A 56,355-nucleotide genomic window follows, 5' to 3' on the forward strand; every position below is an offset into this window, starting at 1 on the left:
AGTCTCTTGATGTTAGTGTGGTCATAATTGCTTGGCATTACAAGGCGATATCCACCGCCGACGCGGTCGCCGGCGACCCTTGCACAGGTCCGCTTTGCCCGCAATCTGCGTTCCGACTGGCCGGCGGTCATGATCACCGGCTATGCCGACACGACTGCGATCGGTGATCTGCCGCCGGATGTTCCGCTGCTCGGCAAGCCATTTCGCGAGGGGGAGCTGATAGACAGCATCCTGGCTGCGAGGGAGCGTTCCGGAAGCCGGATGTCGCCGCCGAAAGCATAAACGTTCACGAAATATTACGTGAGGGAACGTCGGCACGGCAATCTCCTTAAACTGCTGAGGCGGTTGTCGCCTCGCTGAACTGTAAAGGAGAAGAAGAATGCCTAATCGGGGTGGTAGTCACGAACAGCATGTGAAGGCAGGCCAACAGAGCCACAAGAACATGGATGACAAGGGTCGCCAGCAACAGCATGCAGCCGGCGGCAATCAGCGGCAGCAGGGCGATGGCTCCGGCACACGTGGCGGTACTCACGAACAGCATGTCAAAGCTGGCGAACAGAGCCACAAGAACAGCTAACCGCAGGAACTTCAGCAAGCCCCATCCCGAGCCGTCGGGGTGGGCTTGATCATAATCACTGGCAAACCGTCGCAGCCGAATTCACAAGGCGCGGCGACTTTCCGGAGTTCTGTTCCGGTGAATCGGCGGCCAGCCACCACCCCGATTCCTGATGCCGTAAGCGGGCGAAATCCCAGCCCACTCCTCGCATGGCGGAACCGAGGCGCGGTTCACGTTGTTACCACAGCGGGCGACCGCCGGTTGCCGGACTGGGAGCCATTGTTTCATGACCAAGGATCCACTGCCTGAAAACGTTCTGGTCTCGCTTCCCATGATCGACGCAAAGGCGGCGCCGACACTCAAGAACGCGGAGGCGGAGGTGTTCTACACGGAAGCAATCCGCGAGCTTGCCGCTACGGACATTCCCTTCCTGGTTGCCGGAACTTACGCGGTAAGCGCCTATACGGGCGTCACCCGCCAGACCAAGGACCTCGATATCTTCTGCAAGGCCGGCGACTACGGGCGTATCCTCGCCCATTTCAAGCAGCTTGGATACGCGGTCGAAATCTTGGACGACCGGTGGCTTGGCAAGGTGTTCAAGGGCACCCATTTCTTCGACGTCATCTTCGGCTCCGCCAACGGCATGATGCCTGTCGGCGATCTGTGGCTTGAACATGCCCGCCAGACCGAGCTGCTGGGCAGCCGGGTGAGGATCATCGGACCGACCGAGCTCGTCTGGTCCAAATGCTTCATCCAGGACAGAGGACGTCACGACGGAGCCGACATAGCCCATACGATCCTCAAGGCGCATGACCAGATCGATTGGCACCGGCTGCTTTCCTATCTTGAGGTTCATTGGGAAGTCCTGCTCATGCAGCTTCTCAGCTTCAGGTGGATCTATCCGAGCGAGCGCGACCATATTCCGGCGTGGCTGCTCGACGAATTGCTCGACCGCCTCGCCAAGCAACGGCAGTTGCCGTCTCCAAGGACGAAGATCTGCCGCGGGCGGCTGCTTTCGCAAACCGATTACGAGATTGACGTCAAGGAATGGGGCTTCGCCGGCGTCGGCGGCGCGGGAGAATTTCGAGATGGCTGATCGCATCAAGGGCGCCGCGCCGAACGACGGCGCACGCACGCTCAAAATTGCCGCGCTGGGCGACCTGCATGTGAAGGAAGATGCCCAGGTTTCGTATCGCGATCTCTTCGGTGAGATATCGCGCGAGGCCGACATTCTCGTTCTCACGGGAGATCTCACCAATCTCGGCAAGCCTCGTGAAGCGGAGCTGCTGGCCGAGGATCTGCGCAACTGCTCGATCCCGGTTGTGGCGGTGCTCGGCAATCATGATTACGAGTCCGGCGCGGTGGAAGACGTCACGAACATCCTGCGCCAGGCGCATGTCCATCTCCTCGACGGGCAGGCAATCGAAATCGAGGAGGTCGGCTTCGTCGGCGTGAAGGGGTTCATAGGCGGCTTCGGGTCACGCATGCTTGGCTCCTTCGGTGAACCGGCGATCAAGACGATGGTCGCCGAAAGCGTGAACGAGGCAATGCGCCTTGAAAACGCCATGCGCCAGGTGCGGGCGAAGCGCACGCTGGTGGTCCTCCACTATGCGCCGGTTGCCGACACCGTTGCGGGAGAACCGCTGGAGATATTTCCATTTCTGGGCTCTTCACGTCTGGCGGAGACGATCGATCGGTTCAAGGTCAATGCCGTCGTGCACGGTCATGCGCATCGCGGTTGTTACGAAGGTCAAACACCTGGCGGCGCCAAGGTCTACAATGTGGCCATGCATGTGGCCAAGCCGAGCGGCCGCCCTTATGCCTTGCTCGAAATCTGATGCCGCGGCATGCACCGGGCACCATCCATTTGCTCAGTTCGCGGCGTTGATCGACCTCGCCAGTTCTTCCAGCTTTCTGGGATCATTGCCGTGGCGGCGCACCAGTTCCCGAGCCTGCCTGGACGGCAAGTCGGTTATGGCCGCCAACTGTCGCACCTGCTGATCGTCGATGGCGACCTGCGGCAATGTGTTGTCGAGATCTGCTGCCTTGTCCTTCATGACGGTTCTCCTCGTTCTGCTATCTCCCGGGTCTTTTTGCAGTCGTCTCCCGTGGATTGTCGTGAAAGCTCACCGGCGGTGTACCTTGGACTAACTTTCGATGCAGGCCGTTGTTCCCTGCGAGCGACGCGCAAGGGCAGCACGTCGAAACACCTTCCGATGTCGACAACCGATGCGATGATGGCGTCGATTTCTTCTGGCCTTCCGCCTTGTCGAAGCACCGCCGCGCGATAATTTCGCTCACAGGCGTGGGCCTTCTCCCTCTCTCGACAGGAGCTGACCATGAAATATCAGACACTCGACCAACTGCAGGCGGTCGCCAAGGTTGAATCCTCGGCCGCATATTCGGAGATGACACGGAACCAGCGCATCGAGCGCTGGGCTGAACTTCTCGAGCAGAATCCCGAGCGATGCCTTGGCGCGCTTACAGGCACCGAACACCTGCACCCGGAAGCACGTACCATGGCGCGCGGTGAAGGTTCGGCGCTCACTATTGCCTTCGCTGACCCGGTGCTGCGCGCGTCGGGTCTGAAAGACGACACCTATGGTGAGGCAAAGCGCTTCTTCGAATTGAGCGACTGGCAACTCCACAACATCGTCTGCGATTGCCACGTCGGCTCTACCATGAGAGCGCGTTGGGCTGCCGCTCGGGTCCGCGCAACGATCCGTGGCAACAGGTTCTTTGCGTGGTTGAGGCAAAGAATAATGCCCTGAACGTGGAAGGGGACCGTTGCATGGCTGCCACGTCCCCCCACACCGCTCCGTGGCTGAACGATCAATGTTTGTCCTGGTGACAGAGATGGTCGGTCGCCCGGTTGCTTTCCCTATGTCCAGCATCAAGTTCGCGCCTGACGATCTTGCCGACGGCGCCACGGCCGGTGGTCGTCGCCCCTGCCGGTTCGTCCGCGAAACAAGCATTTGGCGCCGGCATTAGATGCCAGACGATTCCGGACTCTTGAAAGGCCAAGCCTATCCGGGCGTCCGGGGCTGACCCTTTGCGCGACTGAGCACCGGGGGAGCCACATTGCTGGCCGCCTGTGTGGGTGCGGATGTTGAAAGTCTCCCCCTGTCCGCCCGGCTATCCTTCGGCTTTGAAGTTCTTGGCTTCCTTCTCCACCTTGGGACTGTCCTTCCCATGCTTTTTCATGAGCTCCTTCGCCTGCCTCGGCGACACGTCGGTGGTCTCGGCCAAACGCTGTGCCTTCTTGTCTTTGCTCTCGGTCTGGTTCTTCCTGGCCGTCATGGCTTTTCAGCTCCGTTGCAGCTTGTCCGTGATCGTTCTCGACGGGCATGCGTGATGCCTTGAGCCCTTGGCTCCGACAAGCATCAACGACCCTGCGCCCGGCAGGTTCCCCCTTGGGCAAACGGCAAACGGTGAAGCCTTGACCTTTGGTGCGTTCCCCTAACGCCCCGCCACTTTCCAGAGGTCATCGTGCCTGCCGCTAGGGCGTGGGCCGGCGCCGGCGTGGTTAGGCCCAGCCTAAGCAGAATTATCGAAAATCATTATTTGTGCATCGCACACAGCGTGCTTTGCTCCATCGGCCGGCTGAAAGAGAAACATAAGAACGTCAGGCGGCAGCCTTCGGTGATACGTCCGAAGCGGGTTTGTTATGGCGCGGATGACGCCTGACCTCAGAAAAAGACAGGGGAACGTGATGACGACAATAATCTCGAAGTTCCGCCGCGCCGCACTCGCGACCGGCATTGCGCTGAGCGCCCTAGCGGTGAGCCTCCACGCCGAAGCCGGCAGCTTGAAACTGGGCATGACGACCTGGGTCGGATACGGCCCGCTCTTCCTTGCGCGTGACATGGGCTACTTCAAGGAAGGGGGCCTCGATGTCTCGCTCGAAATCATCGAGGAAGCGTCGATGTACATGGCGGCTGTCGCCGCCGGCGAGCTTGACGGCAGCGCCTCGACCATAGACGAAATCATGAAGTACCGCTCGAAGGATGTCTGCTTCAAATCGGTCTATGCCCTGGACGACAGCCATGGCGGCGATGGCGTCCTGGCGCCCAGCGGGATCAAGAGCGTCGCGGATCTCAAGGGCATGGAAGTTGCGCTGAACGAAGGCTCGGTGTCCCAGTTCTGGTTCAACATCCTGCTCAAGCAGGCCGGTCTCAGCCAGTCCGACGTGAAGGTCACCAACATGACGGCGGATGATGCCGCCTCCGCCTTCATGGCCGATCGCATTCCTGTTGCCGTCACCTGGGAACCGCATCTGACGCTGGCCAAGAAGGAAAACAAGGGACAGGTCCTGATCGACTCCTCGAAGACGCCCGGCTTGATCGTCGATGTGGTGGCGCTGAATTGCGACTACATCACGAAGAACCCCGGGGATGTCGAGGCGCTGGTGAAGGGTCTCTACAAGGCCAACGAGTTCATCAAGGAAAATCCTGAGAAGGCTTACGAGGTCATGGCCAAGGGGGTCGGCGGCTGGCTGAAGGATCCGAAGGACTTCGCCTCCTCCGCCGCAGGCGTGAACTTCTATGGCAAGGCGCGCAATGCCCAATTTTTCGCCGGCGCCGAGAGCGGCGAAGCCGGCAAGCTGATCAAGCTGGGCGGTGATGTCTGGGGCGGCTTCGGCAAGCTCAAGATGGACATCAAATACGACGACCTCGTCGATCCGTCCTTCCTTGCGAAGTGATTGGCCTTGCGAAGTGACTGGCCTTGCAAAGTGATTGGCCTTGCAAAGTGAATTCGCTGGACCGCAGGCCGAGCCTCGCGCCTGCGGTCTATCCAGCCCAAAGGGTTTCGCTGTGACACTGGCACCGAATGCAACGTCTCCCATCAGCCGTATCGTGACCACGAGCGTGGAGAAAAATCAGCCCGGTCGATCCGCCTGGAAAGCTGTCGCTACGCCGTTCCGGGCTGTGTCGCGCCCTCTCTCCATCACGCTCAGCGTCTTGGTCTGGGTCGCGGTCATCGGCGGCTGGTTCGCTTTGACCTATTCCGGCGCGGTCAAGGAAATGTTCCTGCCCCGTCCCGAATCCGTATTGTCCACCACCATCAGGATGGCGCTTGACGGGTCCTTGTGGGAGCACGTCCTGGCCAGCGTTCAGGTGGTGCTGATCGGTTTCGTCATTTCGAGCATCGTGGCGGTGCCGCTTGGATTGACGATGGGCACCTACCGCGTCGTCCAGGCCGCGCTCGACCCGCTCGTCAATTTCATCCGCTACCTGCCGGTGACATCCTTCGTGCCGCTTTTCATCCTGTGGATCGGGATAGGCATCGAGCAGCGCGTGGCCGTCATCATCTTCGGCATCTTTTTCCAGCAGCTGGTGATGATCGCCGACAGTGCGCGCAGCGTTCAGCGCGATCTTGTCAACGCAGCCTATACGCTCGGCACGAAACGCGGCGACACGGTCTTCCACATCGTCTTTCCGGCCACGCTTCCGAACGTGCTCGACGTGCTGCGCGTCACCATGGGCTGGGCCTGGACCTATCTCGTCGTTGCCGAACTCGTCGCCGCGCGCAGCGGTCTTGGCTACATCTCGCTCAAGGCGATGCGCGGCTTCCAGGTCGACGTAATCTTCATGGCCATCGCCCTGATAGGCATCCTTGGTCTTTGTACCGACCAATTGTTCCGGGGCATCCGCCGCCTCGTCGCACCCTGGGCCAATTGAGGAATTCGCTGATATGGACACCCTTGCTCTCGCGACGAAACCGAAGAGCTCCGACATCGGCATAGACAATGTGGTCCTGCGCTACGGCAAGGGCGACAATGCGGTCCTGGCACTGGACGGCATCTCGTTTCACGTCGTGCCCAACGAGTTCTGCGTCATCGTCGGGCCATCCGGCTGCGGCAAGTCGAGCCTGCTCTATCTTGTCGCTGGCCTGGAGGAGCGCACCGGCGGCATGATCTCTGTCGGCGGCAAGCCGGTTACCGAGCCGGGCCCGGATCGCGGCATGGTGTTTCAGGCCTATACGCTGTTTCCCTGGCTCACCGTTGCGCAGAACGTCGAATATGGCCCGAAGCGGAAAGGCATGCCGGCGGCCGATCGCAGGGCCATCGTCGAGCATTTTCTCCGTGAGGTTGGCCTTGCGAAGTTCGCCAACCATTATCCCTCGCAGCTGTCGGGCGGCATGAAGCAGCGCGTGGCGATTGCCCGCGCGCTCGCCAACGATCCGCAGGTGCTGCTGATGGACGAACCTTTCGGGGCGCTCGACAGCCAGACTCGCCACTCAATGCAGAAGCTTTTGCTGAGGATTTGGGACCATTCCAAGAAAACGGTCCTGTTCGTCACCCACGACATAGACGAGGCGATCCTGCTGGCGGACCGGGTGCTCGTCATGTCGGGCCGGCCCGGCCAGATCAAGAAGGAAATCCGTGTCGGTCTCCCGCGTCCGCGCAGCATGGATCTCGTCATGGAGCCGAACTTCATCGCCATGAAGCGGGAAATCCTCGAGCTGCTGAAGAACGACGAAGACGACGAGCACTAAGGCCTGTCGCCCAAAAGTGACCTCGGTTTTGGGAAGACGACATGCATGAAACAAAGATCAGCGGTCTTCGGGGTGGGTCACGAAACAGGCATGGCATGAGCATCGCAGCCGCGGAATTCGACTATATCGTCATCGGCGCGGGCTCGGCCGGTTGCGTCCTGGCCAACCGGCTGAGTGCTAATCCGGCCAGCCGCGTCTGCCTCATCGAGGCGGGTGGCAGCGACGACCGCACCCGGGTGCGGGTGCCGGCTGGCATTCTCGCGCTCTACGGCAATCCGAACTTCGACTACGGCTACAGGGGCGTGCCGCAGCCGCTGCTCGACAATCGCCGCATACCGGTCAACCGGGGCAAGCTTCTTGGCGGGTCGAGTTCGATCAATTCCATGGTCTACATTCGCGGCGCCGCGCAGGACTATGATGAGTGGGCAGCACTTGGCTGCGCGGGTTGGTCCTATGCCGACATTCTGCCGGTCTTCAAGAGACTGGAACGGAACCTTCTGTCGCAGAATCCGGCCTATCACGGCTTCGAGGGCGAACTGCTGGTCGACAATCCGCGCGATCCCAACGTCGTATCCAGGCTGTGGATAGAGGCGGGCCGAGGCATGGGCCTGCCTGAAAACCGCGACTTCAACGCCGATGGCCAACTCGGCCTCGGCATCTACAACGTCACGCAGAACAACGGGGAACGCTTCTCGGCCTACACCGCCTTCGTCCGCCCGGCTCTCGGCCGTCCGAATCTCCAGGTGCTGCAAGGCGTCGAGGTGCTTGATCTGGCAGTCGAAGACGGACGCGTCACCGGCGTCAACGTGATCAAGGACGGGGCTGCCCAACGACTGGCATGCCGCGCCGAAGTGGTCCTGAGCGCGGGCGCGATCGGATCGCCGCGCATCCTGCTTGCTTCCGGCATCGGCCCGGCGGAGGAGCTGAAGGCGGCGGGGATAGAGCCGGTGATGAACGTGCCGGGCGTTGGCAAGAACCTGCGCGACCATGTCGACGGCATGATCACGGTGCGATCGAACAGCACCAGGACGCTTGGCCTGTCGCTCGCCAATTTGCCGGCGATGCTGGCGGCGCCGTTCCAGTATTTCACCCGGCGCAAAGGCATGCTGACGACCAACTATGTCGAGGCCGGCGGCTTCGCGAAGACGAAATATGCCGGCAGCATTCCCGATGTCCAGTTCCACTTTGTCCCCGGCTACCGCAGCCATCGCGGCCGGCTCGTCGAATATGGCCACGGCTATGCCGTGCACACGTGCGTGCTGAGGCCCGGAAGCATCGGAGAAATCACGCTCGAGCGCGACGGCACCCGCCGCAACGTCTTGATAGATCATCGTTTCTTCAGTGATGAGCAGGATGCCCTGACCCTTGTCGAGGGCATCAAGCTGGCGCGCTCGATCCTGGCTTCGCCAGTCTTTGCCGATATTCGAGGACCGGAAATCCTGCCCGGCCCGGATGTCGTCACCGATGACGAGATCCTCGCCTATCTGCGTGCCGAGGCGCTGACCGTCTATCATCCGGTCGGCACCGCCAAGATGGGCAACGACACGATGGCGGTGGTCGATCCCGCCGGTCTCAAGGTGCGAGGCTTCGACAATCTGCGCGTCGCGGACGCCTCGATCATGCCGACACTGATCGGCGGCAACACCAATGCGCCATCCATGATGATCGGCGAAAAAGCGGCCAAGGCGATGTTGTCGTAGTCGTCTGCTGGACTCGGGCCATTTGGCGTTTAGGGACAAGCTAACCACTGCCACGTGAAATCGTAATTTTCGCTATCCGGTCCCTCCAGTACACCAGCGATCTGACCTCCTCGCATCCGCAGAAGTTCTTGGGGGGGCTGAAAAGGGCGCTGAAATGTCGGTCGAAAAAATAAACACGCTTGTGGTTGGCGGCGGCCAAGCAGGATTGGCCATGAGCGAACATTTGAGCAAGTGCGATGTACAGCATCTCGTCCTTGAGCGGCACCGCATCGCCGAACGCTGGCGCTCCGAAAGATGGGACTCCCTTGTTGCCAACGGCCCTGCCTGGCACGATCGTTTTCCGGGCATGGAGTTTCCGGATACCGATCCCGATGCCTTTGTCTCTAAGGAGGATGTTGCCGACTACTTCGCCGCCTACGCGGAAATGATCGCCGCGCCCATCCGCTGCGGCGTGGATGTCGAGAAAGTGCAGAGACTTGTCGGTCGCCCCGGCTTCCGGGTCGAGACCTCGGACGGCGTCATCGAGGCCGCCAATGTCGTCGCCGCCACCGGGGCGTTCCAGCATCCCGTCATGCCGAGCATCGTGCCTCGGGATGCGGGTTTCCTGCAGATACATTCCAGCGCCTATCGTAACCCAGACCAGCTCCCCAGGGGCGCGGTCCTGGTGGTCGGGTCCGGCTCCTCGGGCGTGCAGATCGCGGACGAACTCCTGCGCGCAGGAAGAAACGTCTACCTCTCGGTCGGGCCGCACGACCGTCCTCCCCGGGCCTATCGCGGCCGCGATTTCTGCTGGTGGCTGGGGGTCCTCGGCAAATGGGACGCCCAGGCGCCCGCGCCCGACACGGAACATGTCACCATCGCGGTGAGCGGCGCGCGCGGCGGCCAGACGATCGACTTCCGGCGCCTCGCCGCGCAGGGCATGAAGCTCGTCGGCCGGACGGAACTGTACAAGGACGGCGTCATGAATTTCGCGCCTGATCTTGGCAGGAACATCGCCCGCGGCGACGCCAACTACATGTCGCTGCTGGACGAGGCCGATGCCTATGTCGCCCGCAACGGCCTCGACCTTCCGGAAGAGCCCGGTGCCCGCAAGATCGAGTCGGATCCGCAATGCGTGACCGATCCAATTCTCGACCTAGACCTCGCCAAGGCTGGAATAGGCTCGATCATATGGGCGACGGGATTCAGCTTCGATTACAGCTGGCTGAAGGTCGACGTGTTCGGCGAAAAGGGCAAGCCGAGGCATCAGCGCGGTGTCTCGAGCGAGCCCGGGATCTATTTCCTGGGCCTGCCTTGGCAGTCAAGGCGGGGGTCCAGCTTCATCTGGGGCGTGTGGCACGACGCCAAGCATCTGGCGGACCATATTTCCACGCAGCGCAAATACCTGACCTATCATGCGTCCGCGAAACGCCAGACCCGAGCGGCCTAGCGGAGACGGGCGCAGCCCGGTGCTGTGAGCGACGACGTTCCGAGGAAGAGCCCGATCCGATGGAGACCAGGATGGCGCATACAAGAATCCGCAAGTTCAATACCAAGGACACCTATCCCGAGCAGAAGCTCGACAATGATCTGTGTCAGGCGGTCGTCACGCGGGGCGGCCGGACGGTGTATCTGCGTGGCCAGTGCCCGCAAGATCTCGACACGGCCAAGAATATCGGCAGCCACGACCCGGCCGAGCAGACGCACAAGGTGATGCAGAACATCAAGCAGCTCATCGAGGAGTGCGGGGGCAAGATGGAGCATCTGGTCAAGGTGGTCGTCTACATCACCGACGTGCGCCACCGTGAGGCGGTCTACCGTACCATGGGCGAGTACATCAAAGGCGTGCATCCGGTTTCGACCGGTCTGGTCGTGCAGGCCCTTGCGCGGCCGGACTGGCTGGTCGAGATCGACGGAACCGCCGTAATCCCGGATGATGTCACCACCATCATCGCGGATTGACGATCATGACCTTCTCCATTGTCGCGCGGTGCAGCCGCACCGGCATGTTCGGCGTCGCGGTGTCATCCTCCTCTCCGGCGGTGGCGGCGCGCTGCGCCTATGCGCAGGCGGGCGTCGGTGCGGTGGCGAGCCAGAACGTCACCGATCCGACGCTCGGCACAAACGGGCTCGAACTGCTGGCACGCGGTGCTTCGGCCGCCGAGGCGGTCACCATCCTGAAGCGCACCGGCGCCTACAGCGAATACCGGCAGGTGCTGGCTGTCGATGCCGCCGGCACCACGGCCATTCATTCCGGGCCCAAGGCGCTTGGCATCTGGGCGGAAGCGCGTGCCGAAAATGTCGCCTGCGGCGGCAACATGCTGGCCCATGACGGCATACCGCAAGCCATGGTCGAGGCCTTCCTGGCCTCTGACGGGCATCTGGGTGACCGCCTGATCGCCACCATGCGCGCCGCGCTGAAAGCGGGTGGCGAGGCGGGTCCGGTCCATTCGGCCGGCATGAAGCTGGTGCGCGAGGTCGCATGGCCCGTCGCGGACCTGCGCTGCGACTGGACTGACAGCTGCCCGATCGAGGAACTGGCGGCCCTCTGGGATCGCTATAAGCCCCAGCTCGATGCCTATGTGACCCGTGCGATAAATCCGTCCGACGCGCCGAGCTACGGCGTGCCGGGCGACGAGTAGCGTGCACGCTGGGGGGCAGTCAAAATGAGCGAACTCAGTCACAAGGACTGGATCGGCAAAGCATCCGCGATCCGTTTTCGCGACAAGGCGTTCATCGACGGCAAGACCGTTCCCGCGCGTTCGGGGCGCACCTTCGCCAGCATCAACCCGGCCACCGGCGAAACGCTGGCCGAGGTGGCTTCATGCGGCGAGGAAGATATCGATCTGGCCGTTGCCGCCGCGCGACGCAGTTTCGAGGCCGGTATCTGGTCGCGCACGAGCCCGGCGTACCGCAAGGAGGTGCTGCTGCGGCTGGCGCGGCTGCTGCGCGAAAACCTGCAAGAGCTTGCCTTGCTCGAGTCGCTCGATATGGGCAAGCTTGTCATGGATGCGGCGACCGTCGACGTCCCGGGTTCGGCGGCGATCTTCCAGTGGTATGGCGAGGCCATCGACAAGATCTACGACGAGGTGGCGCCGACCGGCGGGAGCGATCTGGTGCTGGTGCGGCGCGAACCGCTCGGCGTGATCGGTGCCGTGGTGCCGTGGAATTTCCCGCTCGACATGGCGACCTGGAAGTGCGCGCCTGCGCTGGCGGCGGGCAATTCGGTGGTGCTGAAGCCCGCCGAGCAGTCGCCCTTCTCGGCGCTCCGGCTGGCGGAACTCGCCATGGAGGCGGGCCTGCCAGCCGGCGTGCTCAACGTTGTGCCTGGTCTTGGCGAGACGGCTGGGCAGGCGCTCGGCCGCCATATGGACGTGGATTGCCTTGCCTTCACCGGATCGACATCGGTCGGCAAGATGTTCCTGCAGTATTCGGGTCAGTCGAACATGAAGCAGGTCTGGCTCGAAACCGGCGGCAAGAGCCCGAACCTCGTCTTCGCCGATTGCGGCGATCTCGATGCGGCAGCCGACATGGCGGCGTTCGGCATCTTCTTCAATCAGGGCGAGGTTTGTTCGGCCAATTCGCGCCTGCTCGTCGAACGCGGCATCAAGGATGCGCTCCTGGAGAAACTGGCGCAGCGCGCGGCGGCCACTCAGCCTGGCGATCCGCTCGATCCGGCTTCGAAGATGGGCGCCATGGTCGATGTCCGCCACGCGGCCAACGTCATGCGGTTCGTCGAGGCCGGCAAGAAGACCGCGCGCCTGGTTGCCGGCGGCGATCGGGTCACGGTCAACGGTCGCGGCAGCTTCATACAGCCCACCATCTTCGACAATGTTGCCCATAACGACCCGATTGCCCGCGAAGAGATATTCGGGCCGGTGCTTTCGGTCATTGCGTTCGACAACGAGGAGGAGGCTATCCGCATAGCCAATGACAGCCCATATGGGCTGGCCGCATCCCTGTGGACCGACAGTCTTTCGCGCGCGCACCGCGTCGCCGCTCGGCTTCGCGCCGGCACGGTATCCGTCAATGCGGTCGATGCGCTGAGCCCGATGACACCGTTCGGCGGCGTCAAGCAATCCGGCTTCGGCCGCGACCTGTCGCTGCATGCGCTGGACAAGTACACCGCGCTGAAAACGACATGGATCAAATATTGAGTCAAGGCGAGCGCTTGATCGCAACGTCCAAACCGGCAACATAGCCGCCCATGCCGCTACGCTTCACCCTGAGACAACTGGAGTATTTCGTCGCCGTCGGCGAAGCCGGCTCCATTACCAAGGCGGCCGAACAGGTCAATGTTTCGCCGCCTTCGATCTCGGCATCCATCGCGCAACTGGAGGCCGAATTCGGCGTCCAGCTTTTCGTCCGCAAACATTCGCATGGCCTGTCGCTCACGGCCGGCGGGCGCGTTTTCCTGAAGGAGGCCGCCAGGCTGCTTGCCGATGCCGACGCTCTGCACGATATCGCCGGCGACATCGCTCAGAAGGTGCGCGGGCCACTGGCGATCGGATGCCTGCTGACCTTCGCGCAGATCGTGCTGCCGACCCTGCGCATGAAGTTCGAGCGCGCCTATCCCGAGGTGCGGTTCAGGCAGTTCGAACGCAACCAGGGCCAGTTGCTCGAAATGTTGCAGCGAGGCGAAATCGACGCGGCGCTGACTTACGATCTTGAACTCTCGCAGGACACGACTTTCGAACCGCTGATGCTGGTACCTGCCTATGTCATGCTGCCGCAGGGGCACCGCTTCGCCGGCAAGGCGTCCATCACGACGGAAGAACTGGCCGACGAGCCGATGGTGCTGCTCGACCTGCCGTATAGCCGCGAATATTTCCTTTCGGCCTTTCATCTGCGAGGGATCCGCCCGAACATTGCCGAGCGCACCGGCGACATCGCGGTGATGCGTTCGATGGTTGCGAACGGCTTCGGCTACGGCATCGCCAACATGCGGCCGCTCAATACGCTGGCGCCCGACGGAAAGCCGCTGGTGTTCGTGCCCCTGGAGGGGGATTTGCGGCCGCTTACCATGGGGATCGCCCTGCCAAACGCCGAGCACCGCACGCAGACGGTGCAGGCATTCATCGATCATTGCCGCCGTTTCGTCGTCGAACAGGGCGTCTTCGGCAGCGGCAGGGTCGTGGAATAGCGGCAGCCTCTATCAGGCGGCGTGAAACCGGTGATCGGCAAGCCGCCGCAGCAAACTGTCCAGCATGTCGTCGCAGCGGCGCATCTGTTCGACGCTGACGAATTCGTCTGGTCTATGCCCTTGTGCCATCGACCCCGGTCCGCACACGACCGTTGGCGTGCCAAGATCGCGGCTGAACAATCCGCCTTCGGTGCCGAAGGCAACCTTGATGGTGTCGTTGGCACCGGTCAGCGATTTCACGAAGGCCACAGCCTGCGAATTCGCTGGCGTGTCCAGGCCCGGATAGATGTTGGTGATATCGATCTCGATGGCTGCCTCCGGCGCGATCGCTGAAGCGGCTGCGGCAATGCGAGCGGCCTCGGCGCGCAGCCCGTCGAGGATCTCGTCAGGGCTGTCGGCCGCGACGTTGCGGATCTCAAAATCGAGCTGGCATAGGTTCGGCACGATGTTGAGCGCCACGCCGGCATTCATCATGCCGACGTGGACGGTCGTGTAGGGAATGTCGTAGTCGCCGTCGCGCGCGCCATCGCGCGCCAGCCGATCCTGTTCCCGGCGCAGTGCGGAGACGAAGTCGCAGCCCAGATGAATGGCGTTGAGTGCCAGCGGCGCCAGCGCCGAATGGCCTTCGCGTCCCTTGCAGGTGGCGCGCGCGGAAAGTTTGCCCTTGTGCCCCGTCGCCACCTGCATGCTGGTCGGCTCGCCGACGATGCACAGCAATGGCCGCTGCGGCGCGGCCCGCAACATGTCGATCAGGCTGCGCACGCCTATGCAGCCGACCTCCTCGTCATAGGAAAGCGCCAGATGCAAAGGTGTTTGCAAGGCCATTTTCGAGGCCTTGAGGCACGCCGCAAGCGCGCAGGCCAGGAAACCCTTCATGTCGGCCGCGCCGCGGCCGTACAGCCTGTCGTCTCGTGCGCTCATCTCGAAGGGCGGCAGCGTCCAGTCCTGCCCGTCGATGGGCACGACATCGGTATGGCCGGACAGCATGACGCCAGGAGTGTCGGTCGGCCCGATGGTGGCGAAAAGGTTCGCCTTGTGGCTATCCGGGCTGCCGATGACCTGGCAAGCAATGCCATGTGCCGCCAGCAACTCCGTCGCATAGCCGATCAGGTTGAGGTTCGAGTCGCGGCTGACCGTCGGAAAGGCAATCAGCCTTTCAAGTATCCCGACGCTGTCCATGCCGTATCTGTGTCTCGCTGGTTGGTGCGTTCAATCTAGCACCGCGCAGCCGCGGCACTGAAGTCGAATTTGGCTCAACCACGATTTGCCGGATGCTAATCCAGCGCCGCGAGGCGATTAGGCCCGTCCTAACTGACGCAGAGAAAATCTGTAGTTTTCCCGCGCGCGGCTCAACTTATGAGTAGTCTGGCGGCCATGGCATCGGGGATACCGGCGTGGAGCGATGACCCGCATGTGCGTCGGCAGGGAAGGAAAGTGACATGCGTGACCCACGCTACGACATTCTGTTCGAGCCTGTGAAGATCGGTCCGGTGACCGCCAAGAACCGCTTCTACCAGGTGCCGCACTGCAATGGCGGCGGCTATCGCGATCCGTCCGCCGCGGCCGAGATGCGGCGCATCAAGTCGGAAGGCGGCTGGGGCGTCATCTTCACCGAGCAGACGGAGATGCACCACACCTCGGAGATCACGCCCTTCATCGAGCTCAGGCTGTGGGACGACGCCGATATTCCGGCGCTCGCCAAGATGGCCAGTGCCATGCATCAGCACGGCGCGCTGGCCGGCGTCCAACTGGCCTATTCGGGCATCAATGGTCCGAACCTCTACACCAAGGAAGTGCCGCGCGGGCCGTCTGCCTTGCCTATCCGGACCTTCACCAACGATCCGGTTCAGGCGCGCGCCATGGACAAGCAGGATATACGCGACCTGCGCCGCTGGCACCGCAACGCTTTCAAACGCGCCAGGCTGGCCGGCTTCGACCTGGTGTGTCTCTACGGCGCGCATGGCTTCGGCATCATTCAGCACTTCCTGTCCACCGCCACCAACCAGCGTAGTGACGAATATGGCGGCTCGCTGGAAAACCGCTCGCGGCTGATGCGCGAGCTGATCGAGGAGGGCAGGGATGCCATCGGCGACACCTGCGGCCTGACGCTGCGGCTGTCGCTGGACGAGATGATCGGCGAACTTGGCTTTGCCAATTCCGAGGTGCGCGACATGATCGAGATGCATGCCGATCTGCCCGACCTCTGGGATCTGGCCCATGGCGCCTGGGAAGATTGTTCGGGGCCGTCGCGGTTCAAAGAGGAGGCTGCGCAGGAAAGCCTCGTCTCCGGGATCAAGAAGCTGACCTCGAAGCCGGTCGTGGGCGTCGGTCGCTTCACCTCGCCAGATGTCATGGTGAAGATGATCAGGTCGGGCACGCTCGATTTCATCGGCTGCGCGCGACCATCGATTGCCGATCCGTTCCTGCCGAAGAAAGTGGAAGAAGGACGCATCGAGGACATTCGCGAATGCATCGGCTGCAACATCTGCATCACCGGCGACATGACTATGTCGATCTCGCGCTGCACGCAGAACCCGACATTCATGGAGGAGTGGCGCAAGGGCTGGCATCCGGAACGCATGCAGGCCAAAGGCGACAGCGAGAGCGTGCTGATCGTTGGCGCCGGTCCCGCCGGGCTGGAGGCCGCCCGCGCGCTTGGCCTGCGCGGCTATCAGGTGGCCATTGCCGAGGCCGGCACCGGGCTCGGCGGCCGCGTGGCGCGCGAGTGCCGCCTGCCTGGGCTCTCGGCCTGGGGCCGCGTGCGCGACTACCGCCAGTACCAGCTCAGCCAGATGCCCAATGTCGACATCTACTTCGAAAGCCGGTTGTCGGCCGAGGATATCCTGGCCTTCGGCTTTCAGAACATCGCCCTCGCCACCGGCTCGATATGGCGCCGCGACGGCGTGGCGCGTGCCCATGTGGTAGCGATGCCGATCAGCCCGGCCATGCCGGTCTACACGCCAGACGATTTGATGGCTGGCAATGTGCCGACCGGCACCATCGTGCTGTTCGACGACGACCACTACTATATGGGTGGCGTTCTGGCCGAGCTGATGGCACGCCAGGGCGCGAAGGTGACGCTGGTGACGCCGTCCGCCTATGTATCGGACTGGACCCGCAACACGCTGGAGCAGGGCGCCATCCACCGCCGTCTGGCCGAGCTCGGCGTCGAGATCGTGCTGAACCGGATCGTGACGCGCATTGCGCCGGGAGGTGTTGCCACTGCCTGCGCCTACACCGGCGCCGAACGCGACATCGCCGCCGACGCCGTGGTGCTGGTCACGTCGCGCCAACAGGACGACGAAGTCTGGCGCGAACTGAAAACGCGCCGCGACGAATGGGCCGGCAATGGCATTCGCTCGATCAAGATCATAGGCGATGCCGAGGCGCCAGGCCCGATCGCCTGGGCGACCTATGCCGGCCACCGCTTCGCGCGTGAGCTGGACGAACATGATATCGGTGATGCGCTGCCGTTCCGGCGTGAAGTCACGGCCCTGGCTGCGGAATAGAAGCTTCACGACTCACGGGCCGTCAGGCCGGGCGGGCTCTTGGCGTCAGAGGCCGAAGCGGTCCTTCAGCCGCCCCGACAGGATCGCGGCCTTGACCCCCAGTGGCCAGAAGCGGTGAAACCGGATTGGCTTGAGCGGCGATATCGGCATGGGAAACGGCGACGTCTCTTTGCCTCGCAGACGTTGCGCCAAGGCAGCGCCCATCGCCGAGGCCATGGCGACGCCACGGCCATTGTAGCCAAGGCAGATCAGCGCGCCGTCTTCCGGCTCGTGAATGTGCGGGAGATGGTCCTTGGTGATCGCAACCCGCCCATTCCAGCCATGTGTCCAGCGTGTTCCGGCAAGCGCCGGCCAGAGCCGCAGCGCATAGTCGGTGAGGTAGCGGATGGCGGACGCATTTTCGATCGGGCTCATCGGTCCCCGGCCGCCCATGAGAAGGCGGTTCTGAGCATCGATGCGGTAGTATACGGTGATGTTGCCGGCTTCGTAGACGACGGGCCGTTGCGGGAGGATCGCGGCCGCGACCGCCGGCGCGAGCGGTTCGGTCGCCGCGATCGCGCTGAACACCGGAACAAGCGACTGCTCCAGGCCCGGCCACAGGGCGCCTGTATAGCCATTGGTCGCGACAAGCACCTTCTCGGCGTTGACCGCGCCGTTCGCGGTTTTGAGCACCCACCGTCTGGCCTCCCTCTTCAGCGAGAGGACTTCGCTGCCGCCGAATATCCGCGCATCGGCACCCTGCGCGGCGGCTGCCAGACCAATTGCATATTTCAAGGGGTGGAGGTCGCCGCCGCGGGCGTCGAACATACCGGATATGTAGCGGTTGGTTCCAGTTCGCGCCGCCATTGCCTGTGCGTCCAGCATGTCGACCGGCATTCCCCGCCGCTCGCATTGCGCGGCCGTGGCTCGCACGGCAGCTTCCGGCTTCGGCCGGATTGCCGCGCGTATGGTGCCGTTCTGCCGCGCCTCGCAGGCGATCGACAGGCGCCTGATGAGACCGAAGGTGAAATCCGGCGCGCCATAGGAGAAATCGATCATCCTCGGCCCAAGCTCGGGGCCGAACATCGCCTCGATCGTGTCGGGATCGTATTTGAGGCCGGGATTGACCTGGCCGCCATTCCTGCCCGACGCGCCCCAGCCCGGCTGATGGGCCTCGAGCACGGCAACGTCGTCGCCGGCTTCCGCCAGATGCAAGGCAGTCGAAATGCCTGTGAAGCCGCCGCCGACAATGGCGACCCTTGCCCGCTGCGCGCCGGCAAGCGCAGCGTAGCTGACCGTGCCGCCAGCCGTTTCGCGATAGAGGCTCATGGGCGAGCTGCTTTCAAGCATGTTGGGCATTGTCGCTGCGACCGAAAGCAATGCAGATCAGAAAGGCTGGGCTGAAGCCATCGGGCGAAAGGGGATGCGCCACCTGCGAGAAACTCCATACGGAAACGGCAAACCGTCCAATATTATGCCCGGTGCGCGCCAGGCAATTCAGCATGGCTTTCGGGAAATCACAACAGTTGCTGTAGCGCGGCCATGAAGTGATCATTCTCCGACGGTGAACCGATGCTGACACGCACATACGTGTCAAACCCCTCTTGCTTCCATGGTTTGACGATGACGCCTTCGCGCAGCAGGCCTTCGACGAAGGTGGAGGCATTTTGCCGGCAGTTGAAGAACAGGAAATTGCCTCGGGAAGGAGCTACTTCGAGGCCCTTGCTCGTCAGGAAATTCTCGACACGTGCTCTCTCCGTCCTGGCCAGCGCCACGACCTTGGCGAGATGTTCCTCATCCGCGAGCGCCGCCAGCGCGGCGGCCTGCGCAACGCCATTGGCGTTGAACGGCGTGCGCACCCGGTCAAGCAGTCCGCGCAATTCCGGATCACTGACGATGCCGAAACCGATCCGCAGCCCCGCCAGGCCGAATGCCTTGGAAAATGTCCTGAGCACAATCCAGGGCCGATCGCGTTTGCCGAGGACGGGCAGGGACGAGGTGTAGTCGTCGCCCTCGGCGTATTCGGCATAGGCTTCATCGACGACGATCAGCGTCTCGTCGCTGACCGCATCCAGAACCTTCGACAGATCGTGGGCGGACAGCCAACTGCCGACCGGGTTCATCGGGTTCGAAAACAGCAGCATGCGAGGTCGCTCGCGCACCGCCTCGATCAGCGCGTCGACGTTGATGGTGAGATCGCTATTGACGCCAACGCGTTTGATGGTCGCGCCCATCAACGTGGCGTAGTCTTCATGCAACGGGAATGACGGATAAAGGGTGACAATGGCATCGCCCGGCCGCAGCACCGCACGGCTGATGACGGAAAGAAGGTCCTCCGAGCCGTTGCCGAGGATGACCTGATCCTCGCCGACTTCATGTCTGGCGCCGATGGCCTGGCGCAACTCGCGCCCGGCCGGATCCGGATAAAGCCGGAACAGCTCGGCACCGGCCTGCATCATCGCTGTCAGGGTTGGGCTCGGGCCTAGCGGGTTTTCATTGGAGCCCAGCTTGGCAATCCTGGCCGGAGCGTATCGCAGCATGACCTCGTCGATGGTCAACCCGGAATTGTAGGGTGACAGGCGCGTGACTTCGGTTCTGACCATATCCGAGGCTTTCGACACGGGCGCGGGCTCCTCTGGGTTTGCCGACGGACTCCCGTCATCGGCGGGTTCTCAAACATCGGGTTTCGCGGCATCTTCCCGGGCAGGCTGGTTGGCGATAGGCGCATTGGTGCGGCGGAGGACGTCACAAATAGCCTGGCCGAAAGGTTTTGTATATGCTTGTATATGTAACCTGCTTTCTGTTAATTTCGACCGCGAAGCCGAGGCTGCTGCCAAGGAGGACCACATGCGCAACGCTTCTCTCTTCGACCTCTCCGGCCGGAAAGCGCTTGTCACCGGTGCCAGCCGCGGCATCGGGCGCAGCATCGCTGAGGCGCTGAGCGCGGCCGGCGCCGACGTCGCGGTCACCGCGCGCAGCCTTGCCTCCCTCGATGAAACGATAGCGGCCATCCGCGCGGCTGGCGGGGCTGCGCATGCAATTGCCCTCGATGTGACGGATGTCGGCCGCTGCCGGACGGCCACCGCCGAGGCCGCGAGCCTGCTTGGCGGTCTCGATATCCTCGTCAACAATGCGGGGATGGAAGAGGTCCGGCCCTCGCTTGATGTCGACGAGGCGCTCTGGGATCGGATCGTCGACACCAATCTCAAGGGCGCTTTCTTCTGCGCCCAGGCCGCGGCGCGACAGATGCGGGACGCCGGCAGCCCCGGCGCCATCATCAACCTCTGTTCGCTGACCTCCGAAGTCGGCATTCCGACCGCGGTTCCGTATGGGTCGTCGAAGTCGGGCCTGCTCGGCATGACCCGGGCGCTGGCAGTGGAATGGGCGGATCTCGGCATCCGGGTCAATGCCATCGCCCCGGGCTACTTCCGGACGGCGATGACGGATGTGTTCTACAGCAATGAGGCATGGCAGCAATCCATGCTGGCCAAGATCCCGCAGCACCGTTTCGGCGATCTGCGCGACCTGCACGGCGTCGCCGTGTTCCTTGCCTCGGATGCGGCAGCCTACATAACCGGCCAGTCCATTCCGGTGGATGGCGGTTTCCTCGCATCGATCTAAGGCGGCTCGCCATAGGTTCGAAACTTCCGCAATGGTACCGGCCGGCACGTTGCGTTCCAACAGAAGGAAATATCCATGTCCGACATCAGCTTCCACGACCTGTCATCGCTCGACGCCACCCAGCGGGCCAGCCTGCTCAAGCGCGCCGAGGGCGATCTGTCGGTCTTCGTCGAAAAGGTCCGCCCGATCATCCAGGCCGTCAAGGACGAGGGTGACGCCGCCCTGATCCGCTTCGCCAGGGAACTCGACAAGGCCAATGTCGCTGAAGGCGGGCTGAAGGTGTCGGAAGCCGAATTCGACGCGGCATTCGACAAGGTTGAGAAGGATGTCGTGGAGAGCATCAGCTTCGGCATCGAGAACATCAGGCATTTCCATGAGGAGCAGAAGCCGGAAACGATGTGGCTCAAGGAAGTCCGGCCTGGCGCCTATGCCGGCGACCGATACACACCGATCGCGTCCGTCGCGCTCTACGTGCCGCGCGGCAAGGGCGCCTTTCCGTCGGTGACGATGATGACGTCGGTTCCGGCTGTCATCGCCGGCGTGCCGCAGATCGCCATCGTGACGCCGCCGATGCCGGATGGTTCGGTGGATGCGGCAACCCTGGTCGCCGCCCGCCTCGCTGGCGTGCAGACAGTGTACAAATGCGGCGGCGCTCAAGCGGTTGCCGCCGTCGCCTACGGCACCGAGACGGTAAAGCCGGCGCTCAAGATCGTCGGCCCCGGCAGCCCATGGGTGGTGGCGGCCAAGAGCGTGCTGTCGTCGATCATCAACACCGGCCTTCCGGCCGGTCCGTCGGAAGCCATCATCTTTGCCGACGACAGTGTCGACGGCGGCCTTGCCGCGCTTGACCTTTTGATCGAGGCCGAGCACGGCCCGGATTCCTCCGCCTATCTGGTGACGCACAGCCGCAAGGTCGCCGAAGCAGCACTCGCGGCACTTCCAGAACACTGGTCGCGCATGACCGAACAGCGCGTCGAATTCTCGCGCGCGGTGCTGACCGGAAAGCGCGGCGGCATCGTGTTGACCGCGTCGCTGGAAGACAGCTACCGCTTCATCAACGACTATGCGCCCGAACATCTGGAAATCCTGTCGAAGGAGCCGTTCGCGCATCTTGGGCACATCACCGAGGCGGCCGAAATCCTCATGGGTCCGCATACGCCGGTGACCCTTGCCAACTTCGTCCTCGGGCCGAACGCGGTGCTGCCGACCAGCCGTTGGGCGCGAACCTATGGGCCGCTCTCGGTGACGGACTTCGTCAAGCGCTCGTCGGTCGGCTATGTCACCTCGGCCGCCTATCCGGAACTGGCGCGGCATGCCCGCAGGCTCGCCCGCTACGAGGGCTTTAGCTCGCATGAGAACGCCGTCTCGGAAATCCGCGACCGCTATCTGGCAGGTTGACGGAGGCGATCGCGATGAAGGCGGCACGACTTTATGGACGCGGCGATCTGCGCGTGGAGGACATCGCCGCGCCAGGCATTCCGGATGCCGGCTGGGTGAAGCTCAGGGTCGATGCCGCCGGCATCTGCGGTTCGGATTTGCACAATTTCCGCACCGGCCAATGGATAAGCCGGTCGCCATCGACGGCCGGCCATGAGCTGACCGGCACGGTGACCGCGCTCGGCGAGGGCGTCGACGCAGTCGCCGTCGGCGACAGAGTGGTTGCCGATTCCCGTTTCTGGTGCGACGACTGCGCGCAATGCCGTGCCGGCAGGCGCCATCTCTGCAGCTCGCTGGGCTTCGTAGGAGAAATCTGCGACGGCGGTTTTGCCGAACAGGCGGTGTTGCCCGCGCGCCTGCTGCATATCATCGATGCCGCGCTTGACGAGCGGGTCGCGGCGATGGCCGAGCCGCTCGCGGTGGCGCTGCACGCGGTGCGGCGGCTGCCGAAGGCCGCAGGCTCGGTGCTTGTCGTCGGCTGCGGACCGATCGGCGGTCTCGCCGCGCTGCTGCTGTCCCGAACTTTTGCCGGCACCGTGCTTGTCGCCGACCGCAACCAGGCCCGCTGCGCCCGCGTGGCGCGGGTGACCGGTGCCAGGGTTGTCGATCTCGACCGCGATGCCATCGCCGCCGCAACCGCCAATGCCCCGCTGCTGGCGGCCGTCGAGGCGACCGGCAGCATTGCCGCATTCAATCAGTTGCTCGGCGTTCTCGATTCCGGCAGCGCGGTGGCGATGGTCGGCATCTTCCATGGTCGTCTCGACATCGACCCCAATCTTCTGGTCGAGCGCGAAATCGCTTTGCTGGGATGTCATGCCTTCGCCGACGAATTGCCCGATGCAATACGGATGCTGGGTGAACTCAGCGAGCCGCTGCTCGCCCTGATCGATCGCGAGATCGGCCTCGACGACATTCCGGCTGCCTATGACCGGCTGTTGGCGGGGCGCAGCGATGGCTTGAAAACAATCATCCGCATGCGGCAACCTGCCGGACATCGGTGACTTCCGATAGTTGCCGGAAAGGATTTTGAAATGATCGATTTACCCGATACGGCGAGCCCTCTTTACGAGAAGGTGAAGGACTACATCCTGACCAATATCGGAACGGGCCGGTGGGGCAAGGATCGCAAGCTGCCGTCCGAGAACGAGTTGGTGGCTTCGCTGGGCGTGTCGCGGATGACGGTCCACCGGGCCCTGCGGGAACTGACCGCGGCGGGATTCCTGATCCGGCTGCAAGGCGTCGGCACCTTCATTGCGCCGCCCCGGCCGCAATCGACGCTGATCGAGATCAACAACATCGCGGCGGAGATCGTCGAGCGCGGCAACAGGCATCGCTCCGAAGTCCTCGTCCTCGAAACCATCATGCCGACGAAGGAGCTCGCGCTGTCGTTCGAATTTCCAAAGCGTGTCTCGATCCATCACTCGGTCGTCGTCAATTTCGAGAACGACCTGCCGGTGCAGCTGGAAGAGCGCTTCGTCAATCCGAGCCTGATACCCGACTACGACAAGCAGGATTTTTCGAAGACGGCGACCTATGACTACCTGATGCAGAAGACCCCGGTGACCGAGGTCGAGCATATCATCTCCGCGATCCCGGCCGACGCCGAGACGGCGCGGCACCTGAACATCGATGTCGGCAGCTGCTGCCTGTTTCTGCACCGCAGGACGTGGACGGGCGCGATCGTCGCCACCATCAGCAAACTGACTTATGCAGGCAGCCGCTACTCGCTCGGCAGCCGCTATTCTCCCTCCAAGACAAACTAAGGGCAACGAGGCGAACGTGCAACGACGGGAGGAGGCAGACGGGCCGGATCAACAGGAAAATTGGGTCATCCCAACTTGTATATGCATGTATGTATTTTAGCCTTGACATCCGCTGCCGCTGACGCTGAAATATCCCTGCACTTCACCATGAAGTGGCGGGCAAGACGCCGAGGCACAGTGCCGCAAGAGCAGAACCCGCAGTCTCACCAGACCGGATGCCTGGGTAAAAAGCGGTCTGATCATCAAGGGGAACTCAGATGATGCGTAACCTAGCAGGACAATTTCGCGCGCTCGTGATGGCCGCCGCCATCGGGCTCGCCGCCGCTCCGGCGGCCCACGCGGCCGATGCGGCCATTCCCACGACGCCGGAAGCAGGATCGTTCAAGATCGGCATCGAGCCCTGGCTTGGATATGGCCAGTGGCATGTCGCCGACGCCAAGGGCCTGTTCAAGACAAACGGCCTGTCGGACGTTCAGATCGTCAATTTCGCCGAGGACAAGGACATCAATGCCGCGCTCGCCAGTGGTCAGCTCGACGCCGCCAACATCGCGACCCACACCGCGATGGGCATGGTTGCAGCCGGACTGCCGGTGAAGATCGTGCTGCTGCTCGATGTTTCCATGAAGGCCGACGCCATCATCGCCGGCAAGGACGTCACCTCAATCGCCGACCTCAAGGGCAAGCAGGTTGCATTCGAGGAGGGCACGACGAGTGACATCCTGCTCAAATACGCGCTCGCCAGGAACGGCATGTCGGTGGCCGATGTCCAGCCGGTTCCGATGCCTGCCGCCGATGCCGGCGGCGCCCTGATCGCGGGCCGCGTGCCGGTCGCGGTCACCTACGAGCCATACCTCACTGTCGCCATGGCGCAGAACAAGGACGTCAAGCTGCTGTTCACCGCCGGCGAGGATCCCGGCCTGATCAGCGACGTGCTGGTGGTGCGCGACGAGGTGATCAAGTCGCGGCCCGGCCAGGTGCTGGCCATGATCAAGAGCTGGGACGCCGCACTCAAGGATTACAATGCCGATACACCAGGTGGCCGCGCCATCATCGCCAAGGCTGTCGGTTCCGACGTCAAGGACCTCAACACCGCTTTCGACGGCGTGCGCTACTATTCGCTCGCCGAAAACAAGACAGCGCTCACCGGCGATTTCACCACCAAGACATTCGCCGATGTCGAAGCGGCCGCCAAGAATGCCAAGCTGCTGCAGGCCGACGTGACGCCGGAGCAGATGATCGACCCGTCCTTCGTCAAGGCGGCGCAATGACAAAGGCCGGATCGCGGTGGTGACACAGATGTCCGGGGCGCCCCCTGCGAAAACGGACTTGGCCCGCTCGAGGCTGGCCACGAGTCAGGCAAGGCGCCGCCGATCCTCCGGGATCGGCGTGCCGATCGCCAGGTCGCGTTTCCTGATGATCGCCGTGGCCGTCTTTGTCGGGCTCGGCCTTGCCTGGTGGGCGGCGACTGGACTGGAATGGGTAAAACCAATCTTCCTGCCGTCGCCCGGCAGCGTCGCGACCCAGGTCGCCAAGCTCGCGACTGACGGCACGTTGTGGCTGGACCTCAAGGCCTCGATGTACCGTATTTCGATCGGCTTCCTCATCGCTTCGGCACTGTCCATACCCATTGGCGTTCTGATCGGCAGTTTCCGCTCCTGGGAGGCGGCCATCGAGCCGCTGGTGGATTTCATCCGCTATATGCCGGTCGTCGCTTTCGTGCCGCTCTCCATCCTGTGGGCCGGCACCGGCGATACGCAGAAATTCCTGATCATCTTCATCGGCACCTTCTTCCAGCAGGTGCTGATGATTATGGACAATGTGAAACGGGTTCCCGCCGATTTCATCGGCCTTGGGCGCACGCTCGGTCTGCCGGACCGCAAGATCCTGACGCGCATCGTCGTGCCCAGCGCCTTGCCGGGCATTTGGGATACGCTGCGCATCAGCCTGGGCTGGGCATGGACTTGGCTGGTGCTGGCCGAGCTTGTCGCGGCGACGTCCGGGTTGGGCTATCGCATCACCGTGTCGCAGCGTTATTTCCAGACAAACACCATCATCGGCTACATCCTGCTTTTGGGCGTGCTCGGCCTCATCACCGACCAGGTCATGAAGGCCTTGGAAAAGGTGTTGTTCCGGCAGGAAGGCCAATCGCAATGAGGAACCGCTGATGACTGTTCCCAAATTGCGCATCGCGGGTCTCGACAAGAGCTTCGGCACCGGAGATCGGCGCACGCAGGTGCTGCGGGACATCAACCTCGATCTTGCCGACAATGAGTTCGTCTCGCTCGTCGGCACCTCGGGCTGCGGCAAGAGCACGCTGCTGTCGATCGTCGCCGGACTGCAGGATTTCGATGCCGGCGATCTCAGCATCGATGGCGCGCCGATCCTGCGGCCAGGTCTCGACCGTGGCGTCGTTTTCCAGTCCTACACGCTGCTTCCTTGGCTGACGGCTAGGCAGAATATCGAATTTGCTCTCAAGGCCGCCGGTTACGATCGCTCGGCCTGCCGCGAGATCGCGCTGGAGCATCTCGATCTCGTCAAGCTGTCGCAAAGTGCGGACCGCTATCCGTCCGAACTCTCGGGCGGCATGAAACAGCGCGTCGCCATTGCGCGTGCGCTTTCCTATCGGCCCAAGATGCTGCTGATGGACGAACCCTTTGGCGCGCTCGATGCCTTGACCCGGCATCAGATGCAGGAACTGCTGACCCAGATCTGGGAGGAGCACAGGCTCACCGTGCTCTTCGTCACGCATGATGTGGAGGAGGCTGTCTATCTGTCGGACCGCATCGTCGTCATGGGGATCGGCCCGGGACGCATCATGCAGACCTTCAATGTCGACATCGAGCGCCCGCGCCGGGAAGAGGTGATGGAGACCCCGGCTTTCATGGATTTGCAGCGCGGCGTGCACAAGGCGATCCGCGAGGCGTCAAGACGTCCCGAAATGGCCTAGCGATCCCACCCAGCGGTCAGGAATCAAGGGCCGTGGGGACTGCAAAGGTCGAGCGTCCATGCGATGGTTCCGCAGAAGTCGCCGACATACCCGCGATAGCTGCCGTAGCCATTGTAGTAGCTGTCCATCCAGCCATTGTCGCTACTCGAATTGTCGCCGGTCCAACCGCCGCCAACCCACACATATTCGTGGTGAACGGCGTGCCGATGCCTGTCACCACGATGAATTGTGACGTCGACATAATGGTGCCTGGCGACCGCGGCATCGGCGACGGTACTGAATGAGATCGCGCTCGCGGCCGCCAAGAGAATGGCGCCGGTGAGCATCATCTGCCGTTTCATGAGGATGCCTCCTGTTCATGCGAGACATGCATGAACAGAGAACGCCCTCTGCACTCCATGCGTTCCTTCACAAAATCGGGACAGGCATTCGCCGGATGCGTTGTAACCCCGGGGCAGCGGCCGGCTTGACGCCTTCGCCGCGCCGAGGACGGCGTGCAGGTCAGCGGTCACATCAGGGGATCCCGCAAACGGACTTCTCGGGAAAGGCACGAGCAACAGGCGATTCCCTACCTGCCGGCGCCGTTCAGGTCGCTTTGCCGACCGCCGCGTCGATTGCCATTTCCTCCCCGGAAATATCGTCGAACGAAGCGTAGTTCATGTTGTAGAGGCGGGCGTAGAGGCCTTTCCCCTGCATCAGCTGTTCGTGGTTGCCGCTTTCGACGATCTCGCCGTTTTGCAGGACGATGATACGGTCGGCGCCGCGGATGGTGGCGAGCCGATGGGCAATGACCAGCCCGGTGCGGCCTTCCAGCAGTTTGACCAGCGCCTTCTGGATCAGCATCTCGGTGTAGGAATCGATGCTGGCGGTGGCCTCGTCGAGCACGAGGATCTTGGCATCGGCCACAAGCGCGCGCGCAAAGCTGATCAGCTGGCGCTGGCCGAGCGAGAGATTGCCGCCGCGTTGTTCGAGCTTTGTGTCGTAGCCATCGGGCAGCTGCTCGATGAAGTCGTGCGCGCCGACAGCCTGTGCGGCGCGAACCACGTCGTCGCGGCTGGCGCCGGTCTTGTGATAGCGGATGTTCTCCAGCACCGTGCCGGAGAACAGGAACGGCTCCTGCAGCACCATTGCCACCTGATCGCCGAGCGAATCCTGCGTCAGGTCCCGCACATCGTGTCCGCCCACCAGGACCTGACCCGACCAGACGTCGTAGAAGCGGTGCACCAGCGCCATCGAGCTCGACTTGCCCGATCCAGTCGGGCCGACAAGCGCCACGGTCTCGCCCGGATTGACGCGGAAGGAGATGTTCTTCAGCACCGGCTGGTCCGGCCGGTAGCCAAAGGTGACGTTCCTGAACTCGACCGAACCGTCCATGTCGCGCGACAGTGCCACCGCATTTTCCTTGTCGCCGACATCCACCGGCACGTCGAGCACTTCGGAGATGCGCTGGCCCGAAGCCATGGCGCGCTGCATGACGCTGTACTGCATGGTGAGCGAGCGGATCGGGTCGAAGAAGCGCTGGATATAGAACAGGAACGCCACCATCACGCCGACATCGAGGCTGTGCGACAGCACCATCGAACCACCGATAACGATGACCGTCGCCATGGCGACGCCGGTCAGCGTGTCGACGATCGGTACCATCACCTGTGCGTATTTCGCCGACCGCAGATGGGCGTTGAGATTGGCCAGCACTTTCTCGTCATAAAGGTCGAAATTGACATGCTGGCGCTCGAGGCTCTGCACCGTGCGCACGCCATGGATGCCTTCGGCAAGCGCCCCGTTGGCGATCGAATTGGTCTCGTGCGCCGCCATGAAGGCGACCTTGGCGCGCGGCAGCCAGAACAGGCGCACGATGAACAGCACCGGCATGGTCGACAGTGTCAGCAGCCCGAGCCGGAAATCGAGCCAGAGCAGGACGGTGACGATGCCGAACAACAGCACGATATCGCCCACCGACATGACGGAGGTCTCGAGGAACTCCTGCATCGAATTGACATCGCCCTGCAGGCGCGACATCAGCCTGCCGACCTCGGTCTTGTCCATGAAGCTGAGCGATACCAGCTGCAGATGGCTGAACATGGCACGGCGCAAATCTGAAAGGACGTTCTCGGCGACCTTGCCGACGACGCTCTCCTGCACATGGCTGGCGGCGTAGTTGACGAGGATGATCACGGTGAAGGCGGCGATTGCGGAGATCATCACCGAACGGTCGAGCCTGCCCGGAGCCATGCCGTGATCGATGGCGTTGCGGATGACCAGCGGGATCGCGAGTTGGGTCAGTGTGAACACCAGCACCGCCGCGACCGAGATGAAGATCCGGCCCTGATACGGTCTGACGAAGCTCCAGATGCGCCTGACAATGCGCGGATCGTAGGCCTTGCCGAAAACCTCTTCCTCGTCGCGATGCGAGCCGACCACCGCCTTTGTCGGCCGTCCGCTTTTGTCTTCCTTCTCGTCGTCCTGTGCCGACATCATGCGGCTCCCTCGAGCCGGTCGTCGTCCGGCCGCAGCTGCAGGTCGTAAAGCGCGCGATAGCGTCCACCGAGCGCCAGCAGTTCCTCATGCGTGCCGCGCTCGACGATGCGGCCGCCCTCCACGAACAGGATCTGGTCGGCATGCATCAGCGAGCTCAGCCGGTGCGAGATGATCAGCGTCACGCGATCCCTGGCGAAGCGCTTCATGGCCGCCCGGATGCGCTGCTCGGTGCCGGCATCGATGGCGGCTGTGGAATCGTCGAAGACCAGCACCGATGGCCGCAGCATCAGGCTGCGTGCGATGGTCAGGCGCTGCCGCTGACCCCCGGAAAGCGATGCGCCGCGTTCGCCGACCACCGTGGTGTAGCCGGCGGGAAGCCCGATGATGTAATTGTGCAGTTGGGCATATTCGGCTGCCTGCCCGATGCGGGTCTCGCGCGCCCAGGGATTGCCATAGGCGATGTTGTTCTCAATCGAGGTGGTGAACAGGAACGCGTCCTGCTGCACGACGCCGACCACCTTGCGCAGCGATTGCAGCGTCACCTTGCGGATGTCCTGTCCGTCGATGGTGATCGTGCCCGAGGTCACGTCGTAGAAGCGCGGGATCAGATGCGCGATGGTCGACTTGCCGCTTCCCGGCGGGCCGACAATGCCGATGGCCTCGCCGGGCCCGGCCTCGAAGGAAATACCCGACAGGGTCGGACGGTCGCCCGCGCCCTCATAGCGGAAGCCGACATTGTCGAAGCGCAGCACGCCCTCGGTGATGACGAGTTCTCTGGCATTCGGCGCGTCCTTGATGTCGAGTTCGGCATCGAGCAGTTCGAACAGCCGCGTGCCGCAGGTCGAGGCGCGCGCGAACGAGTTGACCATGAGGCCGAGCTGGCGCACCGGCATCTGCAGGATGGTCATGAAGGTGAGGAACTGGGCCAGCGTGCCGACGCTGATCTGGCCGGCGATCACCTTCTGGCCGCCGAACCAGAGCACCAGGCCCATGGCCGCCAGGAAGGAGAAATTCATGGCGCTGGTGTTGCTGACGCGGATGTCGACGCGCTCATTGGCGAGGTCGAGTGCATCCTGCTTGGCGCGATCGAATTTTGCCAGCTCATGCCGCTGCGCCGCGAAGGCGCGTACGACACGGATGCCGCCGAGATTCTCGTCCATCACCCGGCTCAGCACCGACAGCCGCTCCTGCAGCGTCAGCCAGGTGCTGCGCAATTTCAGCTGGGTGACCGAAGAGCGCCAGGCGACGAATGGCACGAAGCTCAGGCTGAGCAGCCCAAGCACGAGGTCGGTGCTGATCAGCAGATAGGCGCCGACACCGATCAGCACGCCGAGCAGCACCACGCGCAGGATGCCGGTGGAAAAGAACATGCGCACGCCGTCGAGATCGAGCAGCCCGAGCGTGATGAGATCGCCGGTATGGACCTTGTCGTGGAAGGAGAAGCTCAGGCGCTGGATCTTCTCGTAGAAGGCCAGCCGCAATTCATAGCCCGTCTGGTGGCCGACGGCCTCGCCATAGTAGTTCTGCGCCATGGTGAAGAGGCCGCGCAGGATGCTGACCACGAGCAGCGTCAGCGCCGTGTTCCACAGCGCCTGCTCGGCCGCCGGGGCGCCGCCAGCGGCCATCACGCCTTGCGCCTGGTCGATGGCGTGTCCCAGCAGGCGTGGGATGAAAAGCTGCAGCGTCGCGGCGATGAAAGTCGAGATGAGGGTGACGGCGACTTGCCAGGGATGGCGCAGCGTCATGCGCACGATACGCAGCAACGTGCTGAGGCCCTTGCCCCAGGAGGCTTCCGCCACATGGGCAAACGACTTGCCGCGCTTCGCCGCGCTGCTGGTTGCATCCGTATGCAAGGAAAATATCCAGTCCAATCCGGACATTAGCCCGGACGAATGAAGCAGACTCAGTTCTGATGGTGCGATGTTACGCGTGTCCGACTTGACCGTTCAAGAGGCCAATGGCGGCATCGCACTGTGCCTGACAGACGGAGCCGCCATCGGTCGTCGCTGGCCACCAAAAGTTCCTGTGAGGTGTCGAGGCGACATTCACTGGCATAGACAATTTTATTGCGTTGACGCGCAGATTCTCCAGCTCGACCCAGCCTTGACGCACTATCAGTTCTGTAACGCATCGCCGACATTCCAGGGAAGCGGCCAAGTCGATGGCGAGGGTCAGCTACCGCCGTGGAATACCAAGAGGATAGTAGTCTTTGACAAGTTTTCCTTTCACAGAAGCCATGCCAATCCAGTTTCAAGCGCCATTGCCGAAGGGCTCGGAGGTTGTGATCATCGGCGGTGGCATCATCGGCGTGACCACTGCTTTGTTCCTGGCACGACGGAACATTTCGGTGACATTGCTGGAAAAGGGGCGCATCGCCGGCGAGCAATCGTCGCGGAACTGGGGCTGGATCCGGCAGCAGGGTCGCGATGGCGATGAACTGCCGATCGTGATCGAAGCGCAACGGCTCTGGCGTCAGCTGGCCGAAGAGTGCGGCCAAGACATTGGGTTGAAGCAGACGGGCGTCACCTATCTTGCGCGAACGGACAAGGAGATGGCCGGTTTCGCGAAGTTCCTGAAGATCGCTGAGATCCACGGCGTCGACACGCGTCTCCTTGACCAAGGCGAGACGGCCAAGCTGATCCCGGCCATGTCGCGTTCCTTCAAGGGCGCGATGACCACCCCATCGGACATGCGCGCCGAGCCCTGGGTCGCGGTGCCCGCGCTTGCTCGCCTGGCTGCCCGGGAGGGCGTCACGATCATCGAGAATTGTGCGGCGCGTCTGCTCGACATATCGGCTGGACGCATTAGCGGGGTCTGGACCGAGCAGGGTCGTATCGCCACCTCGAACGCTGTCGTCGCGAGTGGTGCGTGGACGTCGCTCTTCCTGCGCGCGCACGGCGTCTCTATCCCGCAGCTCAGTGTCAGGGCGACCGTCGCCGCGACCGGACCCATGCCCGAGATCCATTCGGGTGCCGTCGCCGACGAGCATATCGCATTCCGGCGCAGGCAGGATGGCGGTTACACGCTCGCATCGGGAGGCAGCAGTCTGCTATATCTGGGGCCTGACGCGTTTCGTCACGCGAGCAAATATGTTCCCGCCCTGATGGCCAATCCTTTTGGCATCCGCTACCTGCCGGCGGCGCCACGAGGCTATCCGGACAGCTGGTCGACCCCGCGCAAATGGAACGCGGACGAGGAAAGCCCGTTCGAACGGATGCGTATCCTCAATCCCGCCCCCAAAGCCTCCGCGCTACGCGATATCGACCGCGAATTCACCGCACTTTTCCCCCGATTCAAGACAGTGCCGCTGAAGGCGAGCTGGGCGGGCATGATCGACGCGATGCCGGATGTCGTGCCCATCGTTGATCGTGCCGCCGAAATTCCGGGGCTCGTTATCGCCACCGGGATGAGTGGTCACGGCTTCGGCATCGGACCGGGGATGGGCCGCGTCGTGTCGGACCTGGTCCAGGGAAACGAGACCGGACATAGTCTTTACAGGTTCCGTCAATCCCGGTTCAGCGACGGCAGCTCGATCGAGCTGGGACCCAGCCTCTAGATCGGGGGCCTGATCGGTGGTGCCGTTACCGGCAAGATCATGTCGCAGCTAGCCGCAGGTCTGCCGCCGGCAATCGATCTCACGCCGTTCCGGGCGGATAGGTTCTGATCTCAGAGTACGCTGCTTGCCAGCTGGCCTTCCGTCCTCGCAGGGGAAACGACGTGACCGCAAATACCAATACACAGGCCGCGAACCCAATCGATCCGCAACGCGCCTACACCGTGCTGATCTGCGATCTGGTCGGCCTGCGCCTCGGCTCCGACGGCAAGCCTGACCCGAGCGAAGTGCGCGCGCATATCGAAGCCAAGGGCGGCCGCTTTCACGCAGGCGCGCTTGGCGACAGGGCAGACCTCGAGCAGGGTCGGCTGCATTTCTTCTACCAGCCGGATATCAGCGCCGGGGAAGAACTGATCGAGGCCGCCGGCGACGGGCGCTACGATGCGGTCATTGCGGCAGCGACCTTCCTGTCCGCCGAGACCGTCTTTCCGCTCGCGGGCGTGCGGATCGGTGCCGGCACCGGCAATATGGGCTCGCGCTCCTGGGGTGGCGGCGGCGGCGAGGGCGGCACGGCAGTGCTGATGAACACGCCCGGCATCAACAGCCGCGCCACGGCACAGATGGTGATGAAGGCGATCCTGAAAGTGCTGCCGGATCTCCCGGTCGACAGGCTTCATGAGCGGGTGGCGCGCGGGGATTTCGACACCGGCAGGGAGCTGCGCGATTTCCCGACCGAAAAGCTCGAAGGCAAGACGATCGCGATCATCGGCTATGGCAATATAGGCCGCGAGGTGGCCAAGCTCGGCCGCGCCTTCGGCATGCGCGTGGTAATCCACGCGCGGCCGCGACACCGGGACTGGATAGAAGCCGAGGGCTTTGTCTATGCGGCAGACCTCGCCGATGCGGCTGAAGGCGCCGATGTGCTCAGTGTCCATGTCGGTCTGGGCAAGCAGGACGCGCAGACCGGCCGCTATGCCAATGCCGGGCTCGTCGGCGCGGACGTCCTGTCACGCATGAACAAGGGTGCGGTGCTGGTCAATTACGATCGCGGCGAACTTGTCGACGTTGCGGCTCTTGATGAAGCCCTGTCTTCCGGCCGGGTGCGCCATGCGGCAGTCGATGCCGATCTGTTCAAGAATGTCTCGACCGGCAGTCTCTCCGGCCCGATGCTGCCCTACCTCGATCTCGTCGAGAAGCATGCCGGCAAGCTAGAACTTCTGCCGCATGCGGCGGCCGATACGGACCATCCTTCGCGCGTCGCCGGTGCCAAACAGGCCGTCGACCAGCTGTTCGACGTCATCTGCCACAAATCGGTGACGAACGCGAAAGGCACCCTGCCGCCAGGCTATGTTTCCCTGGGGGTAACGACGCCCCCTGGCGTCGGACCGGTGACGGCGGATCACCTTTTGAAACTGACCACTGGCGAATGCTCCGAGTTGGCAGATCTCTCTGACCGGCAAAGCCGGCTGTGGAAGGCCCTCGCGGACGCCGCGCCTGCCGAGCGCGGCGGCATCGCAGCCGAACAGGGCGAAGAGCTTGTCCGGCTCATCGACCGCTTTTGCCTGCTGGCCGAGAAATTGAGTCTCCGCGGGCCTTATCAATAACATCGGCCTGCTGCTGCCGTTGAAGTCTTCTCTCGCGCGCTTGCGGGGCAGGGCGATTTCAGCGCGGCTCACGCATCGCGGCGGCAATTGCCGCGTCCAAGCCCTCGTTCGGCCGGCGGAAGGTCGGAACGCGCTTCGCTGCCGGCGGCAGCGGCGCGAACGGCTTGTGCGGCTCGGCCTGGTACCAGAAGGCGACGGACGAGATGTCGTCGGCGCGGCGGTTGGCGTGGCCGTGCTCGATGCTGACGCGGATGCGTTTGTGGAAGATCACCGGGTCCTCGATATGCCAGCGGTAGAGGGTGACAGGCTCTGTCCAGTTCGGGCCACCGGCTGCGATAATGCCGTGATAGGGTGCGGAATAATCCTGTGTCGGGCACCAGGCGGTGTTGAAATAGTCCTCCGTGCCGGTGCCGTGCAGCGTCGGCGGCCAGGCATCGTTGGCGCCGGCTGAGCTTTCCGCTCGCGGTTCGATGAGCGCCGCCACATGGCGAATTGGCCAGACTGCAAGCCATTCCCATTGTGGCAGCGCTGAGAAGGCAGAAGGAACCGAGGATGCCTCGATTTCTGGAGCTACGCTGATCGCTCCGCGACGGCGTCGGGCACCACCACCAGCTTGCCGACGAAATCCTTGGCGATGAAGTCCGCCTGCGCGCGGTGGAAATCGGAGAGCCGGTAGACGCCGCCGACCAGCGGCCGGATTTTTCCCGCCTCGATATATCCCACGATGCGGCGGAAATCGGCACGCGTGCCCTGGCTCGAGCCATGCAGCTGCAACTGCTTGAGATACATGGTCCTGAGATCGAGTTGGACGACCGGGCCTGCGATCGCCCCGGCGGTGGTGTAGCGGCCTTCCGGCCTCAGGATGCGCAGCAGGTCGTTGAAGATCGCGCCGCCGACCAGGTCCGCCACCACGTCGATCGGCTGGCCGCCGGTCACCTTGTTCACGGCTTGCGGCAGGTCGGCGACGCCACGGGTGATGACAGCCTCGGCGCCGATGTCGAGCACCGCCTGTTCCTTGCCCTTGCCGACGACGGCATAGGGGATGGCGCCGCGCGCCCGCGCCAGTTGCACGATGCCGGAACCGACGCCGCCCGAGGCGCCGGTGACCAGCACGCGCTCGCCGGCTTTCAGGCCTGCACGCTCCAGCATCTGTTCGCCGGTAAGATAGGCGCAGCAGAAGGTGGCAAGTTCGACATCGCTCATATCCGTGTCGACGACGTGGGCGTTCTCGGCCGGCACGCTCTGATACTCGGCATAACCGCCGTCGCGGCCATGGCCCATATAATCGATGTCGGCCAGCGAATCGTCGTCCCGGTTGTAGATGGAGAAATCGACCATCACGCGCTGGCCGATACGATCCGCCGAAACGCCGGCGCCGACGGCAACGATGTGGCCGACGGTGTCGGTGCCTTGGATGCGCGGGAAAGTCAGCGTGTTGCCCTGACGCCGCCAGGTCGACACGGCGGCGGCATCCTCCTCCGTGCCATAGGCGCCCTGGCGTACCCAGACATCGGTGTTGTTCATACCGCAGGCGCTGACCTTGACCAGCGCTTCACCTGACGCGGGCGCGGGCACTTTCACATCGGTGCGGTAGACGAGCTTTTCCGGTCCGCCGTGCCCGGTGAGCAGCACGGCGGCCATGGTGGCGGGGAGGGTTCTGGTCATGGCATTCATGGTCGATCTCAAAGATTTGCAAACACGCTCTTCACCGCATCGGCGGTCTTCGAAACGACGATGTCGGCTTCTTCACGCGTCAGGCAGAGCGGTGGTGCGAAGCCGAGAATGTCGCCCTGCGGCATGGCGCGGCCGATGACGCCGCTTGCGGCAAGTGCCGTTGCCACTTGCGGACCGATCTTCTGCGAAGCGTCAAAGAACACCCGGTCGTCCTTGTCGGCGACGAATTCGACCGCCGCCAGCATGCCGTCGCCGCGCACGTCGCCGACATTCTTGTGACCGCCGACGGCCTTGGCCATTTCGGCACGGAAATAGGCGCCGGACTCGCGGGCATTTGTCACAAGGTCCATCTCGTCGATCAGTTCGAGATTGGCGACGCCCGCGGCCACGCAGATCGGATGCGCCGAATAGGTCCAGCCATGGCCGAGCGAGCCGAGCTTGTCGGAACCCTGCACCAGCACCTGCCACATCTTATCTGCGACGATGACGCCTGACAGCGGTGCATAGGCCGAGGTCAGGCCCTTGGCGATGGTGATCAGGTCCGGCTCGATGCCGTAATGATCGGAGCCGAACATGGTGCCCAGCCGGCCGAAGCCCGTCACCACCTCGTCGGCGACCAGAAGCACGTCATACTTTTTCAGCACCGCCTGTATCTTTTCCCAGTAACCTGCGGGCGGCGGCACGATCCCACCGGTGCCGAGGATCGGCTCGCCGATGAAGGCGGCGACGGTTTCGGGGCCTTCGGCCAGGATCATCTCCTCGAGCTTGTCGGCGCAGTGCTGCGAAAACTGCTCCTCGCTCATCGAGCGGTTGGCACGGCGGAAATAATAGGGCGCTTCTGTGTGCAGGATCGGCGCGCGGGGAAGATCGAAGGCGTTGTGGAAAAGGTCGAGCCCGGTCAGCGAACCGGTCATCACGCCCGAACCATGGTAGCCGCGCCAGCGCGAGATGATCTTCTTCTTCTCTGGCCGTCCCAGCACATTGTTGTAGTACCAGATCAGCTTGATGTTGGTTTCGTTGGCATCCGAACCGGACAGGCCGAAATAGACCCTCGACATGCCCTTCGGCGCGCGGTCGATGATCATCTTGGCGAGCGTGATCGAGGCCTCGGTGCCGTGGCCGACATAGGCGTGGTAATAGGCGAGGTTCCTGGCCTGGGCGGCGATGGCATCTGATATCTTCTGCCTGCCATAGCCGACATTGACGCAATAAAGGCCGGCGAAGGCATCGATGCTCTTCCTGCCATTGTTGTCCCAGACGGTGACGCCTTCACCGCCGGCCATGATCCTTGTCGGCGATTCACCCCGCGCGTGCGTGCCCATATGCGTCGAGGGATGGAAGAAGTGGTCGCGATCCCAGGCGGCGAGTTCGTTGGACTGGTCGAGCATTTTTTGACTCCTTGAAAATTCCGGGATGGACTACGCAACATCCAGGCAAAGGTACTTGAGATCGGTAAAGGCTTCGAGGCCGTGGCGCGAGCCTTCGCGGCCGATACCCGATTGCTTGACGCCGCCGAATGGGATCGGCGCGCCGGTGATCTTGACGCGATTGATCGCGATCATACCGTAGTCGAGCGCACGGCCCATGCGCTGCTGACGGGCGCCGTTTTCGGTCACGACGTAGGCGACGAGGCCGTACTCGGTTGCATTGGCGCGGGCGACGACTTCCGCCTCGTCGTCGAACGGCGTCACGGCAGCGACGGGGCCAAAAGTCTCCTCGCGCATGATCAGCGCATCGTCCTGCACGTCGACAAGCAGCGTCGGCTGGTAGAACAGCGGCCCGGCCGTATGGCGCTTGCCGCCGGCGAGGCAGCGTGCGCTGTGGGCAAGCGCGTCGGCGACCTGCTCCTCGACCTTCTTGACGGCGCGTTCATGCATCAGCGGTCCGATTTCGGTTTCCCCGGCGAGGCCATTGCCGGTCCGCAACGCCTCGATGCGTTGGGCAAAAGCGGCGCAGAAGCGATCGTAGACCGGTCGCTGGACATAGATGCTGTTGGCGGCGAGGCAGTCCTGGCCCGATGTAGCGAATTTGGCATCGATGGCGATGCTCACTGCCTTGTCCAGATCGGCGTCGTCAAAGACGATCAGCGGCGCATGGCCGCCGAGCTCCATCACCAGCCGCTTCATCGTCGCCGCGCTCTGGGCGGCAATGAGCCTGCCGATCTCGGTCGAGCCGGTGAAGCTCATGGCGCGGACGCGCGGGTCCTCGCACATGCGGCCGACGATCGTCGCGGCCTTGCCGGTGACAATGTTGAAGGCACCGGCGGGCAGGCCGGCGCGCTCGCCGAGTTCGGCCAGCGCCAGCGCCGACAGTGGCGTTTCCGAGGACGGATGCGCGACGATGGTGCAGCCGGCGGCAAGTGCGGCGGCTGCCTTGCGGGTCAGCATGGCAGACGGGAAATTCCACGGTGTGACGACACCGACAACGCCGAGCGGCTCACGCCGCACCATCATTTCCGCGTTCGGCAGATGGCTGGTGACGCTCTCGGCGTTGAGGCGTTTGGCTTCCTCCGCATACCATTCGACGAAGGAGGCGGCATAATCGATCTCGCCCAGCGACTCCTGCAAGGGCTTGCCCTGTTCCAGCGTCATTAGCAGAGCGAGATCGGCTTTCGCGGCAATGATCAGTTCAAACCATTTTCGCAGGATTCCGGACCGCTCTTGCGGCAGCAGTGCCCGCCAGGCCGGAAAAGCGCGCGCGGCGGCATCGATCGCTTTTGTGGTTTGCCGCGCATCCAGAGCAGCAACGAAGGCAACCGTGGTGCCGGTCGCCGGATCGGTGACCTCAAAGCTTTCGGCAGCCTCGCTTGCCGTCCAGTGCCCGTCGACATAGGCGAGTTCGCGCAGCAGCCGGCGGTCGGCGAGGCGGTCGAGCGCTTCATGGCGATGCGAGCGGGCGAAATGCGCGGACATGGTCGAGGCCTCCCGGTTCGGACTAATGCAGGGAGATTATCCATCGCGAGCAGACAGAGAGACTATTTGGGCGTTCACTGATGGAGAGAGTCTCTCTATCGCGCCGGGTGCGCAGAGGATCTCTCCGGCTCTATTGCGAGGTCGGCAGAAGATCGGCTATGGGCAGGGCAAGCTCGTCCTTCACCGTCTTGATGACTATGTAGGTGAAGTAGCGGTCGATGCCGATCTCGCGATCGAGCAGCGCGTCGACCAGCCGCTGATAGGCGTCGATGTCGCGCGCCATCACTTTCAGCACATAATCGACGCCGCCGCCCACCGACCAGCAGGCGACGATCTCGGGAATGTCGCGGATGACGCGTTCGAAGCGGTCGAAATCGGCCTGGCGATGGCTGGCCAGTGTCACCTCCATCAGCACGGTGGCGACCGGCGCCACGACGCGCATGGCGATCCGGGCGTGATAGCCCGAGACGATGCCGGCCTTCTCCAGCTTGCGCAGCCGCATCCAGCAAGGGGTCGGCGACAGGCCGACCTGCTCGGCCAGCGCCAGCTTGGTGATGCGGCCGTCGCGCTGGATGGCGTCGAGGATTTTCAGATCGATCGCGTCGAGTTTCGCAGCAGTCATTGGCGTCCACTTTTTCGTCCGCCGCACCATGACGGCGCATTATTTCGATTGTCAATTGCACTGATTTCGATCTCTAATAAGTCATGACATTGTGGCAACCCGATCCCGCGCTCATCCGCCGGCCAGCCTATCAGTCGCTTGCCGACCAGTTCGCGCGCGCCATCCATGACGGGCGCCTGGCCAATGGCGCCCGGCTGCCGACGCATCGCCGGCTGGCCGATGATCTGAAACTGTCGGTGCAGACGGTCAGCCGCGCCTATGAGGAATTGATCCGGCGTGGCCTGATCTCGGGCGAGATCGGCCGCGGCAGTTTCGTCCAGACGCACCGCCGCGAGCCGGAACCGCCCTATCTGCCGGAGCGTCTCGGCGAAGTCATCGACCTCTCCATCCTGAAGCCGGTCTGCGAGCCGATGCATCTGGAGCGGCTGAAGCAGGCGCTGGGCTGGCTGGCCGAAAACCTGCCGTCGAGCTCGGCGCTGTCGTTCCGGCCTAACATGGTGTTTCCACGCCATCGCGCGGTGGCGGTGGAGTGGCTGAAACTGTGCGGCCTCGATGCCTCGCCGCAGAACATCAACCTGACCAATGGCGCCACCGCCGGTATGACCGTGGCGCTGATGAGCGTGGCGCCGCCCGGTTCGACCGTCGCCACGGAGGCGATCGGCCATCATACGCTGGTGCCGCTGGCCCGTTATCTCGGCTTCAACCTCGAGGGGCTGCCGATCGACGACAATGGCCTGATCCCCGAAGCGCTTGACGAGGCCTGCCGGCTCTCCGACATCCGCGCCGTCTTCGTGCAGCCTTCGGTGATCAATCCCACGGCAACGCTGATGGACGCGAGGCGGCGCGAAGAGATCGCGGCGGTTGCGCGCAAGCACGACATCGCCATCATCGAGAACGATGTGCTGGGTCCCCTGGTCGAGGACCGGCCGCCGCCGGTCGCCGCCTTTGCGCCGGAGCGCACGCTCTATGTCACCTCGTTCACCAAGATCGTGGTGCCCGGCCTGCGCATCGGCTATCTCGTGGCACCCGATCGCTATGTCGCCGCCGTCGCCAACCGGCATCTGGTCTCGAACTGGATGGCGACGCCGATGGTCGCCGAGATCGCCACCAAATGGGTGGCCGACGGCACGGCGATGGATCTTGTCCGCTGGCAGCGCGTGGCTTTGCGCCGGCGCCTGGACATCGCCGCCGAAGCGCTCGCCGGAACCGACTATCGCGCCCGGCGCGACGGGCTGCACGTCTGGCTGCAATTGCCCGCGGACCGTGCCGAGGAGAGCTTTGTCGCCCAGGCCCGTCTGCAAGGCGTGGCGATCGCGCCCGGCACTTCCTTCCGCATCTCGGAAGCGCCATGGCATCCCTCTGTGCGTATTTCGCTGGGCTCGACCACCGAGGGGGAACTGCGCGCCGGCCTCGGCGTTGTGACCAAGCTGCTGCTTGGCGATCCCGAGCATCTGCTGCTTGCTATCTGAGTATGCCGCCCAAAAGTGCGAAGCGGTTTTGGGAGAACGGCACGCAAAAAGGGCCAGCCGGCATTGCCCGGAAATTGTGCAAAATCAGAAACATTGTCATGGTTTTATTTTCCCAATTGACATGATTTGGCGCGTTCCGCATCGTTAAGGGAACAGGCTTCTCCAGCCCGGGGAAAATTCATTGTCGGCATCCGCGCCCATCATCAAGATCGACGGCATCTCGAAAAGCTTCGGCAGTTTCAAGGTGCTGGACGGACTGTCGATGCAGGTCATGCCCCGCGAGAAGCTGGCGCTGATCGGCCCTTCCGGCTCGGGCAAGACGACGATCCTGCGCATCCTGATGACGCTGGAGCGCATCGACGGTGGCCACATCCAGATCGAGGGCGAGCAGCTCTACCACATGGAGCGCAATGGCCAGTTGCTGCCGGCCGATGAGCGGCATCTCGCCCGGATGCGCCAGAAGATCGGCATGGTCTTCCAGCTGTTCAACCTGTTTCCGCACAAATGCGTCATCGACAATGTGACGCTGGCGCCGGTGCTGACCAAGGGCATGCCGCGCGCTGCCGCCGAGAAGCGGGCGATGGAACTGCTCGACATGGTCGGCATGGCCGACAAGGCAAAGGCGATGCCGGCACAGCTTTCCGGCGGCCAGAAACAGCGCGTGGCGATCGCCAGGGCGCTCGCTTTGCAGCCCAAGATCATGCTGTTCGACGAAGTGACGTCGGCGCTCGATCCGGAACTGGTCGAGGAGGTGCTCAACGTCTTGTGGCGGCTCTGCGCCGAGACCGACATGACCATGCTTCTGGTCACCCATGAAATGGGTTTCGCGCATGATTTCGCCGACCGGGTGCTGTTCTTCGATCGCGGCAGAATAGTCGAGGAGGGCAAGCCCGACGAGATTTTCCGCAATCCCAAGCAGGAGCGCACGCAAGGCTTCCTGAAGAAGATCATCGCGGCCGGACATCGCGTCTGACCGCCATGCCAGAGGAGGCAACGCCGCCCTCGAGGGAGGCGAAGCCGCCCCGTAACAAAACCAAGAACGACCACCATCAAGACAAGAAACAGGAGTTGGGAACAATGAAGAAACTTGGCATTCTGGCCGGCGTCGCTGGTCTTGCGCTGACGGCCGTGCTGGTCGCTTCGACCGCGGGTTCGGCCGACGACAGCAAGCTCGAGCAACTCAAGTCGCAAGGCTTCGCTCGTGTTGCCATCGCCAACGAGCCGCCCTATACGGCCGTCGCCGCCGACGGCAAGGTCTCGGGTGCGGCGCCCGATGTGGCGCGCGAAATCTTCAAGCGTCTCGGCGTTGGCGACATCGTCGCCTCGATCTCCGAATATGGCGCCATGATCCCCGGTCTGCAGGCCGGCCGCTTCGATGTCGTCACCGCCGGCCTGTTCATGAAGCCGGAGCGCTGCGCGGCGGTCGCCTATTCCGAACCGGTGCTGTGCGATGCCGAGGCGATGCTGGTGAAGAAGGGCAATCCGAAGGGCTTCAAGAGCTTCGAGGATGTCGCCAAGGATACGAGCGCTACGATCGGTGCGCCCGGCGGCGGCACCGAGGAGAAGCTGGCGCTCAACGCCGGTGTGCCGCGCGAACGCGTCATTGTCGTGCCGGATGGCCAGAGCGGCCTGAAGATGGTGCAGGACGGCCGCATCGACGCCTATTCGCTGCCTGTCCTGTCGATCAACGATCTGATGAAAAAAGCCAACGATCCGACCCTTGAGGTCATCGCGCCGGTGCAGGGCGCGCCGGTCTATTGCGACGGCGCCGCCTTCAAGAAGGGCGACGAGGCACTGCGCGACGCCTACGACGTGGAACTCGCCAAGATGAAGAAGTCGGGCGAGTTCGCCAAGATCATCGAGCCCTACGGCTTCTCCGCCAAGGCGGCGATGTCGACGACGCGCGACAAGCTCTGCGCGGCGAAGTAAGCGCTTTCTTCCCTTCTCCCCGTTCACGGGGAGAAGGTGTCACGAAGTGACGGATGAGGGGCAGCGCGAGGTCTGCCAGACTGGCTCCGCCCCTCATCTGTCCCCGTGAACGGGGAGAAGGACGCTAAAACCAAACGTTGGAAACTTCTGATAGATGACTCAGTGGTCCGGCTATTTCGGCCTGATATTGCAGGGAACACTTGTCACCATCGAGCTGACGCTGATGGGGTCGGTGCTTGCCCTGATCATGGCCTTTCTGGCCGGCATGGGGCGGCTGTCGCGCTTCTTTGCGCTGCGCGCGCTCGCCACCGCCTATATCGAATTCTTCCGCGGCACATCGATCTTCGTGCAGCTGTTCTTTGCATATTTCGTGTTGCCGCTGGTGGGCCTCGAATTGACCCCGCTGCAAGCCGGCGTGCTGGCGCTGGGCTTGAATGTCGGCGCCTATGCCGCTGAGGTGGTGCGCGGCGCCGTGCAATCGATCGGCCGCGAACAGTACGAGGCGTGCACAGCGCTCAACCTCGGCCGCTGGCAAGGCATGCGCCACGTCATCCTGCCGCAGGCGTTCCTGGTGATGCTGCCGACTTTCGGCAACAACGCCATCGAACTGCTCAAGGCCACATCGGTGGTCTCGTTGATCTCGCTCGCGGATCTCACTTTCCAGGCGCAGGTGGTGCGCGCCCAGACCGGCAATACTATGGTGCCGTTCACCACCATCCTCGTCATCTATTTCATCTTGGCGCTCTTCATCTCATGGGGCGTGCGCTCGCTGGAGCGCCGCATGGCGCGCGGGCTCGACGGGGTGCGCGTCTGATGGCCGAGGCTCGCTGATGGATTGGGCCCGCTGATGGATTGGGATTGGGATTTTGTCCGGCAGATCCTGCCGACACTGATCCAGGGGGTGAAGATCACCATCCTGGCAACGCTGCTCGGCTCGGTGCTGGCGGCGATCGTCGGTCTGGGCATCGCACTGGCGCGCCGCTCGCCCAACAAGGCACTGTCGCGCACCGTCGGCTGGGCGGCCGAGTTCATCCGCGGTACACCGCTTCTGGTGCAGCTCTACTTCATCTTCTACGTATTGCCCGATGTCGGCATTCTTCTGCCGCCGCTGGTCGCCGGTGTCATCGGGCTCGGGCTGCACTACGGCACTTACACGGCGGAAGTCTACCGCGCCGGCATCGACAATGTGCCGCGCGGCCAGTGGGAGGCCGCCAAGGCGTGCAATCTCAACGCCAGGCAAACCTGGTCCCACATCATCATCCCGCAGGCCATCCCACCGATGATCCCGGCACTGGCCAATTATTTCATCGCCATGTTGAAAGAAACGCCCCTCCTGTCGGCTATCACCGTGCTGGAGCTGATGAACCAGGCGAAAAGCGTCGCCAACACCTATTATCGCTACCTGGAGCCGATCACTTTGGTCGGTGCCTTCTTCCTTGTCATCAGTCTGTGTTCGGTGGCGCTGTTGCGCTGGCTGGAACGCCGCTACGGCAAGATCGAGAGATAACGATGAAACCTTTGCCCGAGATCAAGGTCTATCCGAAACGGCCATTGCTTGATGATCGCCCGCTGGAGCGGCGCGTCGGTTTGATCATCCTGGCCACGGACCACACGACCGAACCGGATTTTCGCCGCATGGTGGCGAGCGAGCGCATCGGCGTCTATGTCGCGCGCATCCCCTACGCCAACCCGACGACACCTGAAAACCTGCGCAAGATGCAGCCGGCGCTGACGGCGGGTGCGGCCCTGATCCTGCCCGACGAGCCGCTCGATGCGATCTGCTATTCCTGCACCTCGGCCTCGGTGGTGATCGGCGATGCCGAGATCGATGCGGCGATCCAGGCCGCCAAGCCCGGTGTTTCAGTCGTCACGCCGCCGATGGCTGCCGTGCGCGGGCTGAACGCATTCGGCGTGCGCAGGATAAGCATTCTTACGCCTTACACCGTCGAAACCTCTAAGCCGATGGCGGCCTATTTCGCGGCACAAGGGTTCGAGATCGCCAGCTTCACTTGCCTTGGCTTCGAGGACGACCGTGAGATGGCGCGTATCGCGCCGGCAGCGCTTGTCGATCTCGCGCGCCAGGCGACGCACGCACAGGCCGACGCGCTGTTCGTCTCCTGCACGGCTCTGCGGGCAGCACTCGCGGTCACCGGCATGGAACAGGCGATCGGGCGCCCGGTGGTCACCAGCAACCAGGCGACCGCGTGGAACTGCCTGCGCCTTTGCGGTGATGAGAAATCCCATTCCGAATTCGGCCGTCTGATGACGATGCCTTTGCCGCGCGACTGACGACCATGACGACAGTGATCCTTCAGGACATCCGTGCCGCTCGTGAGCGTATCGCCAACAAGATCGAGCGAACGGCGACCGTGCTTTCGCCGAGTCTCTCCGAACGATTGGACGTGCCGGTTCATCTCAAGCTCGAACATCGCCAGACCACCGGCAGCTTCAAGCTGCGCGGCGCCTCGAACGCCATCGCTTCGCTGAGCGCAGCCGAGAAGGCGCGTGGTGTCGTCGCGGCCTCGACCGGCAACCATGGCAGGGCGCTGGCGCATGCGGCTAAACTCGAAGGCATGCGCGCGGTAATCTGCATGTCGCGTCTGGTGCCCAAGAACAAGCTCGACGAGATCCGCCGGCTTGGCGCGGAGATCCGCATCGTCGGCAACAGCCAGGACGACGCCCAGCAGGAGGTCGAACGGCTGGTTGCGCAGGAAGGGCTGGTCATGTTGCCGCCTTTCGATCATCCCGCGATCATCGCCGGGCAAGGAACGCTTGGGCTGGAGATGATCGAGCAGGTCCCGGATGCCGCTCTCGTCCTGGTGCAGCTCTCCGGGGGCGGATTGGCCTCCGGCGTTGCTGCAGCGGTCAAGGGCGTCAGCCCCGGCACAAAAGTGATCGGTGTCTCGATGGCGCGTGGCGCGGCAATGAAGGCGAGCCTCGATGCCGGCCGCCCCGTGCTCGTGGAAGAATTGCCGACGCTGGCGGATTCGCTTGGCGGCGGCATCGGCCTCGACAACCGGCTGACCTTTTCGATGTGCCGCGACCTGCTCGACGACGTCATCCTGCTCACCGAAGACGAAATCGCCGCCGGCATCCGCCATGCCTATGCGCAGGAACGCGAGGTCGTCGAGGGCGCCGGCGCGGTCTGCATTGCCGCGTTGATCGCCGGCAAGGTCAAGGCGAACGGACCGATGGTTGTTCTTCTCTCCGGTCGCAACATCGATATGAACGCGCACCGCAAGATCATATGCACGGACGCGTCATCATTAACGGAGCACGCCGCATGAGCCGGATGACGATCCTCACCGAAAGAGAACTTCGGGCGATGGTGACGCTCGATCTCGACGCCGTCGCCTGCGTCGAAAATGCTTTTCGCGCGCTTGCCACTTTGCCGGTGGTGATGCCGCCGATCCTGCGGCTCGATATCCCCGAGCATCGCGGCGAGGTTGACGTCAAGACCGCCTATGTGCCTGGGATCGATGGCTTTGCCATCAAGATCAGCCCCGGCTTCTTCGACAATCCCAAGCTCGGCCTGCCCAGCGTCAACGGCATGATGGTGCTGCTGTCGGCAAAGACAGGTCTGGTCGAGGCGCTGCTGCTCGACAATGGCTATCTCACCGATGTCCGCACGGCCGCGGCAGGCGCGGTCGCGGCCAAGCATCTGTCGCGGCCCGATTCGTCTGTTGCCGCGATCTTCGGCGCCGGCGTGCAAGCCGGGCTGCAACTCGAAGCGCTTTGCCTCGTGCGGCCGATCGCCGAGGCGCGCATCTGGGCGCGCGATGCCGCCAGAGCTGCGGCGACCGCAAGCGTCTTGAGTGACAAACTCGGCATTGTCGTGCGGGCCGAACCCGACGCGGCTGAGGCGTCGGCCGGCGCCGATATCATCGTCACCACCACGCCCTCCACCGAGCCGCTGATCAAGGCCGGCTTCATATCCGCCGGCCAGCACATCACCGCCATGGGCTCGGACGCCGAGCACAAGAACGAGATCGCGCCGGCAATCCTGCGCATGGCCGATCTCTATGTCGCCGACAGCGCGCGCCAGACACGACGGCTCGGCGAACTCCACCATGCGATCGCGGCCGGGGTGATGGCAGCCGATGCTGAAGTCGTGGAACTCGGCCAGATCATCGCTGGTGCGAAACATGGTCGGCGCTCGGCAAGTGACATCACCATCGCCGACCTGACCGGCACCGGCGTGCAGGATACGGCGATCGCGACGCTCGCCCGCGACCGGGCACGGGCGGCCAATGCCGGAACCATCTTTGAAAGCTGATGCTGGCCGCAGGAGCATGATCCGGAAAAGTGGAAGCCGGTTTTCCGAGAAGATCATGCTCAAGCAAAAATTATCTGGAGCCGGATTCAACCAGGTTGAAAGAGGCTCCAGGCCCAACAAACGAGGACCAAGAACAATGCTGCCTAATTTGAAATTTTCGCGGGCCGAATTTGCGGATCGCCTTGCCAAAACGCGCAAAGCCATGGAGGCGAAGGGCGTCGATCTCTTGATCGTCAGCGACCCATCAAACATGGCCTGGCTGACCGGCTATGATGGCTGGTCGTTCTACGTGCACCAGGCGGTCATCGTGCCGCCGTCGGGCGAGCCCGTGTGGTATGGCCGCGGTCAGGATGCCAACGGCGCCAAGCGCACCGCCTATCTCGCGCATGACAATATCGTCGGCTATGCCGACCATTATGTGCAGTCGACCGAGCGCCACCCGATGGATTTCCTGTCGAGCGTGTTGGCCGATCGCGGCTGGGGCAGGCTGACCATCGGCGTCGAGATGGACAATTACTGGTTCTCGGCCGCCGCCTTCGCCTCTTTGCAGAAGCATCTGCCCAACGCCCGCTTCGTCGACGCCACCGCGCTCGTCAACTGGCAGCGCGCTGTGAAGAGCCCGACCGAAATCGACTATATGCGCAAGGCCGCCCGCATCGTCGAGGCCATGCACCAGCGCATCGTCGACAGAATAGAAGTCGGCATGCGCAAATGCGATCTCGTCGCCGAGATCTATGATGCCGGCACGCGCGGCGTCGATGGCATCGGCGGCGACTACCCGGCGATCGTGCCGCTGCTGCCGTCGGGTGCCGATGCCTCGGCGCCGCATCTGACCTGGGACGACCGGCCGATGAGGTCGGGCGAGGGCACCTTCTTCGAGATCGCCGGCTGCTACAACCGCTATCACTGCCCGCTGTCGCGCACCGTCTTTCTCGGCAAGCCGACGCAGGAATTCCTCGATGCCGAGAAGGCGACGCTGGAAGGCATGGAGGCGGGCCTCGCAGCCGCCAAGCCCGGCAACGCCTGTGAGGACATCGCCAACGCCTTCTTCGCCGTTCTGAAGAAATACGGTATCGTCAAGGACAACCGCACCGGTTATTCGATCGGTCTTTCCTATCCGCCGGACTGGGGCGAACGCACGATGAGCCTGCGTCCCGGCGACCGCACCGAACTCAAACCCGGCATGACCTTCCATTTCATGACCGGCCTGTGGCTGGAGACTATGGGGCTGGAGATCACCGAATCCATCCTGATCACCGAAACCGGGGTAGAGTGCCTGGCCAATGTACCGCGCAAACTGGTGGTGAAGAATTGAAACCGATGTCCGTTCTACGCCCATCGCCAATCGCGCCGACCGTCGATTTCGACCGCGACGGCATCCAGCATGGTTTCCTGCGCTTGCCCTACAGCCGCGACGACTCGGCCTGGGGCTCGGTGATGATCCCGATCTGCGTCATCCGCAACGGCAAGGGGCCGGCGGCTCTGCTGACCGGCGGCAACCATGGCGACGAATATGAGGGCCCGCTGGCGCTCTACGATCTCGCCCGCACGCTCGACCCCAGGCACGTCAGCGGCACCGTCGTCATCGTGCCGGCGATGAACTATCCGGCCTTCCGCGCCGGCACGCGGACATCGCCGATCGACAAGGGCAACATGAACCGCAGCTTTCCCGGCCGGCCGGACGGCACGGTGACGGAAAAGATCGCCGACTATTTCCAGCGCGAATTGCTGCCCCGCGCCGATATCGTCTTCGACTTCCACTCCGGCGGCAGGACGCTGGATTTCGTGCCGTTTTGCGCCGCGCACACCGTGCCCGACAAGGCGCTGGAGCAGAAAGCTTTCGACGCGGTCGCGGCATTCTCGGCCCCCTTCTCGATGCGCATGATCGAGATCGACGCCGTCGGCATGTACGACACGGCGGCCGAGGAGATGGGCAAGGTGTTTGTCAGCACCGAGCTTGGCGGCGGCGGCACGTCGCGCGCGCAGACCGTGCGGATCGCGCGGCGCGGCATCCTCAATGTGCTGCGCCACGCCGGCATTGTTGAGGGTGCGGTCGAGACGACTCCGACGCAATGGCTCGACATGCCGTCCGGCGATTGCTTCTCCTTCGCCGAGGACGACGGCATGATCGAAACCATGGTCGATCTCGGCGAGTCCGTCGAAAAAGGCGCGGTGGTGGCCCGTATCCATTCGGTTGGCCGCACCGGCGTTGCCCCCCAGGAGATCCGGGCAAAAATGTCGGGCATGCTGGCGGCACGGCATTTTCCCGGGCTGGTCAAGGCAGGCGACTGTGCGGCGGTGGTCGCCGTGCGGGTTGATTGAAGAACGCGATTTTTGCTCGAACACGATAGAGACATCGACGGCCCGCATATTGCGCAGCAGCCTGAAGCCGCGATCGGGGCGTCGTGGCTTTTTGCCCGACAGTTCCGATCGGAGGCTATCGGCAACCGAGTTGTGTTGGTGATAAATTTCCCGACAGGTAGAAGTCTAAATTAACGAGAGGAGGGCAAAGTAGGAATTGTAGGCGAGGTATCCTCGCTTACAGACGCAGTGCGGCAGCGATAGTCCAAGGCACGGACGCTTGGTCTAAATCATGAAGTCTTCGACTGGCGAACATTATCCGGCGCTTGACCATATTCGTGGCCTTGCGGCTTTTCTGGTCTTCACCTGGCACTTCCTTCATCAGTCTCCCGACGGCCCGGTGCCTTACGGCTTCGTGCCGGCTTTGCCCGTCCTCAGCTTTCTGGACGAAGGACACACCGGCGTTTCACTGTTCATGGCGCTCTCGGGCTATCTGTTTGCCAAGCTGCTTGACGGAAAACGGGTCAACTATTTGGCCTTCTTTGCCAACCGGGCGCTTAGGCTGCTTCCGCTTCTGCTAGCCGTGATTGTCGTAGAAGCGTGCCGCAGGCAGGTCGCCGGCCAGCCGCTGGACGAGTATTTTGCCGATGTCGGCAAGGGGCTGATCTTTCCCACCCTTCCGAACGGCGGCTGGTCCATAACCGTCGAAGCTCATTTCTATATTCTGCTCCCATTCCTGCTGATGGCGTCCAGGCGATTTCCGTTCTCGCCCCTCCTGTTCATCGCGGCAGCCGTTTTGCTGAGGTCGGCGCTCTATGCCCAAATCGGCGAGGTGCAGTTGGCGGCGTCCTCGTCCATCATCGGGCATGCGGATCAGTTCCTGGCTGGCATTCTTGCTTTTCATCTCCGTGCCTATGCGAAGGATCGGCATTGGCTGGCACTGGCCGTTCTCATCGCATTTTCGGGATTCTTCTGGTGGTTTGATGCCGCTGGCGGATTCTACCAGCTTGAGGGTTATCCATCGCCCCATTGGATTTGGATCATTCTGCCGACCTTGGAGGCGGCGGCCTATTCATTCTGCATCGCATACTACGACACGAGCTTTTCAAGACAGCGAACAAGCCTGCCGTTCAAGATCCTGGAGAAGGCGGGGGCTTACAGCTATTCGATCTACCTTCTGCACCTGTTCTTCGTCATGCAGCTGGCGGCGTTCATAGATACGAACATCATGGACATAAGCAATTTCTACGTTGCTTGCTTCTGGTCCTGCCTGTGCTTCATGGCGACGATCCCGATCGGTTATCTCAGCTACTCCTGTGTCGAAGCGCCCTTCCTTCACATGCGTATGAGATATGCGGAGTTGACAACCGCCGATCCGATCTCGGTTGGGCGGCCAGCCGCCGCAGCTTAAGGCGCCCGTGCTCGGCGCCACACTGCAAAGGGGATATCAATCGGCCGGCCATCTCGTACACGCGGATACTTATATCCCCGATGCTTTTCCATTAAGCTGGACGTCGCGTGGCATGGGAGCAGCGATTGCGCGGATTTGCCGAAGGCCTGATCGATAGGCCGCAGACGGTGGCGGAGCAGGTCGCCAATGTCATGCGCGAGGCCATAGCCAGCGGGACCCTGAAGGCCGGCACCGCGCTGCGCCAGGACGAACTGGCCGAGCAGTTCGGCTTCAGCCGTATGCCGATTCGGGACGCCCTTCGCCAGCTTGAGGCGGAGGGCATTGTTTCCATTCACCCGACAAAGGGTGCGCATGTCGCCGGGATGGACAGCGCGGAGATCGCAGAGATCTACGCGGTGCGCGAACTGCTCGAGTGCGAGGCGCTCCGGCTGTCCGTGCCCGCTCTGTCCGGCGGCAAGCTCGATGAAGCCGAACAGGTGCTCGATCAGATCGACGCGGAGCGCAATGTCGGCCGCTGGGGCGCGCTGAACCGGGCCTTTCATCTGTCGCTCTATCATGCCTGCGGCAACCAGCGTCTGCTCGGACTGATCGAGGCCCATCACAACGCAGCCGATCGCTATGTCCGCATCCTGTTGTCGAACCTCGACTATCGCAAGCGCTCCCAGGCCGAACACCGCGACCTGCTTGCCGCCTGCCGTCAGCGCGACGGCAAGAAGGCCGTGAGCGTTCTGCGGCAGCATCTGCGTGAAGGCAGCGATACGCTCGTCAATGCGATAGAAGGCGGTGGTCTGTCGCGAAAATCCTAGGCTAGAGCAATTCCAGGAAAAGTGTGAAACGGTTTTCCGTCCGGAATTGCGTCAAAACAAAAAGTTAGAGCGGTTCGCCGTTTCCGTGAAACGGTGAGAAACGCTTTGGGTGCCTCGCCGCTCGCAGTTTGACCGCCGCCGGGCTTCTAGTCGCGGCCTCCTGCCAGAGCGATGAAGCCAGTTTCATCATAGCCCGTGACCGAGCAGGCAATTCTCGTGAGTGGATGTCGCACATACGTCATGTTCAAGGGATTGCCTCGACCGATCGGCCGATTATCATGAACGGAGAGAACCGCATGATTTGGTGCAGGCGCGAAGCGTTCGTGGCGGCAGACAGCGAAAGAATCGCGATGGCGAAGCGGGAAATGCGGTGGGTTAAACAGCTTTCGGTTGATGAGAAATTGGCCGTGGCCTCGGCTCGCGAACGTTTTATCGCAGACGTTCTGAAACCTCGGTTCTTGCCCAGCCGCAATTTCAAGAGGCTGTTGGCCTGACATGCGACGCGCGGCTATCGAGGAACAAGACCGCTATATGGTGCAACGCCAGCGGCAGTTCCGTGCTGCGGCGGATGTCGTCACCGATGCCTGGACGCGCTTCCGCGAGGTGGCTGCGGTGGCCGTAATCGGCTCCGTCGCGAAGCCGCTTTGGAAAGAGGTGCCGCGCTTCAGCGAATTCCGGCGCGCGCGGATCGAGGTCTGGCACGAATGCAGTGATCTTGACTTGGCGGTCTGGCTCGATTCGCAAAAGCGGCTGGGTGAATTGCGCCGGGCCGCCGCTTTCGCTCTGCGCGAGGCATTTGAGAAAGGAACCGGGATCAGTGTCGCCGATCATCAGCTGGATGTTTTTCTGATCGAGCCCGTCAGCGATGCCTATCTCGGCCGGCTCTGCAAATTCAGTCAATGCCCGAAGGGAAAGCTCGACTGCCTGGTTCCCGGCTGCGGCGAGATCGCCTTCAACAAGCGCATCGCGGAATTCACGCCGCATGCCGATTTGCTTGCCCCGGCTCAGGACGCAATGCTCTACACGCGAGGCGTTGGCCGGGTGCGCTCCGCGCTCGACCTGCCTCAGCCTTGCTGAAAGCTGCCGGCGGGCCGTGCGCCGCGCTGAAGCAGGCTGGAGTATTCGCGGCCGGGCCTGAAGCCGGCGACAGCTTGCCTCCACGCAGGTTCACTGCCACATATTGCAACATCATTGCCCGGCATCAGGATCGTCATGTCCCCAGATACGCCTCCGCCATCGCGTGCGCTTGCCACGCGGCGCCATGATGAAATCTTGAAGCGCCTCGGCGCCCAGGGTTCCGTCAGCATCGCCGAACTGGCCGGCTTCTTCGACGTCTCGCGCGAAACCATCCGCCGCGACCTGAAGCTCCTGTCGGACAAGGGACAGCTCGACATCGTGCATGGCGGCGCTGCCCGCTTCGAGCCGAGCGAACCGGCGATGAGCCTGCGCAGCCAGGAGAATGCCGGTGGCAAGGCGGCGATCGGCAAGGCGGCCGCCGGCCTGATGAAGGACGGAATGGTGGTCTTTCTCGATTCCCCGCTGTCGCTCGGCCTGTTCGGCCTCTACCGTTTCGCCGCCGGCCGGTTGGGAACCTAGCCATGCTGGTCTGGTCGCGCCCTGGTCGCATCGTGTTGTGGGTGCTTTTCGCGCTCATCTTCGGCGTGCTGTTCCTGGCGCCGCTCGCGGTCATCCTCCTATCCAGCCTGGCCGACCAGTGGAACGGCGTGCTGCCCAATGGTTTGACCACGGAGCATTACACCGATGTCGTCCGGGGGTCGGCGTGGAATTCGGTCAAGGCGAGCCTCGTCACCGGCTTCCTGGCCAGCGCACTGGCGCTGGTCAGCGGCACCTGGGCAGCGCTTGCGCTCCGCATCCAGGGCGCAACCCTGAGCAAGGTGCTAGGCTTGCTGTTCTTCATCCCAAGTGCGGTGCCTTCAGTGTCCGTCGGACTCGGCCTGCTTGTTGCGTTCAGCCATCCGCCGCTGCTGCTCAACGGCACTATCGCGATTGTCATGATCGCGCATTTCGTGCTGATCTCGGCCTTCACCTTCGGCAATGTCTCGGCCGGCCTGGCACGGCTTTCGCCCGACTTCGAGCAGGTGGCGTCGAGCCTCGGCGCGCGGCCGGCCTACCGGCTCTGGCATGTCACGCTGCCTTTGCTCGCACCCTATCTGGTCGCCGCCTTCGGTTTGAGCTTTGCACTATCGATGGGTGAGCTTGGCGCCACCGTGATGGTCTATCCGCCGGGCTGGGTGACGCTGCCGGTGTCGATCTTCAGCCTCACCGACCGCGGCGACATCTTCGCAGGAGCAGCGCTCACCATGATCCTGGTGGTGGCGACGCTGGTCCTGCTGCTCGGGCTCGAGCGCGTCACCGCGCGCGCCACCGGCTCATAGGAACTCCTGAATTCAGCCCTGCGCCGGCTTGCGCTCGACGATGTAGATGTGATCGGCGGCCAGCACCACCTCATCGCGCTGGTTGATCACCTCACAGCGCTCGATCACCCGTCCAGAACCCGGCCGTTTGGGATCGTCCTCCTTGGCGGTGATAGTGGTGCGCGTGCGGATCGTGTCGCCGATGAACACTGGCTTGATGAAGCGCAGTCGGTCATAGCCATAGGAAAAGGCGACGGGGTTGACGATGCTGGCCGTCAGCCCGATGCCGACCGAGAACACCAGCGTGCCATGCGCGATGCGCTGACCGAACGGCGTCGTCTTCATGTACTCGGCATCCATGTGATGCGGGAAGAAATCGCCGGTATGACCGGCATGGACGATGAAGTCGGTCTCGGTGATGGTGCGGCCGCTGGTCAGCCGCGAGGAGCCGATCTCGTAGTCCTCGAAATACTGGATCTGTTCCATCAGGGCCTTTCCGCGATCGGCGTCGCCGGCGCCGCACTCGACTGATAGGCAGCCTCGACCAGCGCCATCGTGCTCCAGGCATCCTCGACCGGGCTGATAAGCGTCGCGTCTTCTCCGGCCGCGAAGCGCTGGACATTGGCCATGCGGCCGACGAAGGCATCGGGGAACCACGCGCCGGTCAACGGCACCGCGACCCATTCCGTTCCGCCCTTCGGGTAGATTTCCAGCACTTCCGGTTCGCCGCGCGGATAGTCGAGATTGAGGCCGAGCTTGAGATAGGCAGCGCCCTCGGTGCCACAGATGCGGAACTCGGAAGCCTGGTGCCGGCCACCGAACTTGTGATCGTGGTTGATCGACAGCGCGCAGCGCACGGTATCGCCGTAGTCGAGAATGGCGCTGGTGCGCGTCTGCGCCACCTTGTGGTTGGGGTGGCCAAGCGTCTTGGCATGCACGCCCTTGGGGTCGCCGAGCAATTGGCGGATCAGGTCGAGATAGTGGATCGAGTGCATGGCGATCTCGACACGCGGCGCCTTGAGCAGGAATTCCCACAGCTGCCAAGGTGTCGCCAGCGCCAGCCAGGCGTCGAAGTCGACGATCTCGCCGAGCCAGCCCTTGGCGATGGCATCCTTGAGCGCCAGCATCATGGGGGCGAAGCGCCCCTGGAAATTCACCGCCGCCTGCAGCTTCTTGGAGCGGCAGATCTCGAGGATCGCAGTCGCCTCGGCAAGGGTGCCGCCCATCGGCTTCTGGATCAGTACCACGGCGCCGTCGGGCAAAGCCTTCAGCACGTCGGCATGCCGCGACGGCGGCGTGGCGAGGTCGAAGATTGCACCCTCGACGGCAGCGGCTTCCCCTGGCGAGCGGAAGGCTGTCACACCCCATTGGCTGGCCAGCTTTTCAGCTTTGGCGTGATCGGGATCGTACAGCCCGACGATGGGGAAGTCGGCTTTCCTATAGGCGGGGAAATGTGCGTCGCCGACGATCGAACCGGCACCGAAGGTGACGATCGGCCGGGGTTTTGAGGGCTTGGGCCAGGACTGGACGAGTGAGGCAGGGTCGAAACCGCCTTCAGTCATGATGGAAGACCTCGTCCATGGAAGCCCACCATTCGCCTTCCTTGCGGGTCGCCAACGGCTCCTGGCATGGCATGCAGACGGACCACCACTCCTGCGTCTTCGGATCGGCGGCCATCTTGGCCATGTCGGCCGCGTAGTCGGTGCCGTGGTACTCGAAATAGGAAAGCAGCAGGTTCTCCGGCCGCTTCAGGTAGATCGAGTAGTTCTTGATGTTGCAAGCCGAGATCATGGTCAGCACGTCGGGCCAGACG

At 63.1% G+C, this 56,355-nt stretch carries 55 protein-coding genes and 2 pseudogenes (1 of these 57 only partly in view); 40 read left to right on the forward strand and 17 right to left on the reverse strand.

Translation table 11 applies throughout. The features are described from left to right. The first annotated feature begins 129 nt into the window (after positions 1-129). Entirely contained in the window at positions 130-282 is a 153-nt protein-coding gene (locus tag JT360_RS08980; protein ID WP_214471172.1) for a hypothetical protein, read from the forward strand. Positions 283-328: 46 nt separating this feature from the next. Here JT360_RS08980 and JT360_RS08985 read toward each other — a convergent pair whose 3' ends face one another. Further along, positions 329-595: a hypothetical protein gene (locus JT360_RS08985; RefSeq protein ID WP_214471173.1), complete on the reverse strand. Its 267-nt coding sequence runs from the start codon at positions 593-595 to the stop codon at positions 329-331. Positions 596-842: 247 nt separating this feature from the next. Between JT360_RS08985 and JT360_RS08990 the strand changes: the two genes are divergently transcribed. Then, entirely contained in the window at positions 843-1,652 is an 810-nt protein-coding gene (locus JT360_RS08990) for a nucleotidyltransferase family protein (RefSeq protein WP_214471174.1), read from the forward strand. Continuing rightward, a complete protein-coding gene (locus tag JT360_RS08995) occupies positions 1,645-2,394 on the forward strand; it encodes a metallophosphoesterase family protein (protein ID WP_214471175.1) in 750 nt (249 codons plus the stop codon). The genes JT360_RS08990 and JT360_RS08995 overlap by 8 nt, the downstream gene beginning before the upstream one ends. Before the next feature lie 33 nt (positions 2,395-2,427). On the opposite strand, the gene JT360_RS09000 is transcribed toward JT360_RS08995, so the two are convergent. Further along, the gene (locus JT360_RS09000; protein WP_214471176.1) at positions 2,428-2,613 is read right to left on the reverse strand and encodes a hypothetical protein; all 186 of its coding nucleotides are present in this window, start codon (positions 2,611-2,613) and stop codon (positions 2,428-2,430) included. 282 nt (positions 2,614-2,895) lie between these two features. Here JT360_RS09000 and JT360_RS09005 point away from each other — a divergent pair, with 282 nt between their 5' ends. Then, positions 2,896-3,327 carry a hypothetical protein gene (locus JT360_RS09005; protein ID WP_214471177.1) on the forward strand — a complete coding sequence of 144 codons (432 nt, stop codon included), beginning with the start codon at positions 2,896-2,898 and terminating at the stop codon, positions 3,325-3,327. A gap of 364 nt (positions 3,328-3,691) precedes the next feature. Here the strand turns inward: JT360_RS09005 and JT360_RS09010 are convergent, their stop codons facing one another. Next, a complete protein-coding gene (locus tag JT360_RS09010) occupies positions 3,692-3,856 on the reverse strand; it encodes a hypothetical protein (protein WP_214471178.1) in 165 nt (54 codons plus the stop codon). Positions 3,857-4,268: 412 nt separating this feature from the next. On the opposite strand from JT360_RS09010, the gene JT360_RS09015 reads away from it, so the two are divergent. The 9 genes from JT360_RS09015 to JT360_RS09055 all read left to right on the forward strand — a co-directional run bounded on the left by JT360_RS09015 (position 4,269) and on the right by JT360_RS09055 (position 13,876). Then, positions 4,269-5,258, forward strand: coding sequence for an ABC transporter substrate-binding protein (locus JT360_RS09015; RefSeq protein WP_214471179.1), 990 nt, complete (start codon positions 4,269-4,271; stop codon positions 5,256-5,258). A 226-nt stretch (positions 5,259-5,484) separates the two neighbouring features. After that, the gene (locus JT360_RS09020; RefSeq protein WP_352127001.1) at positions 5,485-6,237 is read left to right on the forward strand and encodes an ABC transporter permease; all 753 of its coding nucleotides are present in this window, start codon (positions 5,485-5,487) and stop codon (positions 6,235-6,237) included. A gap of 13 nt (positions 6,238-6,250) precedes the next feature. Next, on the forward strand, positions 6,251-7,054 hold the full coding sequence (locus JT360_RS09025) for an ABC transporter ATP-binding protein (RefSeq protein ID WP_214471181.1): 804 nt from the start codon (positions 6,251-6,253) through the stop codon (positions 7,052-7,054). 95 nt (positions 7,055-7,149) lie between these two features. Then, the gene (locus tag JT360_RS09030) at positions 7,150-8,754 is read left to right on the forward strand and encodes a GMC family oxidoreductase (protein WP_214471182.1); all 1,605 of its coding nucleotides are present in this window, start codon (positions 7,150-7,152) and stop codon (positions 8,752-8,754) included. Between the two features lie 154 nt (positions 8,755-8,908). Further along, on the forward strand, positions 8,909-10,183 hold the full coding sequence (locus JT360_RS09035; RefSeq protein ID WP_214471183.1) for a flavin-containing monooxygenase: 1,275 nt from the start codon (positions 8,909-8,911) through the stop codon (positions 10,181-10,183). Positions 10,184-10,254: 71 nt separating this feature from the next. Continuing rightward, positions 10,255-10,695, forward strand: a complete 441-nt coding sequence (locus JT360_RS09040) for a RidA family protein (protein ID WP_214471184.1) — start codon at positions 10,255-10,257, stop codon at positions 10,693-10,695. Between the two features lie 5 nt (positions 10,696-10,700). Further along, positions 10,701-11,375 (forward strand): DUF1028 domain-containing protein, encoded by a 675-nt coding sequence (locus tag JT360_RS09045; protein ID WP_214471185.1) that lies wholly within the window; start codon positions 10,701-10,703, stop codon positions 11,373-11,375. A 24-nt stretch (positions 11,376-11,399) separates the two neighbouring features. Then, positions 11,400-12,890, forward strand: a complete 1,491-nt coding sequence (locus tag JT360_RS09050; RefSeq protein ID WP_214471186.1) for an aldehyde dehydrogenase — start codon at positions 11,400-11,402, stop codon at positions 12,888-12,890. A 50-nt stretch (positions 12,891-12,940) separates the two neighbouring features. Further along, positions 12,941-13,876, forward strand: a complete 936-nt coding sequence (locus JT360_RS09055) for a LysR family transcriptional regulator (RefSeq protein WP_214471187.1) — start codon at positions 12,941-12,943, stop codon at positions 13,874-13,876. A 12-nt stretch (positions 13,877-13,888) separates the two neighbouring features. Here the strand turns inward: JT360_RS09055 and argE are convergent, their stop codons facing one another. Further along, on the reverse strand, positions 13,889-15,055 hold the full coding sequence (gene argE, locus JT360_RS09060; RefSeq protein ID WP_214471188.1) for an acetylornithine deacetylase: 1,167 nt from the start codon (positions 15,053-15,055) through the stop codon (positions 13,889-13,891). Between the two features lie 260 nt (positions 15,056-15,315). On the opposite strand from argE, the gene JT360_RS09065 reads away from it, so the two are divergent. Beyond that, positions 15,316-17,385 (forward strand): oxidoreductase, encoded by a 2,070-nt coding sequence (locus JT360_RS09065; protein WP_214471189.1) that lies wholly within the window; start codon positions 15,316-15,318, stop codon positions 17,383-17,385. Between the two features lie 45 nt (positions 17,386-17,430). Here JT360_RS09065 and JT360_RS09070 read toward each other — a convergent pair whose 3' ends face one another. Continuing rightward, entirely contained in the window at positions 17,431-18,714 is a 1,284-nt protein-coding gene (locus JT360_RS09070; protein ID WP_214471383.1) for an NAD(P)/FAD-dependent oxidoreductase, read from the reverse strand. Here JT360_RS09070 and JT360_RS09075 point away from each other — a divergent pair. Further along, positions 18,692-18,910: a hypothetical protein gene (locus tag JT360_RS09075; protein ID WP_214471399.1), complete on the forward strand. Its 219-nt coding sequence runs from the start codon at positions 18,692-18,694 to the stop codon at positions 18,908-18,910. The genes JT360_RS09070 and JT360_RS09075 overlap by 23 nt on opposite strands. Here the strand turns inward: JT360_RS09075 and JT360_RS09080 are convergent. After that, on the reverse strand, positions 18,882-19,985 hold the full coding sequence (locus tag JT360_RS09080; protein WP_502845463.1) for a histidinol-phosphate transaminase: 1,104 nt from the start codon (positions 19,983-19,985) through the stop codon (positions 18,882-18,884). The genes JT360_RS09075 and JT360_RS09080 overlap by 29 nt on opposite strands. Before the next feature lie 226 nt (positions 19,986-20,211). On the opposite strand from JT360_RS09080, the gene JT360_RS09085 reads away from it, so the two are divergent. The 7 genes from JT360_RS09085 (at position 20,212) to JT360_RS09115 (ending at position 27,132) form a co-directional block, all read left to right on the forward strand. Continuing rightward, positions 20,212-20,985 (forward strand): SDR family NAD(P)-dependent oxidoreductase, encoded by a 774-nt coding sequence (locus JT360_RS09085; protein ID WP_214471190.1) that lies wholly within the window; start codon positions 20,212-20,214, stop codon positions 20,983-20,985. A 75-nt stretch (positions 20,986-21,060) separates the two neighbouring features. Next, positions 21,061-22,383, forward strand: a complete 1,323-nt coding sequence (gene hisD, locus JT360_RS09090) for a histidinol dehydrogenase (RefSeq protein WP_214471191.1) — start codon at positions 21,061-21,063, stop codon at positions 22,381-22,383. 14 nt (positions 22,384-22,397) lie between these two features. Beyond that, positions 22,398-23,423 (forward strand): zinc-dependent alcohol dehydrogenase, encoded by a 1,026-nt coding sequence (locus JT360_RS09095; protein ID WP_214471192.1) that lies wholly within the window; start codon positions 22,398-22,400, stop codon positions 23,421-23,423. Positions 23,424-23,453: 30 nt separating this feature from the next. After that, entirely contained in the window at positions 23,454-24,185 is a 732-nt protein-coding gene (gene hutC / locus JT360_RS09100; RefSeq protein WP_214471193.1) for a histidine utilization transcriptional repressor HutC, read from the forward strand. Positions 24,186-24,445: 260 nt separating this feature from the next. Continuing rightward, a complete protein-coding gene (locus JT360_RS09105) occupies positions 24,446-25,453 on the forward strand; it encodes an ABC transporter substrate-binding protein (protein ID WP_214471385.1) in 1,008 nt (335 codons plus the stop codon). A gap of 28 nt (positions 25,454-25,481) precedes the next feature. Then, complete coding sequence (locus tag JT360_RS09110; RefSeq protein ID WP_250888700.1) at positions 25,482-26,339, forward strand: ABC transporter permease; 858 nt, start codon at positions 25,482-25,484, stop codon at positions 26,337-26,339. Positions 26,340-26,349: 10 nt separating this feature from the next. Further along, positions 26,350-27,132 (forward strand): ABC transporter ATP-binding protein, encoded by a 783-nt coding sequence (locus JT360_RS09115; protein WP_214471195.1) that lies wholly within the window; start codon positions 26,350-26,352, stop codon positions 27,130-27,132. A gap of 23 nt (positions 27,133-27,155) precedes the next feature. On the opposite strand, the gene JT360_RS09120 is transcribed toward JT360_RS09115, so the two are convergent. From JT360_RS09120 to JT360_RS09130, 3 genes are all read right to left on the reverse strand, one after another. After that, positions 27,156-27,473, reverse strand: a complete 318-nt coding sequence (locus JT360_RS09120; protein ID WP_214471196.1) for a hypothetical protein — start codon at positions 27,471-27,473, stop codon at positions 27,156-27,158. Positions 27,474-27,717: 244 nt separating this feature from the next. After that, on the reverse strand, positions 27,718-29,610 hold the full coding sequence (locus JT360_RS09125; RefSeq protein WP_214471197.1) for an ABC transporter ATP-binding protein: 1,893 nt from the start codon (positions 29,608-29,610) through the stop codon (positions 27,718-27,720). Continuing rightward, positions 29,607-31,490: an ABC transporter ATP-binding protein gene (locus JT360_RS09130; RefSeq protein ID WP_502845464.1), complete on the reverse strand. Its 1,884-nt coding sequence runs from the start codon at positions 31,488-31,490 to the stop codon at positions 29,607-29,609. Before JT360_RS09130 ends, JT360_RS09125 begins: the two co-directional genes overlap by 4 nt. 329 nt (positions 31,491-31,819) lie before the next feature. Here JT360_RS09130 and JT360_RS09135 point away from each other — a divergent pair, with 329 nt between their 5' ends. Further along, on the forward strand, positions 31,820-33,166 hold the full coding sequence (locus tag JT360_RS09135; RefSeq protein ID WP_214471199.1) for an NAD(P)/FAD-dependent oxidoreductase: 1,347 nt from the start codon (positions 31,820-31,822) through the stop codon (positions 33,164-33,166). Positions 33,167-33,366: 200 nt separating this feature from the next. After that, positions 33,367-34,767, forward strand: a pseudogene (locus JT360_RS09140) (NAD(P)-dependent oxidoreductase); the annotation flags it as partial. 58 nt (positions 34,768-34,825) lie between these two features. Here the strand turns inward: JT360_RS09140 and JT360_RS09145 are convergent. The 5 genes from JT360_RS09145 to JT360_RS09165 form a co-directional block, all read right to left on the reverse strand. After that, on the reverse strand, positions 34,826-35,251 hold the full coding sequence (locus JT360_RS09145) for a DUF2961 domain-containing protein (RefSeq protein WP_352127002.1): 426 nt from the start codon (positions 35,249-35,251) through the stop codon (positions 34,826-34,828). A gap of 86 nt (positions 35,252-35,337) precedes the next feature. Beyond that, positions 35,338-36,441 (reverse strand): alcohol dehydrogenase family protein, encoded by a 1,104-nt coding sequence (locus JT360_RS09150; RefSeq protein WP_214471201.1) that lies wholly within the window; start codon positions 36,439-36,441, stop codon positions 35,338-35,340. Between the two features lie 8 nt (positions 36,442-36,449). Next, a complete protein-coding gene (locus JT360_RS09155; RefSeq protein ID WP_214471202.1) occupies positions 36,450-37,829 on the reverse strand; it encodes an aspartate aminotransferase family protein in 1,380 nt (459 codons plus the stop codon). Positions 37,830-37,859: 30 nt separating this feature from the next. After that, on the reverse strand, positions 37,860-39,353 hold the full coding sequence (locus JT360_RS09160; RefSeq protein WP_214471203.1) for an NAD-dependent succinate-semialdehyde dehydrogenase: 1,494 nt from the start codon (positions 39,351-39,353) through the stop codon (positions 37,860-37,862). A 130-nt stretch (positions 39,354-39,483) separates the two neighbouring features. Continuing rightward, entirely contained in the window at positions 39,484-39,975 is a 492-nt protein-coding gene (locus JT360_RS09165) for an Lrp/AsnC family transcriptional regulator (RefSeq protein ID WP_214471204.1), read from the reverse strand. Between the two features lie 83 nt (positions 39,976-40,058). Here JT360_RS09165 and ehuR point away from each other — a divergent pair, with 83 nt between their 5' ends. The 16 genes and pseudogenes from ehuR to JT360_RS09245 all read left to right on the forward strand — a co-directional run bounded on the left by ehuR (position 40,059) and on the right by JT360_RS09245 (position 54,563). After that, entirely contained in the window at positions 40,059-41,444 is a 1,386-nt protein-coding gene (gene ehuR, locus JT360_RS09170) for a MocR-like ectoine utilization transcription factor EhuR (protein WP_214471205.1), read from the forward strand. A 181-nt stretch (positions 41,445-41,625) separates the two neighbouring features. Beyond that, positions 41,626-42,417, forward strand: coding sequence for an ectoine/hydroxyectoine ABC transporter ATP-binding protein EhuA (gene ehuA, locus JT360_RS09175; protein ID WP_250888688.1), 792 nt, complete (start codon positions 41,626-41,628; stop codon positions 42,415-42,417). A gap of 104 nt (positions 42,418-42,521) precedes the next feature. Beyond that, positions 42,522-43,373, forward strand: coding sequence for an ectoine/hydroxyectoine ABC transporter substrate-binding protein EhuB (ehuB, locus tag JT360_RS09180; RefSeq protein ID WP_214471206.1), 852 nt, complete (start codon positions 42,522-42,524; stop codon positions 43,371-43,373). 154 nt (positions 43,374-43,527) lie between these two features. Beyond that, positions 43,528-44,187 carry an ectoine/hydroxyectoine ABC transporter permease subunit EhuC gene (gene ehuC / locus JT360_RS09185; protein WP_214471207.1) on the forward strand — a complete coding sequence of 220 codons (660 nt, stop codon included), beginning with the start codon at positions 43,528-43,530 and terminating at the stop codon, positions 44,185-44,187. A gap of 33 nt (positions 44,188-44,220) precedes the next feature. Beyond that, on the forward strand, positions 44,221-44,880 hold the full coding sequence (gene ehuD, locus JT360_RS09190) for an ectoine/hydroxyectoine ABC transporter permease subunit EhuD (protein WP_214471208.1): 660 nt from the start codon (positions 44,221-44,223) through the stop codon (positions 44,878-44,880). A 2-nt stretch (positions 44,881-44,882) separates the two neighbouring features. Further along, positions 44,883-45,662 (forward strand): ectoine utilization protein EutA, encoded by a 780-nt coding sequence (eutA, locus tag JT360_RS09195; RefSeq protein ID WP_214471209.1) that lies wholly within the window; start codon positions 44,883-44,885, stop codon positions 45,660-45,662. Positions 45,663-45,667: 5 nt separating this feature from the next. Next, positions 45,668-46,660 (forward strand): hydroxyectoine utilization dehydratase EutB, encoded by a 993-nt coding sequence (eutB, locus tag JT360_RS09200; RefSeq protein ID WP_214471210.1) that lies wholly within the window; start codon positions 45,668-45,670, stop codon positions 46,658-46,660. Next, complete coding sequence (gene eutC, locus JT360_RS09205; protein ID WP_214471211.1) at positions 46,657-47,649, forward strand: ectoine utilization protein EutC; 993 nt, start codon at positions 46,657-46,659, stop codon at positions 47,647-47,649. The genes eutB and eutC overlap by 4 nt, the downstream gene beginning before the upstream one ends. 136 nt (positions 47,650-47,785) lie before the next feature. Then, the gene (gene doeA / locus JT360_RS09210) at positions 47,786-48,964 is read left to right on the forward strand and encodes an ectoine hydrolase DoeA (RefSeq protein WP_214471212.1); all 1,179 of its coding nucleotides are present in this window, start codon (positions 47,786-47,788) and stop codon (positions 48,962-48,964) included. Positions 48,965-48,969: 5 nt separating this feature from the next. Continuing rightward, positions 48,970-49,971 carry a N(2)-acetyl-L-2,4-diaminobutanoate deacetylase DoeB gene (gene doeB / locus JT360_RS09215; protein ID WP_214471213.1) on the forward strand — a complete coding sequence of 334 codons (1,002 nt, stop codon included), beginning with the start codon at positions 48,970-48,972 and terminating at the stop codon, positions 49,969-49,971. Positions 49,972-50,242: 271 nt separating this feature from the next. Further along, complete coding sequence (locus JT360_RS09220) at positions 50,243-51,361, forward strand: acyltransferase family protein (protein WP_214471214.1); 1,119 nt, start codon at positions 50,243-50,245, stop codon at positions 51,359-51,361. Between the two features lie 125 nt (positions 51,362-51,486). Further along, complete coding sequence (locus JT360_RS09225) at positions 51,487-52,167, forward strand: GntR family transcriptional regulator (protein ID WP_250888689.1); 681 nt, start codon at positions 51,487-51,489, stop codon at positions 52,165-52,167. A 278-nt stretch (positions 52,168-52,445) separates the two neighbouring features. Further along, positions 52,446-52,661 carry a hypothetical protein gene (locus JT360_RS09230; protein WP_214471215.1) on the forward strand — a complete coding sequence of 72 codons (216 nt, stop codon included), beginning with the start codon at positions 52,446-52,448 and terminating at the stop codon, positions 52,659-52,661. 1 nt (position 52,662) lies between these two features. Then, positions 52,663-53,244: a hypothetical protein gene (locus tag JT360_RS09235; RefSeq protein ID WP_214471216.1), complete on the forward strand. Its 582-nt coding sequence runs from the start codon at positions 52,663-52,665 to the stop codon at positions 53,242-53,244. A gap of 135 nt (positions 53,245-53,379) precedes the next feature. After that, positions 53,380-53,703, forward strand: a pseudogene (locus JT360_RS09240) (DeoR family transcriptional regulator); the annotation flags it as partial. Between the two features lie 62 nt (positions 53,704-53,765). Then, complete coding sequence (locus tag JT360_RS09245; RefSeq protein ID WP_214471217.1) at positions 53,766-54,563, forward strand: ABC transporter permease subunit; 798 nt, start codon at positions 53,766-53,768, stop codon at positions 54,561-54,563. Positions 54,564-54,575: 12 nt separating this feature from the next. Here JT360_RS09245 and JT360_RS09250 read toward each other — a convergent pair whose 3' ends face one another. The 3 genes in view from JT360_RS09250 to JT360_RS09260 are tightly spaced (each overlapping or abutting the next) and all read right to left on the reverse strand, a layout consistent with a single transcriptional unit that may run on beyond the window. Continuing rightward, the gene (locus tag JT360_RS09250; RefSeq protein ID WP_214471388.1) at positions 54,576-55,031 is read right to left on the reverse strand and encodes a MaoC/PaaZ C-terminal domain-containing protein; all 456 of its coding nucleotides are present in this window, start codon (positions 55,029-55,031) and stop codon (positions 54,576-54,578) included. Continuing rightward, a complete protein-coding gene (locus JT360_RS09255; RefSeq protein ID WP_214471218.1) occupies positions 55,028-56,104 on the reverse strand; it encodes a Gfo/Idh/MocA family protein in 1,077 nt (358 codons plus the stop codon). The genes JT360_RS09250 and JT360_RS09255 overlap by 4 nt, the downstream gene beginning before the upstream one ends. Next, positions 56,097-56,355, reverse strand: the 3' portion of a protein-coding gene (locus JT360_RS09260) for an L-rhamnose mutarotase (protein WP_214471219.1). It continues 71 nt past the right edge of the window; the window shows 259 of its 330 coding nt (coding positions 72-330); its start codon lies beyond the right edge, outside the window; its stop codon occupies positions 56,097-56,099. Before JT360_RS09260 ends, JT360_RS09255 begins: the two co-directional genes overlap by 8 nt.

This window comes from Mesorhizobium sp. dw_380 (assembly GCF_018588885.1).
Lineage (GTDB): Bacteria > Pseudomonadota > Alphaproteobacteria > Rhizobiales > Rhizobiaceae > Mesorhizobium.

Bases quoted from the DNA above. Each gene is read 5' to 3' on its own strand.
- JT360_RS08980 (WP_214471172.1), top strand. From the start codon at position 130: ATGATCACCGGCTATGCCGACACGACTGCGATCGGTGATCTGCCGCCG.
- JT360_RS08990 (WP_214471174.1), top strand. From the start codon at position 843: ATGACCAAGGATCCACTGCCTGAAAACGTTCTGGTCTCGCTTCCCATG.
- JT360_RS08995 (WP_214471175.1), top strand. From the start codon at position 1,645: ATGGCTGATCGCATCAAGGGCGCCGCGCCGAACGACGGCGCACGCACG.
- JT360_RS09000 (WP_214471176.1), bottom strand. From the start codon at position 2,613: ATGAAGGACAAGGCAGCAGATCTCGACAACACATTGCCGCAGGTCGCC.
- JT360_RS09005 (WP_214471177.1), top strand. From the start codon at position 2,896: ATGAAATATCAGACACTCGACCAACTGCAGGCGGTCGCCAAGGTTGAA.
- JT360_RS09010 (WP_214471178.1), bottom strand. From the start codon at position 3,856: ATGACGGCCAGGAAGAACCAGACCGAGAGCAAAGACAAGAAGGCACAG.
- JT360_RS09015 (WP_214471179.1), top strand. From the start codon at position 4,269: ATGACGACAATAATCTCGAAGTTCCGCCGCGCCGCACTCGCGACCGGC.
- JT360_RS09025 (WP_214471181.1), top strand. From the start codon at position 6,251: ATGGACACCCTTGCTCTCGCGACGAAACCGAAGAGCTCCGACATCGGC.
- JT360_RS09030 (WP_214471182.1), top strand. From the start codon at position 7,150: ATGAGCATCGCAGCCGCGGAATTCGACTATATCGTCATCGGCGCGGGC.
- JT360_RS09035 (WP_214471183.1), top strand. From the start codon at position 8,909: ATGTCGGTCGAAAAAATAAACACGCTTGTGGTTGGCGGCGGCCAAGCA.
- JT360_RS09040 (WP_214471184.1), top strand. From the start codon at position 10,255: ATGGCGCATACAAGAATCCGCAAGTTCAATACCAAGGACACCTATCCC.
- JT360_RS09045 (WP_214471185.1), top strand. From the start codon at position 10,701: ATGACCTTCTCCATTGTCGCGCGGTGCAGCCGCACCGGCATGTTCGGC.
- JT360_RS09050 (WP_214471186.1), top strand. From the start codon at position 11,400: ATGAGCGAACTCAGTCACAAGGACTGGATCGGCAAAGCATCCGCGATC.
- JT360_RS09055 (WP_214471187.1), top strand. From the start codon at position 12,941: ATGCCGCTACGCTTCACCCTGAGACAACTGGAGTATTTCGTCGCCGTC.
- argE (WP_214471188.1), bottom strand. From the start codon at position 15,055: ATGGACAGCGTCGGGATACTTGAAAGGCTGATTGCCTTTCCGACGGTC.
- JT360_RS09065 (WP_214471189.1), top strand. From the start codon at position 15,316: ATGCGTGACCCACGCTACGACATTCTGTTCGAGCCTGTGAAGATCGGT.
- JT360_RS09075 (WP_214471399.1), top strand. From the start codon at position 18,692: ATGGGCGAGCTGCTTTCAAGCATGTTGGGCATTGTCGCTGCGACCGAA.
- JT360_RS09070 (WP_214471383.1), bottom strand. From the start codon at position 18,714: ATGCTTGAAAGCAGCTCGCCCATGAGCCTCTATCGCGAAACGGCTGGC.
- JT360_RS09085 (WP_214471190.1), top strand. From the start codon at position 20,212: ATGCGCAACGCTTCTCTCTTCGACCTCTCCGGCCGGAAAGCGCTTGTC.
- hisD (WP_214471191.1), top strand. From the start codon at position 21,061: ATGTCCGACATCAGCTTCCACGACCTGTCATCGCTCGACGCCACCCAG.
- JT360_RS09095 (WP_214471192.1), top strand. From the start codon at position 22,398: ATGAAGGCGGCACGACTTTATGGACGCGGCGATCTGCGCGTGGAGGAC.
- hutC (WP_214471193.1), top strand. From the start codon at position 23,454: ATGATCGATTTACCCGATACGGCGAGCCCTCTTTACGAGAAGGTGAAG.
- JT360_RS09105 (WP_214471385.1), top strand. From the start codon at position 24,446: ATGCGTAACCTAGCAGGACAATTTCGCGCGCTCGTGATGGCCGCCGCC.
- JT360_RS09110 (WP_250888700.1), top strand. From the start codon at position 25,482: ATGTCCGGGGCGCCCCCTGCGAAAACGGACTTGGCCCGCTCGAGGCTG.
- JT360_RS09115 (WP_214471195.1), top strand. From the start codon at position 26,350: ATGACTGTTCCCAAATTGCGCATCGCGGGTCTCGACAAGAGCTTCGGC.
- JT360_RS09120 (WP_214471196.1), bottom strand. From the start codon at position 27,473: ATGAAACGGCAGATGATGCTCACCGGCGCCATTCTCTTGGCGGCCGCG.
- JT360_RS09125 (WP_214471197.1), bottom strand. From the start codon at position 29,610: ATGATGTCGGCACAGGACGACGAGAAGGAAGACAAAAGCGGACGGCCG.
- JT360_RS09130 (WP_502845464.1), bottom strand. From the start codon at position 31,490: ATGTCCGGATTGGACTGGATATTTTCCTTGCATACGGATGCAACCAGC.
- JT360_RS09150 (WP_214471201.1), bottom strand. From the start codon at position 36,441: ATGAATGCCATGACCAGAACCCTCCCCGCCACCATGGCCGCCGTGCTG.
- JT360_RS09155 (WP_214471202.1), bottom strand. From the start codon at position 37,829: ATGCTCGACCAGTCCAACGAACTCGCCGCCTGGGATCGCGACCACTTC.
- JT360_RS09160 (WP_214471203.1), bottom strand. From the start codon at position 39,353: ATGTCCGCGCATTTCGCCCGCTCGCATCGCCATGAAGCGCTCGACCGC.
- JT360_RS09165 (WP_214471204.1), bottom strand. From the start codon at position 39,975: ATGACTGCTGCGAAACTCGACGCGATCGATCTGAAAATCCTCGACGCC.
- ehuR (WP_214471205.1), top strand. From the start codon at position 40,059: ATGACATTGTGGCAACCCGATCCCGCGCTCATCCGCCGGCCAGCCTAT.
- ehuB (WP_214471206.1), top strand. From the start codon at position 42,522: ATGAAGAAACTTGGCATTCTGGCCGGCGTCGCTGGTCTTGCGCTGACG.
- ehuC (WP_214471207.1), top strand. From the start codon at position 43,528: ATGACTCAGTGGTCCGGCTATTTCGGCCTGATATTGCAGGGAACACTT.
- ehuD (WP_214471208.1), top strand. From the start codon at position 44,221: ATGGATTGGGATTGGGATTTTGTCCGGCAGATCCTGCCGACACTGATC.
- eutA (WP_214471209.1), top strand. From the start codon at position 44,883: ATGAAACCTTTGCCCGAGATCAAGGTCTATCCGAAACGGCCATTGCTT.
- eutB (WP_214471210.1), top strand. From the start codon at position 45,668: ATGACGACAGTGATCCTTCAGGACATCCGTGCCGCTCGTGAGCGTATC.
- eutC (WP_214471211.1), top strand. From the start codon at position 46,657: ATGAGCCGGATGACGATCCTCACCGAAAGAGAACTTCGGGCGATGGTG.
- doeA (WP_214471212.1), top strand. From the start codon at position 47,786: ATGCTGCCTAATTTGAAATTTTCGCGGGCCGAATTTGCGGATCGCCTT.
- doeB (WP_214471213.1), top strand. From the start codon at position 48,970: ATGTCCGTTCTACGCCCATCGCCAATCGCGCCGACCGTCGATTTCGAC.
- JT360_RS09220 (WP_214471214.1), top strand. From the start codon at position 50,243: ATGAAGTCTTCGACTGGCGAACATTATCCGGCGCTTGACCATATTCGT.
- JT360_RS09230 (WP_214471215.1), top strand. From the start codon at position 52,446: ATGAACGGAGAGAACCGCATGATTTGGTGCAGGCGCGAAGCGTTCGTG.
- JT360_RS09235 (WP_214471216.1), top strand. From the start codon at position 52,663: ATGCGACGCGCGGCTATCGAGGAACAAGACCGCTATATGGTGCAACGC.
- JT360_RS09245 (WP_214471217.1), top strand. From the start codon at position 53,766: ATGCTGGTCTGGTCGCGCCCTGGTCGCATCGTGTTGTGGGTGCTTTTC.
- JT360_RS09255 (WP_214471218.1), bottom strand. From the start codon at position 56,104: ATGACTGAAGGCGGTTTCGACCCTGCCTCACTCGTCCAGTCCTGGCCC.